59 protein-coding genes and 4 pseudogenes (1 of these 63 only partly in view) are annotated in these 57671 nt (G+C 35.1%); 23 read left to right on the top strand and 40 right to left on the bottom strand.

The window, feature by feature from the left end; genetic code table 11:
- A protein-coding gene (locus AC1Q51_RS01975) for a conserved virulence factor C family protein (protein WP_069355503.1) crosses the window boundary here: on the bottom strand, positions 1–854 show its 5' portion. The gene continues 274 nt to the left of window position 1, outside the view; only the first 854 of its 1128 coding nucleotides appear in the window; it begins with the start codon at positions 852–854; its stop codon lies beyond the left edge, outside the window.
- 281 nt (positions 855–1135) lie between these two features.
- Positions 1136–1210: pseudogene (locus tag AC1Q51_RS01970) on the bottom strand (transposase); the annotation flags it as partial.
- 139 nt (positions 1211–1349) lie between these two features.
- Here AC1Q51_RS01970 and AC1Q51_RS01965 point away from each other — a divergent pair.
- Positions 1350–1679: a 6-aminohexanoate hydrolase gene (locus AC1Q51_RS01965; protein WP_492331331.1), complete on the top strand. Its 330-nt coding sequence runs from the start codon at positions 1350–1352 to the stop codon at positions 1677–1679.
- Positions 1680–1952: 273 nt separating this feature from the next.
- Here AC1Q51_RS01965 and AC1Q51_RS01960 read toward each other — a convergent pair whose 3' ends face one another.
- The 5 genes from AC1Q51_RS01960 to AC1Q51_RS01940 form a co-directional block, all read right to left on the bottom strand.
- Positions 1953–2288 carry a single-stranded DNA-binding protein gene (locus AC1Q51_RS01960; protein ID WP_000982013.1) on the bottom strand — a complete coding sequence of 112 codons (336 nt, stop codon included), beginning with the start codon at positions 2286–2288 and terminating at the stop codon, positions 1953–1955.
- A 161-nt stretch (positions 2289–2449) separates the two neighbouring features.
- Positions 2450–2704 (bottom strand): DUF4318 domain-containing protein, encoded by a 255-nt coding sequence (locus AC1Q51_RS01955; protein WP_000975133.1) that lies wholly within the window; start codon positions 2702–2704, stop codon positions 2450–2452.
- Positions 2705–2809: 105 nt separating this feature from the next.
- Entirely contained in the window at positions 2810–3541 is a 732-nt protein-coding gene (locus tag AC1Q51_RS01950) for a Bax inhibitor-1/YccA family protein (RefSeq protein WP_001260655.1), read from the bottom strand.
- 75 nt (positions 3542–3616) lie between these two features.
- Positions 3617–5512 (bottom strand): ABC-F family ATP-binding cassette domain-containing protein, encoded by a 1896-nt coding sequence (locus tag AC1Q51_RS01945; RefSeq protein ID WP_000783191.1) that lies wholly within the window; start codon positions 5510–5512, stop codon positions 3617–3619.
- Positions 5509–6156 (bottom strand): HD domain-containing protein, encoded by a 648-nt coding sequence (locus AC1Q51_RS01940; RefSeq protein WP_097911861.1) that lies wholly within the window; start codon positions 6154–6156, stop codon positions 5509–5511. The genes AC1Q51_RS01945 and AC1Q51_RS01940 overlap by 4 nt, the downstream gene beginning before the upstream one ends.
- Positions 6157–6265: 109 nt before the next feature.
- On the opposite strand from AC1Q51_RS01940, the gene AC1Q51_RS01935 reads away from it, so the two are divergent.
- Together AC1Q51_RS01935 and AC1Q51_RS01930 are read left to right on the top strand one after the other, a co-directional pair.
- On the top strand, positions 6266–7048 hold the full coding sequence (locus tag AC1Q51_RS01935; protein ID WP_065228748.1) for a hypothetical protein: 783 nt from the start codon (positions 6266–6268) through the stop codon (positions 7046–7048).
- A gap of 606 nt (positions 7049–7654) precedes the next feature.
- Positions 7655–7939 carry a hypothetical protein gene (locus AC1Q51_RS01930; protein WP_023521790.1) on the top strand — a complete coding sequence of 95 codons (285 nt, stop codon included), beginning with the start codon at positions 7655–7657 and terminating at the stop codon, positions 7937–7939.
- A gap of 266 nt (positions 7940–8205) precedes the next feature.
- Here AC1Q51_RS01930 and AC1Q51_RS01925 read toward each other — a convergent pair whose 3' ends face one another.
- Entirely contained in the window at positions 8206–8481 is a 276-nt protein-coding gene (locus AC1Q51_RS01925) for a stage V sporulation protein S (protein WP_000427801.1), read from the bottom strand.
- Positions 8482–9097: 616 nt separating this feature from the next.
- Here AC1Q51_RS01925 and AC1Q51_RS01920 point away from each other — a divergent pair.
- On the top strand, positions 9098–9646 hold the full coding sequence (locus AC1Q51_RS01920) for a hypothetical protein (RefSeq protein ID WP_000536156.1): 549 nt from the start codon (positions 9098–9100) through the stop codon (positions 9644–9646).
- Between the two features lie 155 nt (positions 9647–9801).
- Here the strand turns inward: AC1Q51_RS01920 and AC1Q51_RS01915 are convergent, their stop codons facing one another.
- A complete protein-coding gene (locus AC1Q51_RS01915; RefSeq protein WP_097912434.1) occupies positions 9802–11403 on the bottom strand; it encodes an esterase/lipase family protein in 1602 nt (533 codons plus the stop codon).
- Positions 11404–11956: 553 nt separating this feature from the next.
- On the opposite strand from AC1Q51_RS01915, the gene AC1Q51_RS01910 reads away from it, so the two are divergent.
- Complete coding sequence (locus tag AC1Q51_RS01910; protein ID WP_090976308.1) at positions 11957–12796, top strand: arylamine N-acetyltransferase family protein; 840 nt, start codon at positions 11957–11959, stop codon at positions 12794–12796.
- A gap of 96 nt (positions 12797–12892) precedes the next feature.
- Here the strand turns inward: AC1Q51_RS01910 and AC1Q51_RS01905 are convergent, their stop codons facing one another.
- Both AC1Q51_RS01905 and exsG read right to left on the bottom strand, forming a co-directional pair.
- Positions 12893–13102, bottom strand: a complete 210-nt coding sequence (locus AC1Q51_RS01905) for a hypothetical protein (protein ID WP_139213218.1) — start codon at positions 13100–13102, stop codon at positions 12893–12895.
- A gap of 218 nt (positions 13103–13320) precedes the next feature.
- Entirely contained in the window at positions 13321–13473 is a 153-nt protein-coding gene (gene exsG, locus AC1Q51_RS01900; RefSeq protein ID WP_000395679.1) for an exosporium protein ExsG, read from the bottom strand.
- 204 nt (positions 13474–13677) lie between these two features.
- On the opposite strand from exsG, the pseudogene AC1Q51_RS01895 reads away from it, so the two are divergent.
- The 7 genes and pseudogenes from AC1Q51_RS01895 to AC1Q51_RS01865 all read left to right on the top strand — a co-directional run bounded on the left by AC1Q51_RS01895 (position 13678) and on the right by AC1Q51_RS01865 (position 20884).
- Positions 13678–14408, top strand: a pseudogene (locus AC1Q51_RS01895) (excalibur calcium-binding domain-containing protein).
- A 165-nt stretch (positions 14409–14573) separates the two neighbouring features.
- Complete coding sequence (gene ric / locus AC1Q51_RS01890) at positions 14574–15281, top strand: iron-sulfur cluster repair di-iron protein (RefSeq protein WP_090976304.1); 708 nt, start codon at positions 14574–14576, stop codon at positions 15279–15281.
- 208 nt (positions 15282–15489) lie between these two features.
- A complete protein-coding gene (nirB, locus tag AC1Q51_RS01885; RefSeq protein WP_090976302.1) occupies positions 15490–17895 on the top strand; it encodes an NADPH-nitrite reductase large subunit in 2406 nt (801 codons plus the stop codon).
- 15 nt (positions 17896–17910) lie between these two features.
- Positions 17911–18228 carry a nitrite reductase small subunit NirD gene (gene nirD / locus AC1Q51_RS01880; RefSeq protein WP_000616683.1) on the top strand — a complete coding sequence of 106 codons (318 nt, stop codon included), beginning with the start codon at positions 17911–17913 and terminating at the stop codon, positions 18226–18228.
- 58 nt (positions 18229–18286) lie between these two features.
- Positions 18287–19711, top strand: a complete 1425-nt coding sequence (locus tag AC1Q51_RS01875; RefSeq protein ID WP_071714372.1) for a uroporphyrin-III C-methyltransferase — start codon at positions 18287–18289, stop codon at positions 19709–19711.
- The gene (locus tag AC1Q51_RS01870; RefSeq protein WP_000676477.1) at positions 19708–20418 is read left to right on the top strand and encodes a sirohydrochlorin chelatase; all 711 of its coding nucleotides are present in this window, start codon (positions 19708–19710) and stop codon (positions 20416–20418) included. The genes AC1Q51_RS01875 and AC1Q51_RS01870 overlap by 4 nt, the downstream gene beginning before the upstream one ends.
- Complete coding sequence (locus AC1Q51_RS01865; protein ID WP_000282601.1) at positions 20411–20884, top strand: precorrin-2 dehydrogenase; 474 nt, start codon at positions 20411–20413, stop codon at positions 20882–20884. Before AC1Q51_RS01870 ends, AC1Q51_RS01865 begins: the two co-directional genes overlap by 8 nt.
- A gap of 186 nt (positions 20885–21070) precedes the next feature.
- Here the strand turns inward: AC1Q51_RS01865 and AC1Q51_RS01860 are convergent, their stop codons facing one another.
- The 9 genes and pseudogenes from AC1Q51_RS01860 to moaA form a co-directional block, all read right to left on the bottom strand.
- The gene (locus tag AC1Q51_RS01860; protein WP_225988557.1) at positions 21071–21478 is read right to left on the bottom strand and encodes an STAS/SEC14 domain-containing protein; all 408 of its coding nucleotides are present in this window, start codon (positions 21476–21478) and stop codon (positions 21071–21073) included.
- 317 nt (positions 21479–21795) lie between these two features.
- Positions 21796–22713, bottom strand: coding sequence for an AEC family transporter (locus AC1Q51_RS01855; protein WP_069355489.1), 918 nt, complete (start codon positions 22711–22713; stop codon positions 21796–21798).
- Between the two features lie 301 nt (positions 22714–23014).
- A pseudogene (locus AC1Q51_RS01850) lies at positions 23015–23143 on the bottom strand (PspC domain-containing protein); the annotation flags it as partial.
- Between the two features lie 274 nt (positions 23144–23417).
- Positions 23418–24587, bottom strand: coding sequence for a nitrate transporter NarK (gene narK, locus AC1Q51_RS01845; RefSeq protein WP_097912440.1), 1170 nt, complete (start codon positions 24585–24587; stop codon positions 23418–23420).
- A gap of 80 nt (positions 24588–24667) precedes the next feature.
- Positions 24668–24901, bottom strand: coding sequence for a molybdopterin converting factor subunit 1 (moaD, locus tag AC1Q51_RS01840; protein WP_000573676.1), 234 nt, complete (start codon positions 24899–24901; stop codon positions 24668–24670).
- Positions 24898–25368, bottom strand: coding sequence for a molybdenum cofactor biosynthesis protein MoaE (locus AC1Q51_RS01835; RefSeq protein WP_000149965.1), 471 nt, complete (start codon positions 25366–25368; stop codon positions 24898–24900). The genes moaD and AC1Q51_RS01835 overlap by 4 nt, the downstream gene beginning before the upstream one ends.
- A gap of 44 nt (positions 25369–25412) precedes the next feature.
- Complete coding sequence (locus AC1Q51_RS01830; RefSeq protein ID WP_492331330.1) at positions 25413–26702, bottom strand: molybdopterin molybdotransferase MoeA; 1290 nt, start codon at positions 26700–26702, stop codon at positions 25413–25415.
- A gap of 42 nt (positions 26703–26744) precedes the next feature.
- Entirely contained in the window at positions 26745–27758 is a 1014-nt protein-coding gene (locus tag AC1Q51_RS01825) for a molybdopterin-synthase adenylyltransferase MoeB (RefSeq protein WP_097821809.1), read from the bottom strand.
- 17 nt (positions 27759–27775) lie between these two features.
- The gene (gene moaA, locus AC1Q51_RS01820; RefSeq protein WP_000545008.1) at positions 27776–28789 is read right to left on the bottom strand and encodes a GTP 3',8-cyclase MoaA; all 1014 of its coding nucleotides are present in this window, start codon (positions 28787–28789) and stop codon (positions 27776–27778) included.
- A 325-nt stretch (positions 28790–29114) separates the two neighbouring features.
- On the opposite strand from moaA, the gene AC1Q51_RS01815 reads away from it, so the two are divergent.
- On the top strand, positions 29115–29807 hold the full coding sequence (locus AC1Q51_RS01815) for a Crp/Fnr family transcriptional regulator (RefSeq protein ID WP_000013866.1): 693 nt from the start codon (positions 29115–29117) through the stop codon (positions 29805–29807).
- Positions 29808–29943: 136 nt separating this feature from the next.
- Here the strand turns inward: AC1Q51_RS01815 and narI are convergent, their stop codons facing one another.
- The 4 genes from narI to AC1Q51_RS01795 are packed head-to-tail and all read right to left on the bottom strand — an operon-like array spanning position 29944 to position 36349.
- On the bottom strand, positions 29944–30633 hold the full coding sequence (gene narI, locus AC1Q51_RS01810) for a respiratory nitrate reductase subunit gamma (protein ID WP_000981851.1): 690 nt from the start codon (positions 30631–30633) through the stop codon (positions 29944–29946).
- A 17-nt stretch (positions 30634–30650) separates the two neighbouring features.
- Positions 30651–31181: a nitrate reductase molybdenum cofactor assembly chaperone gene (gene narJ, locus AC1Q51_RS01805; RefSeq protein ID WP_063220184.1), complete on the bottom strand. Its 531-nt coding sequence runs from the start codon at positions 31179–31181 to the stop codon at positions 30651–30653.
- Positions 31182–31200: 19 nt separating this feature from the next.
- Positions 31201–32676, bottom strand: a complete 1476-nt coding sequence (narH, locus tag AC1Q51_RS01800) for a nitrate reductase subunit beta (protein WP_063547125.1) — start codon at positions 32674–32676, stop codon at positions 31201–31203.
- Positions 32666–36349: a nitrate reductase subunit alpha gene (locus AC1Q51_RS01795; RefSeq protein WP_097925297.1), complete on the bottom strand. Its 3684-nt coding sequence runs from the start codon at positions 36347–36349 to the stop codon at positions 32666–32668. The genes narH and AC1Q51_RS01795 overlap by 11 nt, the downstream gene beginning before the upstream one ends.
- A gap of 505 nt (positions 36350–36854) precedes the next feature.
- On the opposite strand from AC1Q51_RS01795, the gene AC1Q51_RS01790 reads away from it, so the two are divergent.
- The 3 genes from AC1Q51_RS01790 to AC1Q51_RS01780 are packed head-to-tail and all read left to right on the top strand — an operon-like array spanning position 36855 to position 41256.
- Positions 36855–37817 carry an AAA family ATPase gene (locus AC1Q51_RS01790; protein WP_001135807.1) on the top strand — a complete coding sequence of 321 codons (963 nt, stop codon included), beginning with the start codon at positions 36855–36857 and terminating at the stop codon, positions 37815–37817.
- Positions 37817–39031 carry a DUF58 domain-containing protein gene (locus AC1Q51_RS01785; protein WP_097821811.1) on the top strand — a complete coding sequence of 405 codons (1215 nt, stop codon included), beginning with the start codon at positions 37817–37819 and terminating at the stop codon, positions 39029–39031. The genes AC1Q51_RS01790 and AC1Q51_RS01785 overlap by 1 nt, the downstream gene beginning before the upstream one ends.
- Entirely contained in the window at positions 39028–41256 is a 2229-nt protein-coding gene (locus tag AC1Q51_RS01780) for a transglutaminase TgpA family protein (RefSeq protein WP_492331329.1), read from the top strand. Before AC1Q51_RS01785 ends, AC1Q51_RS01780 begins: the two co-directional genes overlap by 4 nt.
- Before the next feature lie 83 nt (positions 41257–41339).
- Here AC1Q51_RS01780 and bsaA read toward each other — a convergent pair whose 3' ends face one another.
- Complete coding sequence (bsaA, locus tag AC1Q51_RS01775; protein WP_000219434.1) at positions 41340–41822, bottom strand: glutathione peroxidase; 483 nt, start codon at positions 41820–41822, stop codon at positions 41340–41342.
- Between the two features lie 224 nt (positions 41823–42046).
- Between bsaA and AC1Q51_RS01770 the strand changes: the two genes are divergently transcribed.
- From AC1Q51_RS01770 to AC1Q51_RS01760, 3 genes are all read left to right on the top strand, one after another.
- Positions 42047–42256, top strand: coding sequence for a DUF3925 domain-containing protein (locus AC1Q51_RS01770; protein ID WP_043938462.1), 210 nt, complete (start codon positions 42047–42049; stop codon positions 42254–42256).
- Between the two features lie 95 nt (positions 42257–42351).
- Complete coding sequence (locus tag AC1Q51_RS01765) at positions 42352–43323, top strand: MBL fold metallo-hydrolase (RefSeq protein WP_043938463.1); 972 nt, start codon at positions 42352–42354, stop codon at positions 43321–43323.
- A gap of 85 nt (positions 43324–43408) precedes the next feature.
- A complete protein-coding gene (locus AC1Q51_RS01760) occupies positions 43409–43843 on the top strand; it encodes a hypothetical protein (protein ID WP_001174535.1) in 435 nt (144 codons plus the stop codon).
- Positions 43844–43900: 57 nt separating this feature from the next.
- Here the strand turns inward: AC1Q51_RS01760 and AC1Q51_RS01755 are convergent, their stop codons facing one another.
- Positions 43901–44581: a DUF3600 domain-containing protein gene (locus AC1Q51_RS01755; RefSeq protein WP_000050703.1), complete on the bottom strand. Its 681-nt coding sequence runs from the start codon at positions 44579–44581 to the stop codon at positions 43901–43903.
- Positions 44578–45156 (bottom strand): sigma-70 family RNA polymerase sigma factor, encoded by a 579-nt coding sequence (locus AC1Q51_RS01750; RefSeq protein WP_000642664.1) that lies wholly within the window; start codon positions 45154–45156, stop codon positions 44578–44580. Before AC1Q51_RS01750 ends, AC1Q51_RS01755 begins: the two co-directional genes overlap by 4 nt.
- A 208-nt stretch (positions 45157–45364) precedes the next feature.
- Here AC1Q51_RS01750 and AC1Q51_RS01745 point away from each other — a divergent pair, with 208 nt between their 5' ends.
- On the top strand, positions 45365–46351 hold the full coding sequence (locus tag AC1Q51_RS01745) for a quinone oxidoreductase family protein (RefSeq protein WP_048567938.1): 987 nt from the start codon (positions 45365–45367) through the stop codon (positions 46349–46351).
- Between the two features lie 29 nt (positions 46352–46380).
- Positions 46381–47019: a zinc dependent phospholipase C family protein gene (locus tag AC1Q51_RS01740; RefSeq protein ID WP_090976290.1), complete on the top strand. Its 639-nt coding sequence runs from the start codon at positions 46381–46383 to the stop codon at positions 47017–47019.
- 44 nt (positions 47020–47063) lie between these two features.
- Here the strand turns inward: AC1Q51_RS01740 and AC1Q51_RS01735 are convergent, their stop codons facing one another.
- The 6 genes from AC1Q51_RS01735 to AC1Q51_RS01710 all read right to left on the bottom strand — a co-directional run bounded on the left by AC1Q51_RS01735 (position 47064) and on the right by AC1Q51_RS01710 (position 52777).
- Complete coding sequence (locus AC1Q51_RS01735) at positions 47064–47447, bottom strand: VOC family protein (RefSeq protein WP_492331328.1); 384 nt, start codon at positions 47445–47447, stop codon at positions 47064–47066.
- Between the two features lie 56 nt (positions 47448–47503).
- Positions 47504–48313 (bottom strand): sugar phosphate isomerase/epimerase family protein, encoded by an 810-nt coding sequence (locus tag AC1Q51_RS01730; protein WP_110496516.1) that lies wholly within the window; start codon positions 48311–48313, stop codon positions 47504–47506.
- Between the two features lie 193 nt (positions 48314–48506).
- Positions 48507–49676 carry a DEAD/DEAH box helicase gene (locus AC1Q51_RS01725; protein WP_016512956.1) on the bottom strand — a complete coding sequence of 390 codons (1170 nt, stop codon included), beginning with the start codon at positions 49674–49676 and terminating at the stop codon, positions 48507–48509.
- 19 nt (positions 49677–49695) lie between these two features.
- A complete protein-coding gene (locus AC1Q51_RS01720) occupies positions 49696–50223 on the bottom strand; it encodes a hypothetical protein (protein ID WP_000460216.1) in 528 nt (175 codons plus the stop codon).
- Positions 50224–50313: 90 nt separating this feature from the next.
- The gene (locus AC1Q51_RS01715; RefSeq protein ID WP_014482011.1) at positions 50314–52002 is read right to left on the bottom strand and encodes a formate--tetrahydrofolate ligase; all 1689 of its coding nucleotides are present in this window, start codon (positions 52000–52002) and stop codon (positions 50314–50316) included.
- Between the two features lie 94 nt (positions 52003–52096).
- Positions 52097–52777, bottom strand: coding sequence for a class I SAM-dependent methyltransferase (locus AC1Q51_RS01710; RefSeq protein WP_090976286.1), 681 nt, complete (start codon positions 52775–52777; stop codon positions 52097–52099).
- A 335-nt stretch (positions 52778–53112) separates the two neighbouring features.
- Here AC1Q51_RS01710 and AC1Q51_RS01705 point away from each other — a divergent pair, with 335 nt between their 5' ends.
- Entirely contained in the window at positions 53113–53451 is a 339-nt protein-coding gene (locus tag AC1Q51_RS01705) for a hypothetical protein (protein WP_001253201.1), read from the top strand.
- A gap of 29 nt (positions 53452–53480) precedes the next feature.
- Here AC1Q51_RS01705 and AC1Q51_RS01700 read toward each other — a convergent pair whose 3' ends face one another.
- From AC1Q51_RS01700 to ytfJ, 4 genes are all read right to left on the bottom strand, one after another.
- A complete protein-coding gene (locus AC1Q51_RS01700) occupies positions 53481–53693 on the bottom strand; it encodes a hypothetical protein (protein ID WP_000798747.1) in 213 nt (70 codons plus the stop codon).
- Positions 53694–53762: 69 nt separating this feature from the next.
- Positions 53763–54083, bottom strand: a complete 321-nt coding sequence (locus AC1Q51_RS01695; protein WP_000761184.1) for a hypothetical protein — start codon at positions 54081–54083, stop codon at positions 53763–53765.
- 51 nt (positions 54084–54134) lie between these two features.
- Positions 54135–54911, bottom strand: coding sequence for an oxalate:formate antiporter (locus AC1Q51_RS01690; RefSeq protein WP_000014087.1), 777 nt, complete (start codon positions 54909–54911; stop codon positions 54135–54137).
- A 160-nt stretch (positions 54912–55071) separates the two neighbouring features.
- A complete protein-coding gene (ytfJ, locus tag AC1Q51_RS01685; protein ID WP_000349991.1) occupies positions 55072–55497 on the bottom strand; it encodes a GerW family sporulation protein in 426 nt (141 codons plus the stop codon).
- A gap of 132 nt (positions 55498–55629) precedes the next feature.
- Between ytfJ and AC1Q51_RS01680 the strand changes: the two genes are divergently transcribed.
- Positions 55630–56415: a GNAT family N-acetyltransferase gene (locus tag AC1Q51_RS01680; protein ID WP_000984744.1), complete on the top strand. Its 786-nt coding sequence runs from the start codon at positions 55630–55632 to the stop codon at positions 56413–56415.
- Positions 56416–56627: 212 nt separating this feature from the next.
- On the opposite strand, the pseudogene AC1Q51_RS01675 reads toward AC1Q51_RS01680, so the two are convergent.
- The 3 genes and pseudogenes from AC1Q51_RS01675 to AC1Q51_RS01665 form a co-directional block, all read right to left on the bottom strand.
- A pseudogene (locus AC1Q51_RS01675) lies at positions 56628–56818 on the bottom strand (hypothetical protein).
- Positions 56819–56957: 139 nt separating this feature from the next.
- A complete protein-coding gene (locus AC1Q51_RS01670; protein WP_090976284.1) occupies positions 56958–57134 on the bottom strand; it encodes a hypothetical protein in 177 nt (58 codons plus the stop codon).
- A gap of 30 nt (positions 57135–57164) precedes the next feature.
- Entirely contained in the window at positions 57165–57413 is a 249-nt protein-coding gene (locus AC1Q51_RS01665; protein ID WP_000771614.1) for a DUF4176 domain-containing protein, read from the bottom strand.
- Positions 57414–57671: the final 258 nt, after the last annotated feature.

Below are 57671 nucleotides of genomic sequence, written 5' to 3'. Positions count from 1 at the left end.
GCAGTACGACGAACACTTACAGAGCGATCTAACAACGCTTTATATAATAACGGTAATACTTCATCACCTTTTACCATACCTAAATACGCTGTTGCTAAACGGCGTATTGAAACTTTTTCATCATCTAATGCCATCTTCAACACTGGAATATCTTCTTCAGTAGGATCCATTTGTTCTAATGCTGCAAAACGGTTTTTCCAGTCAGAATCTTTCATCATCTCTTCTGTTACTTTATATGGCTCACGCTTTTGAATCGTTACTTCAACAGCACCTGCTTGATTTAATAATTCTTTAACCGTTTCATTTACACGTTCTTCTGAATAAGCAGCAACAATCTCTTCTACTACTTCTTTCCCGATTTCTTCAAAATTACCGTAACGTGTACTTTGTTCTACCCATTTACGCTCTTTTACAACGTTTGGTGCAGACATTTGTACTTTCATAATTGATTCTTTGAAACGATCTGGTAAGCCAACGCGTTCTTCCGATGTTCCATCTGTTAACTTTACTTGCATTGGAATTGTAAAGAACATTTGAACAAACACTTTCACTTCTCCAAAATGAGACAGTTGTTGTTCTTCACTTTCTTCCACTACTTCTTCGCCAAAAACAGCACGAACTTGTTGTAATAATACTTTCCAGTCATACTTTGCATTTCGCTCGACTGCTAAAAAGTCAGCTACATGATACACACCTTTAATGCCTTCAATTTTCAAAATTTCTTGCACTTGCATTGGTGCTTGTTCTTTATTTTCATTTGTATAATTATTACGCGCTCCTGATGGTAATACTTCATTCAAAATAACTTTCATTGTATTTGGACTTGGCGTCGGTTCAATTGCTTTAATCTTCACGTAAAAAACTCTCCTTTATTGCGTGTTCTTAGCTGTATTGTAACATGTTATCACTCTATACTCCTACTCGGATGCTTAATTTTACTACTTTCTTCCCATTACCATACTATTTCATTCTTTTTACATTTCAAATTAGGAATGAGGTTTTAAAAGCTTTCGTTTCCGATGCTTTTTATTTTTTATCCATTTCTTGAGGTACCGCCAGTATTAAAAAAAACACACGCTAAGCAAAAAAATATAATAAGCTGTCCATATAGACAGCTTATTTACATATTTTTCGTTCTCGGAAGTTGATCTTGTAGCGCTCTTTCTCGTAATTCACTATGTTTTCCAAAGAAAATATTGAAAGACAAGGCGATGAATACATTTGCAAAATGACAAAACTGTAAGAATACACGAGTATTTGTAAGAAAGTTCGATGTTTTCCTTTTTCTTTTTTTATTATAGTGAAAAAGAAGAACGAAATATTCTCTTATGTAGGAAAGGAAGATAATAATGATTGATTTATTAAATAAATGGATGTTAGAAAGTACAGGAAATTTCAATATCGTTGTAGGACTTACAGCACTTCTATTTTTGGGTTCAGTAATTACACTTATTATTATTTACAAAAAAATTGGTAAATCAGATGAAAGAACAACTCCTATTTATTTTAAAATTATTTCTTGTATGTTTACTACTCAAATTCTAATGAATTGCATATTTATTTCTTTAGTTGGTAAAGATATTGAGAATTTCCGTCAAATCTTTATATTATTTGGAGCCTTTGTATTCTTCGTTGGAGCTATTTATTCGTTTAAATTATATAGACAAGAATTTAAATAATTCACTTGCAAGAAACAATAAAAAGGGGGATTCCTTACTCTCAGAAAGGATCCCCTTTTTTATTTTCTATCACTCGATTCTTCTTTTTATACATTCCTATCCTGGCATGGGTTTTACGGTTCTCGATTGTTACTGGATTAGCCGAAAAACGTAATAAAATTTTGTATACTCTTTACTTGTTTTCCAAAAAAAAGCTGGCGGTACTCCTTCTTTAAGTTTATTAAAATACTTTCCACAATTTTTTCCGTAGCTATTACTTAAAATCACCTTTTATTACGATGCCCCCTCCCGCCTTCTCTCCAAAAAGGTAATACTCTCAATCACAACTTCAGTTCTATATATTCTCTTGCCTTGTTCATCATCGTAATTACTCGTCTGAATACGCCCTGTAATCCCAACAAGTGATCCCTTCTTACAATATTCAGTTACATTCTCAGCCGATTTTCGCCAAACGACACAATTAATAAAATCGACTTGTTGTTCACCTAAACTATTTCGAAATCCTCTATTCACCGCAATACATATTCTTGCATAAGCAACGCCTTGTTTTGTGTAGTATAATTCTGGCTCCTTTGTCAATCTACCGATTAATACAACTCGATTCATCATAAGTTATACCACCTCACATATTTTTCTTCATTGTAAGGAGAAGTATTTGAATAGTAAAAAGCACAAAATGATATATCCGTAAGTAAAAAGTATTATTTTAGACCTTACAAAACAAAAAAAGAAACCATACATAGTTCAAACATGTATGGTTTCAAAATTTATTACACTTCAGTACAAGATATGTAATATCCTCCGCGAGCCATCTTTATTTCAGCACGGTACATTACATTTTCTAAGTAAAAAGTAATCGGTTTAACTTTACTCTCAAATTTTAGTCTTTCATTGCATTCAGTTGCATATCCTTCAATCGCTGAAGTAATAACTTCAGATGATGGATACGTTAAAGCTTCATCTAGTTCTATGAAAAAACTTTTAGAAAATAGTTTTTTCATAATCCCCTTCTTCTCTTTCATCATATTCCATCTCCTTCAATTCAAGTTGATAACATCCATATTATACCATACGTTCAATATATCTTTGAAAATAAAAAAAACCTGCATTTTTCATGCAGGTTTTTTTTATTAGTCATTTTTCGTAAAGTAAGAAACGAAACGAAGAATTTCTAAGTATAACCAAACTAATGTAAGCATTAGTCCCATTGCAGTGTACCACTCCATATATTTCGGAGCTTGACTACGTACACCATTTTCGATTAAATCGAAATCTAGTAATAAGTTTAATGCAGCAACTACAATAACAACTGCACTAATAATAATACCGATTGTACCACCTTGGTGAATGTATGGAACAGTTACACCAAACATATTTAGTAGGAATACGACTAAATACATAACCATAATTCCGAGTGTTGCTGCCATAACGCCTGTACGGAATTTATCCGTTACTTTTACTACGCGTGTTGCATATAACACTAACATTGCAAATAGAATTGAGATTGTTAGTAATACAGCATTTAAAACGATAGAATCGCCAAATTTCATTGTATAAACTGCTGAAATACTTCCTAACACAACCCCTTCTACCGCCGCATAGATTGGTGCACCAAAAGGTGAAATACGCGGGAAGAACATAGACGCAAATGCGATGATTGCCGCAACGATTAAAGCACCAATTAATACTGGCATCTTCATCGTCCCCTGCATCATCTGTATGTATGAATAGACAGACGTTGCAAGTAGCAAGATAAGCATAATGAACGTTTTGCCTACTGTTCCGCCAATCGTCATCGCAGAAGCGCTTGCTCCCTCTTTACGGAATGCCTCTTTTTTCAACATTGGATTAGATGTTCTCATTTTTTCCCTCCTAAAATAGGTTCTACCAATAGTGTAAAGTTTTTCTCTTTACTTTTCAATATATGCAGCTTGTTTTTATTTTAATCCTTCAACGATGTCTGATAGTTCACTCCATCTTTCCATCTTTTTTTCTAGCTCTTCTTCTGTTTTCTGCTGTGCTTCAGATAATTCTTGTGCCTTTGTGAAGTCAGATCCAACTTTCGCAAGTTCTTCTCCAATTGACTCAATTTTTTCTTCAAGTTCGGCAATTGTATCTTCAATCGTTTCCCATTCACGCTGCTCATTGTATGAAAGTTTACGTTTACGTTGTTGTTTTGGAGCTTCTTCTACTACTTTTTTCTCTTTTTGAACTTCCGCTTTCTCCATAAGTTCTCTCGTTTTTTCCATTTCTAAATAATCTGTATAACTACCTAGGAACTCACGCACTTCGCCTCCGCCAGTAAAGATGAACAGTTCATCTACTACTTTATCTAAGAAGTAACGGTCATGCGATACAGTTAAAACGACACCTGGGAAATCTTCTAAATAATCTTCTAGTACTGTTAATGTTTGTGTATCTAGATCATTCGTAGGTTCATCAAGTAAAAGTACGTTTGGTTCTCCCATTAAAATACGTAATAAATATAAACGTCTTCTTTCACCACCAGATAGTTTACCAAGCGGTGTACCATGTGAATGAGTCGGGAATAAGAAACGTTCTAACATTTGAGATGCACCAATTACTTTTCCATCTGTTGTATGAATAACTTCTGCAATCTCTTTAATGTATTCAATCATACGCTGATTTAAATTCATCTCTTCATTTTCTTGCGTATAATAAGCAACTTTTACAGTTTGCCCAACTTCAATTTCACCACTATCAGGAGATAACTTACCTGCAAGCATATTTAATAGCGAAGATTTCCCGCTTCCATTCGCTCCAATAATTCCGATGCGATCGCCTGGTTTCACGATATGATTAAAGTTGTTTAATACCGTTTTATCACCAAATTTTTTCGTCACATCTTTTAACTCAAGTACTTTTTTCCCAAGACGGCTACCGCTAAGTGCAATATCAACTGACTGTTTTGCAGCTGGCCCTTCTTGGCCCTTTAGCTCATCAAATCGTTGAATACGTGCCTTTTGCTTTGTTGAACGGGCTTTTGCACCGCGGCGGATCCATGCTAGTTCGCGGCGATATAAGTTTTGACGTTTTGATTCTTGCGCAATTTCTTGTTCTTCACGAAGTGCTTTCGCTTCTAAAAACGTACTGTAATTCCCTTCATAACTATACAGTTTCCCATTATCTAATTCGAAAATACGATTCGTCACACGATCTAAGAAATAACGATCATGGGTTACAAGTAATACTGCGCCATTATATCGAGCTAAATATTCCTCTAACCATTCCACTGTCTCATGATCAAGATGGTTCGTAGGCTCATCTAAAATTAATAGATCCGGTGTTTCAATAAAACATTGCGCCATCGCAATACGTTTTTTCTGTCCACCAGATAAATTTCCAACAGTTGCAGTGAAGTCCGTAATTCCTAATTTCGTTAAAAGAGATTTCGCATTTGCATTTGCTTCCCATGCACTCATTGCATCCATACGTTGCTGCACTGCAAATAATTGTTCCTGTACTTTTTCATTACTTGGATCTTTTTCGATATGTAATAGCGCCTTTTCATACTCACGAAGAAGACGAATTAAAGGAGTATCACCATGGAAGACTTGCTCTAGCACTGTTAGTTGTTCATCAAACTCTGGTTGCTGTGATAAATAACTAATTGTATACCCACGAGAATGAGTCATATCACCTGTATCAGGAATTTCTGCCCCTGCAATAATTTTTAATAACGTCGATTTACCAGTTCCGTTTACACCGATAATTCCGGCACGGTGTCCTTCTGCAATACTAAATGATAATCCATCAAATAACGGTTTTTCTCCATATGATTTTGATAAGTTTTCCACAGTTAACATTTTCATATTTGTGCATTCCACTCTTTCATAAATTGTTCAATAAACTGTTCCATATAACGATGACGAACTTCCGCCTCTTGTTTTGCTGCGTTCGTGTTCATTAAGTCTTTTAATTTCAAAAGTTTTTCATAAAAATGATTTAAAGATGGATCGTTATTTTTTCTATATTCATCTTTCGTCATCACTTCACGCGGAGTAATAGTTGGATCATACATTAATCTCCCTTTCGCTCCACCATACGCAAATGTGCGAGCTATTCCAATTGCTCCAAGGGCGTCTAAGCGATCCGCATCTTGAACAAGCTTCCCTTCAAGTGAATCCACTTTACCGCCATGACCACCTTTATAAGACATATTGGCGATGATATGAAGAACATGTTTACTTTCCTCTTCTTCCACATGTAACTCTTCTAACCAATCAGAAACTTTTTTCATTCCTTCTTCTTCACTTTCATTTAACTTCTCATCTGCCACATCGTGAAGTAATGCTGCCATTTCAATTATAAAACGATTTCCCCCTTCTTGCTCGGATAAAGAAATCGCCAGTTTATGTACGCGTTCAATATGATACCAATCATGCCCACTCGCATCTTTTTCTAAAATATGTTTTACAAAAGTAATTGTTTTTTGAATCTTTTCTTGTTTTGTCATTTTATCTTCACCCAGTTACTTATTGTAACACGCCCGCATTTTTTCATCACATATTTTCTTGTCCGCCCATACACTGAGTGGTAAGCATCATCATGAAGGAGGAATAAATATGTTCTATAATAATCAACCGCCTTATCCAAGGCAACCATTTTACCCTCAACAACAAGAACAAAGATACACAGAACAATACGAAGAACAAGAGTTACAACAGCAAGAACAACAATATGACGAAAACCCATATGCAACAACGCAAAATCAAGAAACTGAATTTCAACAAAATCCATATGAAACACGTCCAAATTATGAATATCCTCAAAATCCATATGCGGTACCACAAAACCAAGAACAACCATATCAGCAAAATCCATATGCAGCACCACAAAACCAAGAACAACCATATCAACAAAATCCATATGCAGCACCACAAAACCAAGAACAACCATATCAACAAAATCCATATGCAGCACCACAAAACCCATACACAACTCAACCACAACAACCGCAATACCAACAACAAATGTATCAACCAAACTACGACGCACGTGTCTCACCACCTAAACCACCAACAATAGATCCAACGCAGCCACAAATTTTACCGCCAGGACCAACATTAGACATTACACAACCACAAATCTTACCACCTGGACCAATTACTGAACCAACACAACAACAAATTCAACAAGTTGTCGGTACACAGTTTTTACCTTTCAAGAAACCCGTACTAGATTTCGTAAAACCATGGGTAGATTACGGTTTAAATGAAGCAAAACATACATCACACGAACACGCATTAACAGAAGTTGCTGCGATTATGTTTTTAGTTGGTAAAGGCTTCAATCCGACGATTGCTCATTATATCGTAGAATCTTGGGAGAAGAATGAACAGTTTTAGGGTTGTTTATTTTATGTTCAGAAAAACTATAAAAGCGTCGCAAATGCCTGTTATACAAGCATTTGCGACGCTTTTTATTTGTTATATTATATTCTACTTCAAAAGGGTATTTCATATTTTTTCACATGTTTTTATATTATTTGTGAGCAAATAATAACCTTTTAATTAAACTGTATTAGATCCCCTTGATAAATAAACATTCCCCCTCCATTTGTTGAACTTGTGTTCTAAAAATATACTTTCATATTATATAGTTTCATTTCGTTTCATAGGTCTTATTAAATACGTCTTTATTTGATAAGGTTTTTCTACGATATCACTACTTATTATTAATTCATGGCTGTTTTTATTCTTGATATTAAGACTGTTTTTATGAGCATTTCGTATAAGTATGATGTAACTGATTAAAGCTATTTTCAAAGACGACATATCGGCGATACTTTATGTCTATTTCTTATAGGTGTTAGCAAGTTCGTTTGCAAACTTGTTAGCACTTTTTTATATTTCTTCTATAAATAAATGCCCCTTAATATAATCTAAATTTTATATATTTACTTTTCTTCTATTTATCTTATAATCTTAATTGGGAGAGGGAGGAAAATATATATGTCTAAAAATGCAAATGTACTATTAAGTCAAATCAAGATAGTAATTGAAATTACAAAAAATAAACAAAAAGAAAAAGAAGATCCATTCTATGAAGATTTACTAAAACGATTAAATCGTTTAGCTAATTATCTGCAAAGTAACGATTATACTAATGACGGATTAGAATCTCGTCGAATTAAAGGCGCAGTGAGAGCCTATACTGATACCGGTCTCGTAAAAAGCTTTGACGACCCTCTACTTATTGAATTAGATAAATTAGAGACTATGCTAAATGAAAATTAACAATTCCTTTCAAAGTATATTAATTGTAAATAAATAAAAATAGACCACCTATTACAGGTGGTCTATTAGAATCTTGGGAAAAGAATGAGCAGTTTTAAGGGTGTTTATTTTTAAGTATCTAGAACACTCGCTAAGTTTAAGGAGAACTTAACAGACATGCGTCCGGCATAATGCCATGTCCACACCCAAGGATCGGTTACATAAAATAACGTATCTAACATCGGAAGTCTATTGGTCTTTCCCCCTTATAGTAACACTCTCTTCTACTAAGACCTTTTCTTTCTAGGGCCTACAATTAATTTAATCGCTGTTCTTTCTTCATTATTGATAGAAATCTCTTGAAACGCCGGAACAAAAGCTAAGTCAATACCACTTGGAGCGACGAACCCTCTCGCAATCGCAATTGCTTTAATCGCTTGATTTATAGCTCCAGCCCCAATCGCTTGAATTTCCACATTACCACTTGTTCTTAGTACACCCGCTATTGCACCCGCGACTGAATTTGGGCTTGATTTTGAAGATACCTTTAATATATTTTCCATGTAAGTTGCTCCCTCTATTATTTAATCTCTCTTTCGTTACAATTTTAAATATTTTAGCGTATCTTTAATTACTATTCACACCAAAAACAAACGATGCTTCATATGTACATTTATTCTATATTTTCTGACTTCTTCCTGCCCAGCTACACAAATAAAATAAAAAAATACACTAAATAATCTAATATACATACGATTAAATATCATAACTTCACCAAACGATAACATCCATACAGCAAAAGATAATATTGCTGTTTTGTCAGACGAAATTAATATAGTAAAGTGAAACTTTACTCAGTGGGGGTTTTGTTCATCCCCCAACTAACTTCTTTGCTTTCACTGAATTTTGAGGTGGGGTCTTACTGCTCGGAAAATAGCGTGATAAACGTTCCCTCGTTACTTCAATTTATTTAGAAATTCCATTCATTTTTCTATCAAATTATGAACCTTATCACCTTCAAAAAATGTTACAGATGATAACCAAATACTATATTTCATCATTTGAGCACTTTCTATTCCAAATCTATCTCCTTCTATAGTACAAGCATACACGCCAATTGTGATTCATTTTCATAAACTATTATGTGTTTTACATTTATTAAGAATAGGAGGTAATATATTGGGTTCATACTATCATTCTTCAAACTCGTATAAAAAATGCTCATGCAAATCTTCTTCCAGTTCAAATAAAAAATGTTCATGTGACCATTCACATAAACGAAGCTGTCCTGCATACGGAACTTTTTGGCAAACTGAATTTATAACTGTTCCTTTTGGCAACCCTTTTCCATTTAATCACGTTGGACCTTTAGCAGGAGGCGTTTCCTTACTAAACCCTACTACTATACAATTTAGACAAGCTGGTGATTATAGAGTTTCGTTCATTTCCAGTATTAATACTACTTTAAATCCTGTATTTCCACATATCCCAGTCATAACTATATTTTTAAATAACAATCCACTTGCTAATAGTCAAGGTGACTTCGCTATTCAAATGAATACTTCATCAAATAACGAATGTCTTCAACTCGTTGGCGAAACGATTGTTACAGTGCCAGCTAATTCAACTCTTCAACTTAGAAATAATAGTGGCTTTAATCGTCAAAGTATTGTAACTTGTGACAATGGTATAAATTCAGTTGAATTAACAGTTACAAAACTAAGTTAATATTATTTCTTCACATTCAGATGCTATTTCAGCATCTTTTTTTATTGAATAACAGTTTTCTTCGACTTTTATTATCTCTCATCACGCAAAAAAAGTGCAGAATTCTTTCTAACACAAGATTTCTGCACTTTTATATTATGCTTATTTATTCTTCCTTATTTCTCTACATAAACCGACTTAACAATCGTACGATTATATGGTTTTCCTTCTTTATTCATCCCTTTTATATCCATCGTAACGTTATATACTCCCGGTTGTTTTATATCTTTCAAAGCACCTGTAAATGTATTCGTATTAACATTTTGTAATTCATTAAATTCAGAGACTAACTTACCTTCTTTATTAACGACTCTTACTGTTATGGAAAGATCCCCTTTCATTTCAGGTGCCAATGGTGATTTTTTCAGTTTATACTCAGGGTTTTTTACTTTAACCTTTGTAGGCATTTGAAGAACAAATGGCGCGTCATTCTTGTAATCGCTTACAACTAAATATGCATCTTTCGACTGCTTCGCCATCATTTTGATTTTCCATTCGCCTACTTCCAATTTATCAAACTTGAATGTTCTAATTGTCGCCCCATTAAAGAAAGATTCGCCTTCACCAGTAGTTATAGCGCTATCTTTGTTTGCATAGATTTTTCCTTTTGGAGATACCATTTGTACTTCTACATCAGAAGAAGCAGTTAGTACAGAAACTATTCCTTCAGCCTTTTTATCAACAGAAATACTTTGCTCTATCCACTGATTTTGTGGTAATTCGCCTCCTAAAATATTTTGATTTGAAGTTGTATTTAATTGTTCTAGATTTTCATTTGAACTAGTGCTGGATGCTACTAAAGCTGGTAACCCCACATTTGTCGTACGTAAATATGGTTCAATTCGTGCAAAAACAGCTGATCCTTTTCTTATATTGTCATGATCAAATCTTGAATCTGTAAATAAATGTGTACCGTACGATAGCTTCGCACTCCATTCATTTACTAGTCCATCATTTGAACCGTACGACGATAAATATAACCCGCCCATAGATAATGCAGAAAATGTTGGCCCCCAGCTAGTCCCAGTAGCCGTATAGTAACGGTTTAATTTAGCTGCTGGGTTGTTATCTATTGTTGAACGAAACTTTGCCATTTCACCTATTTGTAACGAATACGTACCATCATCTTTTTGACCTAATATAGAAGCAAGCCACCCTGCCCACCAACTATATGATAAATCTGCTAAATTTGAGCCGTGATGCGGTGTAGCAAGTGTAATAACATTTCCAACAAATCGATTCGCACCATATTCAACTAATGCAGCTTGTGTATCAATACCACCTTTACTATGTGCTACAATATTAACTTTTTTACCGAAATGATTATATATTTCTTCAAGTTTTTGTGCTAACAATTTTCCGTTATCCCACTGACTAGCCGAACCTTTCCCAGCAGCATCATATAATTGTATAAACACTGTTTGATAGCCTGCTTTCAAAGCATAATCATACATATCATTTATATCATGATATACTGTCTTTCCATACCAACTATCTGCATTACCATTTCTTCCTTGTACAAAGAGAATTGGTGGTTTATTCTCATCATAATTAGCAGGTTTTTGGCCTAAAAACCATTCTCCAGGTGTGAATACTTCTGTATCAGGAACCCCCTTTCCAAGCTCTTTTACAACTTCTGCCTGTACATTTGTGCTAATCGTTGGAGCCATGATAAAAAATACAATTAGTAAGGCCACACATCTTCTCATCAATCGCATATTACTCCCCCTATTTTTTTGAAAGAAGGTGTTCTTTATAATATTTTATATTTTCCCTTCCTTAATAATAGCTAATCTTTTATTTTAAAAAGATGTTAGCCCTATTTTTAGAAGGTTACTAGTTGTATACCCTCTTCCTTAACTCTCGTTATTCTCTTTGTTTCTACCTCTTCCTTTTGATAGAATACGACAAAAAAGTTTCTCAATAATTGTTAACTTCGCTACACCCAGATATTTTTTAAATTATTATTGTTTATATAAAGCATACAAATCTTGAAAAAATTTTAGTGAAAAAACATTTTATTACTAGTTAGTTATTTAAAAATATAATAAAGATATGTACTTTCTTTTCATTAAATACAAACTAATTTTAAAGGAGCTTATATTATAAGACTTTCCTACGATTAAAAATTAAACTGAAATTTCAGAATAAAAAATCACATTTCCAGAAACATATATTATGATAATTTCTGCGCACTTGAATTAACTTTTTAGAAGTACTAACCTATCGGTGAGCAGAAGAAAATTCTGTAAAAAGAAAGGAGAATACTTTATGATGACCAATTTACAAAAGGAGTTTTTTAAACGCTTAAAAATTCCTGCAAAAGAAATAACATTTGATGATTTAGATGAAATTCTCTTAAAAATGGGAATGATTCTCCCCTATGAAAATCTTGATATTATGGCTGGCACTATTAAAAATATCTCAAAAGATAACTTAATAGAAAAGTTACTTATTCAAAAACGAGGTGGACTTTGTTATGAATTAAACTCCTTATTGTATTATTTTTTAATTGATTGTAGGTTTCAAGTATACAAAGTAGCCGGTACTGTTTATGATCTGTACGATAATAAATGGAAACCCGATGATGGTCATGTCATTATCATATTAAGTCATGAGGATAAAGATTATGTTGTGGATGCAGGTTTTGCATCTCATCTCCCTTTACATCCAGTCCCTTTTAACGGAGATGTCATCTCCTCTCAAACAGGAGAATATCGAATTCGTAAGCGAAATACTCGAAAAGGTACGCATATTTTAGAAATGAGAAAAGGAGCTAACGGAGAATCTACAAGTTTCTTACAATCTGAACCTTCAAATGAATGGAAAATAGGCTATGCTTTCACTGTAGATCCAATAGATGAGAAAAAAGTGAATAACATTCAAAAAGTGATTGTAGAGCATAAAGAATCTCCTTTTAATAAAGGGGCTATCACTTGTAAATTAACTACTTATGGTCACATATCATTAACAAATAAAAATTATACAGAAACCTTTAAAGGCACTAAAAATAAACGACCAATAGAATCTAAAGATTACGCTCGCATTCTTCGTGAATCTTTTGGAATAACGCAAGAGAAATATGTAGGAAAAACACTAGAAAGAGGTTAGTTGACTACAAGTATTTCATAATAAAGCAGATTCTATATTTAGAATCTGCTTTATTTTATATTTTGTTATAAATTAATTTAATTTTGTTGTTACCCTTTAATTTTCAATTATATATTCATCATCATATTTATCGTATTGTAACCCTTTCCCTATCTTTGATTCTGTAACTTGATCTCTTAAAAACGGTGCAGCATCCATTTTGCTAGTTGCAATTTCAATTCCATATTTTTTCGTTAAATGAGCTAACTCTAGTAAAAACCACTCTCTTCGCAATGTAACTGGAATATCCAATGTTTTTCTTTTCATATATAATAGCACCTCTTTTATTTTCATAGCTTAAAAACATCACTGGATGCACTTATTAAAACTACCTTTCACCGCTAACATCCAATGAAACATTATAGTATATGCATGTCCATTTCAAACGTGCTATCACAAATATGATATTTAAGTTTACATAATTATATTATGTAATAGCAGAAAAGGAAGGCATGTCCCTCCCCCTTCTACTATAGAGATTTAAATTAAGAACATCTTGGTACACCTAAAGCTAAAAATAAACCTGCTACTCCCGCAGTAATCGGTACTTTTAACGTAATAACATCGTCTACCTTCGTTACTAAAAAGTAAGCATTACCTTCTTGTAATATACAAGTTACTAACAATTGAAATTCCATTCAAATCTCCTCCTTTCAATCGATATACTATAATTTATGAAATATCTTTCAAAAAGTAATAGGAAATATATCTATTTTTCTCTATATATAAAATAATCGTTTATAAGTCTAGTAAAAATATTAATTTTCTAAATTTATATAAAACGTGTAATATCCAATAAGTTTATAATCAATAAGAAAAATCTTACAAATGCAGGTATGAAAATGGCGATTTTGATTAATATTGGTGCAGCTTTATTTTCTATTGCTTTTATTCTTTTAATCTTATGTATCATTTCATTCTTTAAGAAAAATGGAAAAGCAAAACAATATGGACGTCCTACCGTTATTCTTTTTATGATTTCTATTATATTAATAACGACCGGTACAACAAAGTCGGAACACCCCGTCGTCGAGTTTTTTCTACTTTAATTTTCATTCTATTTATATTCTTCCTTGTTATAGCAATCTTATCTGTAATTAAGAAAACAGGTGTAGCGAAAAAACAATTTATTATTACAGCCGTATTATTTGTCATTTTTGTTGCGCTATTAGGTATTTCAGCTCCTTCTTTTGAAAAAACGACAGCAACTAGTACAAAAGTTGCCTCTAACAATGAAGAACAAAAAAATAGCGAACAGAAAAAAGAACTAGAAAAGAAAGAGGCGGATGAAAAAACTCAAAAGCAAGAAGATGAGAAGCGTCAAGCCGAGGAACAAGCTCGTAAACAACAAGAAGAACAAAAACGTCAGGCTGACGAACAGGCTCGCAAACAACAAGAAGAGCAAAAAGCACAGCAAACTCAAACACAACCCGCTTCAGGAAATACTAGTAGTGCATACTACAAAAATTGTGCTGCAGTTAGAGCAGCTGGGAAAGCCCCTTTACATAAAGGGCAACCAGGTTATAGCTCTCATCTTGATCGTGATGGCGATGGAATTGCATGTGAAAAATAGCAATAAAAAATATTACCACTTATTACTTTCCCCCTTATTTTAATAACATTCTTCTTATTATTCTCAAAAACGACACAGAATAAGTGATTTCAATCACTACATAGATGTTAGTTTATCGCTATTCTTAATTTAGTTATTACATTCAAACTTTATGGAGGCGTTCATATGAAACATGCATTTACTGAAACTTCTATTGTCGGTGAGATCGTTACACAATTTCCGAAAGCTAGCGATCTTTTTAAATCATATAGAATAGACTTTTGTTGTGGTGGTAATAAACCACTTATTGATGCAATTCATGAAAGAAATTTATCAGCAACAGAAGTACTTACAGAATTAAATACACTTTATAATAATACGAAACGATTAAATGAATCTGAAATTGATTGGAAAAATGCTTCTTATCGTGAATTGATTGATTATGTTATAAATAAGCATCATCGCTATTTAAATGAAGAATTACCACAATTAAGTCCGTATGTGACGAAAGTATTACGCGTCCACGGAGCAAGTCAGCCTCACTTAGCTCAAATTCATAAGCTATTTCACGAATTAAAGATGGAATTAGAACAACATTTAATTAAAGAAGAAACAGAAGATTTCCCATTAATTTTAGAATTTGAACAAAATCCAATTGAAGAAAACTATGTGAAATTACTTAAAGTAGTAGATGAGTTGGAAAATGAACATAACCACGCAGGCAACATTATTAAAGAGCTTCGTAAAGTTACAAATGACTTTACTCCTCCAGAAGGAGCTTGCGGTACTTATCGACTTGTTTACCAACGTCTTGAAGCATTAGAGTCTGACTTAGTTGAACACATTCATTTAGAAAATAATATTTTATTTCCACGTGCCATTACGAGAGCATAAATAAATTGCAGGACATGAGTATACATACTTATGTCCTGTTTTTTCATTTGGTAAAAAATATACACATCCCTCTCGAATAAATCCGAATTTTAACAATTTGTGAATCATTATAAAAATGTGACAAATATCACATCCCCCCTTTTTTGAATTTTCTATAATAGAAATATAATCCTTTGTTCAACATTTCACAGAAAAAGGGGAAACGAAAATGAAAAAACGTTTAGTTATGATCGGAAATGGTATGGCTGGCATACGCTGTATAGAAGAAATATTAAAACATAATAGTGATTCATATGAGATTACTATTTTGGGAGATGAACCGCATCCAAACTACAACCGTATTATGCTCTCTCACGTTTTACAAGGCAAAACAAATATGCAAGATATCATTATGAATGAATATAGTTGGTACGAAGAGAATGAGATAACTTTATATACAAACGAAAGAGTTCAAAGTATTAACCGAGAAGCAAAAATCATTATCACAGAAAAAAATCGTACTCTTACATATGACAAACTCATTATCGCAACAGGTTCTAGTGCTTTTATTTTACCTGTTGAAGGTTCTACTCTTCCTGGTGTAACAGGATTTCGAACAATTGAAGATACACAATTTATGATAGACACCGCTAAAGAAAAGAAAAAGGGCGTTGTTATTGGTGGTGGGTTACTTGGTTTAGAAGCCGCAAGAGGTCTTATTGACTTAGGGATGGACGTACATGTTGTTCATTTAATGCCAAACTTAATGGAGCAGCAACTAGATACGAAAGCAGCTTCTCTATTACGCAAAGATTTGGAAGCGCAAGGCATGAAATTTCTAATGGAAAAGAAAACTGTAAAAATTCTTGGTACAGACCATGTTGAGGGCATTCAATTTGAAGATGGTGAAGTTGTAGATTGTGATTTAGTCGTAATGGCTGTCGGAATACGCCCAAATACGCAAATAGCAAAAGATGCTGGTTTAATTGTAAATCGCGGTATTGTAGTCAATGACTATATGCTAACAAATGATGAGTCCATTTATGCAGTTGGAGAATGTGCAGAGCATGACGGTATCGCATATGGACTTGTTGCTCCTCTTTATGAACAAGGTGCGATATTAGCAAAACATATAACAAATTTACAAACTGATGGATATTCGGGCAGTATCGTCGGTACGCAATTAAAAGTTGCTGGTTGTGATTTATTCTCTGCTGGTCAAATTTATGAAGATGATCAAACGAAAGCAATATCCATCTTTGATGAATGTAAACGTTCCTATAAAAAAGTATTAATTCGTGATAATAAAGTCGTCGGTATCGTTTTATATGGTGACACAGCTGACGGTACACGCCTCTTTAGCATGTTAAAGAAAGAAGAAGATATACAAGAATATACACCAGCTTCCATTCTTCACAAAGCTGGTGAAGAGAGTGAACTTGACGTTGCTACTATGAGTGCTGATGACACGATTTGCGGATGTAATGGTGTTACGAAAGGTACAATCGTTCACGCCATTTTAGAACAAGAGTTAACGACTTTTGAAGAAGTTAAAGGCTGTACGAAAGCCGCAGGGTCTTGTGGTAAATGTCGTCCGCTTGTGGAACAAGTTTTATCTCATACACTTGGAGATGCTTTTGATGCCTCAGCGCAATCTGCCGGTATGTGTGGATGTACACCTTTATCCCGTGATGAAGTCGTAGCGGCCATTCACGAGAAAGGCTTAAAATCTCCAAAAGAAGTACGAAATGTTCTTGGTTTTGCACATGAAGACGGCTGTTCGAAATGCCGCCCTGCTTTAAACTACTATTTACGTATGGCGATTCCAGAAGAATATGAAGATGATAAATCGTCCCGTTTCGTTAATGAAAGAATGAATGGTAACATCCAACACGATGGTACATTCTCTGTTATTCCACGTATGTACGGAGGCGTTACAACAGCAGATGATTTAATGAAAATTGCTGAAGTTGCGAAGAAGTATGATGTTCCACTTGTGAAAATTACCGGTGCAAGCCGAATTGGCTTATACGGTGTCAAGAAACAAGATTTACCTAACGTATGGGCTGACTTAAATATGACTTCTGGATATGCGTATTCAAAATCTCTTCGTAATGTAAAATCATGTGTTGGCTCTCGTTTTTGCCGTTTCGGTACGAAAGATTCATTAGGTCTTGGTATGTTGCTTGAACAATCATTAGAAATGGTAGATACACCTCATAAAATGAAAATGGGTGTAACTGGTTGTCCGCGTAACTGTGCGGAAGTACTGACGAAAGATTTTGGCGTTGTTTGTGTCGAAAATGGATATCAACTTTATATTGGCGGAAATGGTGGTACAGAAGTACGTGAAGCTGATTTTGTAATGATTGTCCCTACTGAAGATGATGTCCTTCGCATCGCTACAGCTTACATGCAATATTATCGTGAAACTGGTATTTACGGAGAGCGTACTGCCTACTGGACAGAACGTTTAGGCTTCGATCACATAAAAGAAATACTGCAAGATGCAAATATGGTTACTACGTTAAATGAACGTTTCCAAAAAGCTCGTGGCACATATAAAGAAGCTTGGGGACAAGCACTAGAAACGAAATCATTAAAAGCGATGTATGAAGTAGAAACTGTGAAATAAGGAGCTGTGACCTATATGATACAAACGAAAGAAAAAATAAAAGTTATGCGTGCAGAAGACCTTCCTATTCAAATCGGTAAAGAGGTGCAAATGAAAGGTATGTCTTTCGCCCTATTCCGCCTTTCAAATGGCGATATTCGAGCTGTAGAAAATCGTTGTCCTCATAAAAACGGGCCATTAGCGGAAGGTATTGTATCTGGAGAATTCGTCTTTTGTCCATTACATGATTGGAAAATTTCACTACTAACAGGTGAAGTTCAAAAACCTGATGACGGTTGTATTCAAACGTATGAAGTAGAAGTTATTGACGGAGATATTTATATATACATGTAATTTACAAAAGGAAGCCTCCCCTGGCTTCCTTTTAAATAAAAATAGACGAGGTGCGAATATGAACGGATATGTATATTTAGTTGGTGCAGGACCAGGTGATGAAGGGCTTATTACAAAAAAAGCGATAGAGTGCTTAAATCGTGCAGATATCGTCTTATATGACCGCTTATTAAACCCTTCCTTTCTTAATTATACAAAAGAAACATGTGAACTTATTTATTGCGGAAAAATGCCAAAGAATCATACTATGCGTCAAGAAATGATTAACTCACACCTCCTTCAATTTGCGAAAGAAGGAAAAATCGTAGTCCGCTTAAAAGGCGGAGATCCATCTATTTTTGGCCGTGTTGGTGAAGAAGCAGAAACTTTAGCATCAGCAAATATTCCATATGAAATTGTACCAGGTATTACATCTAGCATCGCCGCTAGTATCTATGCAGGTATTCCCCTCACCCACCGTGACTACAGTAATAGTGTCACTTTATTAACCGGACATGCAAAAGGTCCTTTAAGCGATCATGGAAAATATAATTCATCTTACAATAGCGACACGATTGCCTACTACATGGGTATAAAAAACTTACCTACAATTTGTGAAAACTTACTACAAGCAGGAAAAAAAGAAGATACGCCAGTAGCAGTCATTGAATGGGGTACAACTGGTAAACAGCGCGTTGTCACAGGGACACTGTCTACCATTGTTTCTATTGTCAAAAACGAAAATATTTCTAATCCTTCTATGACAATTGTTGGTGATGTCGTTTCCTTACGTAATCAAATCTCTTGGAAAGAACGCAAGCCATTGCACAGCAAGAAAGTTTTATTTACATCTGCAACAAATAAAAAAAGCGCAATAAAGCAAATGTTACAAGAGTCCGGTGCAGAAATATATCAAATTCCAACTTTCAAAAAGAAAGAATACACATTAACCTCTGAACAAATCAATAAGATTTTTAACGTTGATCGTCTTGTATTTTGTTCCGCTGACAGTGTAGACATCTTAATGCAATCATGCAGTAAATATCATAAAGATATTCGTTCCTTACAGGCAGAACTTCAGTATATGAACCTTTCTATTCAAGAAAAGCTCATGCAATATGGATTGTTCAGTAAACCTGCGCAATTTTCTTCGAATTCAACGATTTATTTAGGACGAAACATTAACCGAATTGCTGTTATTCAAGAAAAAATTGGTGCTGGTTCCTATATGATGACTCATGAGTACACAATTGATCATCGCTTCGATGAAATTCATTCACGTATTCTTTCTGAATTCTCATGGGATAGCATTGTATTTGAAGGTCGTGCTTCTATTGATACGTTTCTAGCAGAAATAAAACGCCTTGGCTTTATCAATATTCTTACTCTCCCATTCTCGTATACCGACGTTCCAACTTTACACTATGCAAATAAAGTTGGGTTTCATAACGTAGATCATCAATTACAAGAAACTCTTATGAAGAAAGACATGGTGAGACAATGAAAGGAATTGTATATGTTGGACATGGGAGCCGGCTACAAGAAGGTAATGAACAATTCATTCAATTTATTCAATCTGTTATGAAAGAGCGAAACGAAAGAATTCAAAAAATAGCTTTTCTAGAACTAACGACACCTACTATTTCGGATGCAGTTACAGAAACGATAATAGAGGGAGTAACTGAAATAATGATTGTACCTGTTTTATTATTTGCAGCAGCTCACTATAAACGTGATATTCCTTTTGAAATAGAGCAACTACAAAAGAAATATCCACAAATAACATTTTCAGTTGTACCTCCTTTTAGTACACATCCACATATGGTGGAACTTGTAGTGAAAAGAATACGTGAAGCTATGTCAATGCAAAATAGTAGTATTTTACTCGTAGGACGAGGCAGTAGTGATCCACAACCGATACATGAATTACAACAAATCAGAGCAGCTGTCGAACGAAAACTTGGTATGCCAGTATCCTGTTCCTTTTTAACGAAAGGAACTCCCTCTTTTGCTGCTGAGCTCAAGGCTATAACATCGACTGCGTCCCATGTATATGTCATGCCGTACCTTCTCTTTACCGGATTATTACTTCAAAAAATTAAATTGCATACAAAAAAATATGATCACGTTACGACTTGTAACTGTCTTCAGTTTGATACATACATGAAGTTAACATTATTAGAACGAATGGAGGAATGCATATATGTATAACATGTACCCTCTTATGTTTAATCTACAAAATAAAGTGGTCGTTATCATTGGTGGAGGTAAAATTGCATATCGAAAAGCGTCTGGATTAAAAAATACAGGTGCTTTCGTCACTGTTGTCAGCCCAGAAATTTGCGAGGAAATGAAGGAACTTTCTTATATTACTTGGAAGCAAAAAACTTTTAGTAATGATGATATTAAAGATGCTCATCTTATTTATGCAGCTACAAATCAACATGCTGTAAATATGATGGTCAAACAGGCCGCTCATGATTTCCAGTGGGTTAACGTTGTAAGTGGTAGTACAGCATCATCTTTTCACACACCTGGTGTCATTCGAAATGATGAATATGTTGTCACTATTTCAACTTCAGGTAAGGACCCATCGTTTACGAAGCGCATGAAGCAAGAATTAACATCCATACTTCCTAAACTTATAAAAAAACTTTCTCATACTCGCAAATTGTAATCTATCACTCAGCTAAAATAGTAATTAACTTTGAACAAACGTTTTTAGAGGCGTTTGTTCTTTTTGCTTTAGTTTCGTTTTTTAGGCTCAGACAAGCAATTGGACAAGAATCTGTGAAGAAAAATAACGGCAACAATTACGGACATAAAAAACAGTTGCTTGAGAGCAACTGCTTCAATACAGGTTTTATATTGGATATTCATTCAACCAAATTAGCGCATATTCATACTCATCAAAAAATCTCACAGATTCTTTCGTATTAGATTGTTGTAAATAATCCATTATCTCCCCCTCTTCAAGGAGAAATGCAATTGCCTTACTGTGATTCAAAATGGTTTCATTGAAAAACTTCTCTTTCCATACTTTTTGAACAGAAAAATGATTTGGCGTGTATCCTTTTCTATCCACCAACAATTTATATTTCCGCCCTTCGGAAATGAATTGCTGACAAACCTGCTCGAAACCATTAAACCATTCATACACATCATCTGTTTTTATATTACCAACTAGATGGGTAACAATTACATCTCCTGAAACTGTTGTGCTGATATTTTGTTTACTCAACTTGGAATCATCCCCTTTATTTACAATAATACGGAAAAATTACATGGAATCAATAAAGATAAAATTCTTACTTGACGCTCCCCCATCACTATCAACCTAAGCTCATGTAACGTCAATTATAAGCGAGATTGTGTCTTTTTTCGCAAATCTATATGTAGATGCTTTAAAGATTTACATACGAAATAACCCGTAACGAGTTTCCTTTTTTTTGAATTAAGCCACTTGATTATCAGACATAGTACAATTGTAAACGACACTCAATATATTTAAGACTGTTTTCTTCTCATATCGATGGGATTTCCGTCCATCATTTACCGCCTCAAATCTATTCGTTTTTGCACGTACATTCAAAACAAAATATATGACAAATAAATAACGACAGTTACTGTAATAATGCTGAAAAGTGTTGAAAATAAAACGATTTGTGCATGTAATTCAGGTTCTATTTGATACTCCATAGCAATGGTTGATGTATTTCTTGAAGTAGGAAAAGAACTTGCAATAAATAATGATTGTGCAACAATACCATCCATGTTTAGTAGATATATCATAGCAAGTGCTAATAATGGTCCCATCAGTAACCTTCCAATTAAAGCCCATGTTATGACTCGATGGAAAAAATTAAGCTTAATGTTGGATAATTGTGCCCCTAGCAATATGAGTGCTATTGCAACAAAACCATTCGCAAGCTGATTAAGAGGAATAAAGATAGAATTAGGTATTTGAATTGTAAAAGATTGAAAGAAAACCCCTAATACGAGTGCATGAAATACAGGCAGTCTTAGAAATGATTGAATAATACCTCCGATTGTTTTTGTTGCTGATAGTAAGTTATATATCCCATATGAATAAGTTAAAAGATTCTGGAAAATAACAATAAAAATTTGAATGGAAACCCCCACTGGATTGTTACTGAAAATCAATTGACTTACTGGTAACCCATAATTACCGGAATTCATTAACGAAATGCTATTTTTTAGAGCTGCACTTTCTCCTTTTTCTAACTTTAATATTTTTGAAATGAAATGACTTACTATGATCAGACTCAGACTATAAAGCATTAAATAGTATATTATCTGGAGCAACAAACCTGTTTCTATACGAATATCATATATATTCACAAATACAGCCGCTGGCATCAAGCAATAAGTAATAAGTGTAGATAGCTGCTTTAAGTTAAATTGAAACTTTCTTTGTAAGATTGCACCAATTAGCATCAATATTAATATTGGTAATATCACGTCTAATATAATAAAAACAAACATGTAAAACCTCATTCCAAATATATTATAGTTGGATGAAACTCTTTACTAAATATGGACCACATTTAATTCATCGGAAAACACCCTCAGTTCTTAATAATCAGAAAACTAAAATCAATAATATGAAAATGCTCATCAAAAATTCTTATTTCATTTCCCTCCCCTCTCTTTTCTTTAACATATCAAATATAACTCATAAAGAAAATTATGGATTGTTTATACAAATTCATAATTTTATCTTATCGAACTAAACTGTATTCTTTAGTGTAGTACTTTTTTCACAATATCCGTTAGCCTTACCAAAAAATTTGGCCCTAAAAAAATCTGATACTGCAGTTACTATGCGAAGAATACTTACATCAATTCCATACTTGTCGCTTAAACCACCTAACACACCTGATACTTGTTTATCTTGAGTGGACTTATATTTTTTTCATCTAAACATCCCGATTCAATTAAATATTTACATTCTAAAAATGAGTTCGATCTTTAGAATAGATTTAAGATTTCCTTCACTAATCTACCCCTTAATTGAATAACTTTTGACTTCTATATTTTAAAATAAAATTCCATAAACCTTCTGTTTTTCATTTTAAAAGCACATTCTTTTAGAAAACGAGCGTTTGTTGAGATAGCAATAAAAACATGTTGAAGCCTATTACTAAAAAAAACATCCCAATATACTTTGGGACGGTTCTTTTTCCTTATTAATGATTCTTTAACATCACTAACAATTTCTCTTGGCTATACATCCACACTGTAATAATTAAACAAGCAAGTGCGACTTCTGATAACGCCATAAATCCAATTGCATAATGACCTGTTAATTGGAATAGTAATGTTAAAATTAGCGGTGGGAAGAATCCTCCTAGTCCACCTAAAGCTGATACGAGACCATTTACAATACCAGCTTGTTCTGAGAAATACATTGGAACGAGTTTAAAGATTGTACCATTACCTATACCTGCACAAAATGCGACTAGTAGGCAACCAAATGTATACACGTTCATGCTAGGCATAAATGATAAAATAATACCTGAAAGTGTTAAACCGATAAATACAAAGATTAATATTTTAAATGGATTAAACTTATCACCGAGCCAACCACCAATTGGGCGCATAATTGTTGCGAGTACGATGAATCCAGCTGTCCGCATACCTGCATCTACTTTCTCTAATCCGAAGTGAGATACTAAAAAGTTTGGTAAGTATACGGTAAATGCGACAAATGATCCGAATGTTAAAAAGTAAAAGATACATAAAAACCAAAGTTTTTCATTTTTATATACACCTTTTATTTGTTCCATTAATGGTGTATTCACCTTTTTCTCTTTACGATCGCCTAATAAAAAATTCATAAGTGCAAATGCTGCAAGTAAAACCAAATAACATTGTACTGTCGCTCTCCAGCCAACTGAAGTTGCGATAACAGGCGCTAAAAATGAAGTAATGGCTGTTCCGGCATTACCTACACCGTAAATACCATTTACAAAACCGTGACTCTCTTTGGGAAAGTATTTTGGTAAAGAAGTTACCCCTACAGAGAATACAGCACCACCGATTCCGACAAATAATCCACCAATAATTAAATCCATCATAGAATTGGCAACACTAATATAAAAGACAGGAAATAATAATAAAATAAAACTAATAAAGAATAATTTTCTTCCTCCGAAACGATTTGTCCAATAACCAATTGGAATGCGAAGAACAGAACCTAAAATAACCGGTACTGCTGTTACTATAGAAATTTGTCCCGCAGTTAATGGAATATCCGCTTTAATATAAGGCATTAATGATGATAAAATGACCCATACCATAAAACCGATAACTAGATTAGAAGTTTGTAAACTTAATTGAAAATTAGAACTTTTCATCCTGTTCCCTCCTATGTATGCATAGTTATATTCATTCTCTCCAGCCTAATCACGTCCTAACATGATTAGGCTGAAAAGAATCAACCACCACTTACTGGCGGAATCATTGCTACGACATCGCCAACTTGAATGATGTCATCCTCATTTGCATACTCTTCATTTATCGCGACCATAATCTCGTTTGAAATTGCTACATTATATTCCTTAATCAGAACTTCCTTCAGCTTCGCAACTGTAATATTTTCACAATCTATGTGTAATGCTGGCTTACTTACTTCTTCTTGTAAATGTGCAAATAATAGTACTTCAATCATATACTCCTCTCCTTTCCAGGCTCACCATTTGCATATGTTACCTTCTCTAACTGATCACCTATCCATGACTCACCATCTTCCCAAAACTCTTTCTTCCAAATTGGAACAATTTGTTTAATACGCTCCATAATATATTCGTTCGCCTCATATGCAGCTTTCCGGTGTGGTGTAGAAACAGCGACAACAACAGCAAGATCAGAAATTTGTAATGTACCAATGCGATGTGTAATAGCGACATATGTCCCCGGCCACTTCTCTCCTACTTCAGTGCCAATTCTCTCAAGCTGGTTCTCCGCCATTGTCTTATAAGCTACATACTCTAAACAAAGTGTACGTCGACCTTTCGTAAATTCTCTAACAGTACCAATAAAAGTAGTAACCGCACCACACTCACGACGAATTACTTTGTTTGTAACTTCTTCAATTGAAATAGGTGTATCAATTACTTCATAATACGTATGTGTCATCTTGCACCTCTGATCCTTATATAAGTTAGCAATCTCTTTTTCTATTACTTGTATGATCGAAGCGGCTCTTCCCACGGCCACTCACTTCCGACGTTCGATTCTAATAACAGTACCGAAACGGTTATTCCTGTTTCAAATCCTCTCGTTCCTCCCGGCAGAACGATAAATGCATTCGCTTCTGCAATTGAAGAAATTGCGCTAGATTTATCTAAACCGACTGGTGTAACTTGCAATTGCCCATCTACAATTTCTACTCTCCCTCTTACAAAACGAGTAAACGGATTTGCTTTCGAAATGTCTTTCTGTAAAATTGCCTCTGCACGATATATGTGCGGATCTTTCCTATGCAAGTATGTTCCAATGACAGGTCGAACATACAATTCACATCCGACATAACAAGCAGAAGGATTACCAGATAGACCAAATAATAGTTTTCCCTCTAACTCAGCTACAGTTGTCACACTTCCTGGTCGCATCGCTATTTTGTTAAAAAGTACATTAGCTTGTAATCTCTCATAAATAGCCGGTAAATAATCATAGTCTCCTACTGAAACGCCACCAGTTGTAATTAATATATCAACTTCTTTTATCGCTTTTTTTACAGTGTTATAACACGTCTCAAAATTGTCAGCGAATTGCCCATAATACTGTACAATTCCACCTGCTCGTTCAATTTGAGTAGCTACCATATAAGAGTTACTATTTCGAATCTTCCCTGGCTTTAATTGTTCATGTACTTCGAGCAGTTCACTTCCTGTCGTTACAATTCCAATGACTGGCTGTTTTACAACATATACCGTACTATAACCAAACGTAGCAAGAAGTGCTGCAACTCCAGGATTAATAACAGTCCCTTTTTTCACCAGAATGCTATTTTGTTTTACATCTTCTCCTTTAAAAGAAATGTTATCCCCAGCAACAAAGGAGCGTTTCAATTTCATATAAGTCTTTTCGTTTTCTTCAAATCCTTCCGTTAGCTCTAACATAACTACTGCATTACACCCCGCAGGAATTGCCGCACCTGTCATAATACGGACAGCTTGAAATGCTTTCACATCTTCTGTAAAAACAAAACCTGCTCCAATTTCACCAATCACTTCAAACAGAATGGGATTACTGCTACTTGCTTCTTTTGTGTCTTCTGCTCGAATCGCAAATCCGTCGTATGGAGAACGATTGAAATGCGGGACATCATGATCTGCAATAACATCTTCTCCAAGTGTTCTACCGTAGCTTTCTATAAGAGAAACCTTTTCTATTTCACCTTGGTAAGCATATTCCATTACACGTGCAACTGCTTCTGCCACTGGAATTGGTATACGTTTTTCTAACATTCTTTTTCACCTCGTTTTAATAAGGGACAACTCTCTTTCTGTTCATCCTATATATTTTGCGTATAAACGTTTTGCTATTTTCACATCATTTGTTCCATGAATAAATGCCCTACCGTCTGTAAATAAAACGAAACGATATTCATCAATTAGAAATGATAGTAAGTAAGGCGTTTTTTGGACAAGCACACTTTTTTGTAATCGTTTTTGAACTTCCTCTAAATGAAGAACACGTTTTACCCCTGAACGGATTTGAACCGTATTCCGTCCGCATAGCACTTCCATTTTCATCTGTGCTTCAAATGTTAAACTTGGGTACGTGCGTGTATTTCCACAAGATGAACATGTATTTTTCTTCTGTCTATTTACTTTTAATGAGAGATATTGATTGTTCCAAATATCAAATGATAACATTGTTCCTCTTAGCGCCTCGAAATCATCCACCAATATTTTCATCGCCTCTGTTACTTGATGAGCAACGACCATTTGTACAGCTGGTTGAATGATTCCTGCTGTATCGCATGTTGCACTGCCCATAGGATGATCCATTAAGCAGCGAAAACATGGTGTTTTCCCTGGAAGAATTGTATACGTTACACCGTAACTTCCAATACATCCACCGTATATCCAAGGTATATTTTCTTTTTGTGAAATGTCATTTATAAGTAGGCGCGTATCAAAATTGTCAGTCGCATCTAATATGAGATCCACTTCTTTTGTTAACTCTTTTATTTCTTGCAGTGTGACATCCGATACTACTGGTACAATTTCCACTTCAGAATTAATCTTTCTTAAATGCTCTGCCGCTGCAATTGCTTTCGGTTTGCACTGCTGTGCATCTTCTTCTGTATATAACTGTTGCCGTTGTAAATTACTCCATTCGACGTAGTCACGGTCAGCAATTGTCAATTTCCCAATTCCCATTCTAACAAGAGCTTCTGCATTTGCAGCTCCTAGTGCACCCGCACCGATTAGGAGCACATGCTTTTCTCTTATTTTTCTTTGTCCCATTTCACCAATTCTAGAAAACAATACTTGTCTTGCATAACGCTCTTGCATAAGAACTCCGCCTTTCACTATCCACCAATGTAAGACATTTCAACTTTTGGACGTTTACTTGTACTTTCAACTGTTCTTTCATCTGAATATCGATCTGTTCTATATCGCCATGTATGTTGTAAAATTTTTAATAATGAGGCGTCAGAAATATTTTCTCGAAGAAGCGTTCGCAAATCCGTTCCTTTTGTTCCAAATAAACATGTAAAAAACTTACCGTCTGCCGAAATACGGGCTCTCGTACAAGAAGAACAAAATGACTCAGAAACAGAAGTAATAAATCCAACTTCTGCATCGCTCCCTACATATCGATACATTTTCGCAACCTCTCCAAAGTAACGAGGTTTAACAGGCTCAATCGGATATACACGATTAATCTTCTCTATTAATTGTTCCTTCGTAATAACTTGTTCAAAGTTCCAGCCGTTTGTACTGCCCACATCCATAAACTCTATAAAACGGAGCTGAATTTCTTTTTCTTTAAAGTAACGAGCCATATGAAGAATTTGACTATCATTCATTCCTTTTTTTACGACCATATTTACCTTTACTTCTAACCCTGCGTTCTTCGCTTCTTCAATTCCTTTTAATACAGGTTTTGTGCTTACATTTCGTCCATTAATTTTTTTGAAGACATAATCCTCTATCGCATCTAAACTAATATTTACACGTTTTAATCCCGCTTCTTTTAACGCCTTTGCTTGTTTTGCTAAATGAATACCGTTTGTTGTGAGTCCAATATCTTTTAAGCCTTCTAGCTTTGCAAGTCTTGCAATTAACGTCGGTAAGTCTTTACGCAATAAAGGTTCACCGCCAGTAAGCCTAATTTTATTGACTCCCATACTTATAAATAATCTCGCTAATCTTTCTATTTCATCGAACGTTAATAAAAGCTCTTCCTTTAAAAAAGCGTAATCAGGTCCGAACACTTCAGCAGGCATACAGTATGTACACCTAAAATTACAACGATCAATAACTGAAATACGTAAATCTTGAAGTGGCCGTTCTAAAGAATCTTTCATGTTCTCATGCATCTATATCCCTTCTTTTCTGCTGCAATCCTTAGTAAGCTTTCAATTTTTTTATTTGCCTTCATTATAAAAAAGAAGCTACATATTCAATGTGACTTTTCTCACATTACTTTCCCCATTCAAAAATTCTTCACAAATCCGTTCGAATTTTGTTCACATCTTTAATCTCATCCACTTTGTCTATTGAATTTTTCAAACTAAAAACTGAAGATTTCTTCCCCTTACGGTCATTGAAATTTCAATTTATTTTTAAAATAGCTCTTGCATTTTCATCATACTTACACTCAAAATAGGAAATGTATTGCTTATAAGAAGAAAGGTGATCACTGTGGCAAACAGTATGACATTATCTCAAGATTTAAAAGAATTACTTGCATCTGTTGAATATAAAATGCAAATTAAAAAAGGTAGTTTTATTTTTCAAGAAGGTATGGAGGCAACAGAGCTCTATATCATCCACTCAGGAAAAGTACAAATTAGTAAATTAAGTGCTGACGGACAAGAATTGACACTTCGAATTTGTTCGGAATATGACATTATTGGAGAACTAACATTATTCACGGACAATGCGAAATACTTATTAAATTCAAAATGCCTTGAAGATGTTGAAGTAGGAGTTATAAAGCGTGAAGCGTTAGAAAAAGCATTACTCCAAAAACCAGCACTTGTATTTGAATTTATGAAATGGATTAGTGAACATTTAAGAAGAATGCAAACGAAGTTCCGAGATTTAGTATTACACGGCAAAAAAGGTGCCCTGTACTCTACTCTTATACGAATGACAAATAGTTACGGTGTATTAAAAGAAAATGGGATTCTCATCGATTTACCATTAACAAATCAAGAACTTGCTAATTTCTGTGCAACTTCACGTGAAAGTGTAAATCGAATGTTAAATGAATTAAAAAAGCAAGGTACAATTTCAATTCATAAAGGAAAGATTACAATCCACGATTTACAATTTTTAAAATGTGAAATTGCTTGTGAAGATTGCTCTGCTTCTGTTTGTAGCATTGATTAGCATCTTATTTAGATGCTAATCTTTTTTCAATTTAAACTACTTATTAACGGCTATTCCCTATATAAACAAAAACGAGGCCTTCCATATTAGACCTCGTTTCGTTTTAGCTGCTAACTCCTATCTGTTTACAGCAGTATTATTTTTTCAACTCATTAGGAATACGTCTTCTGTAAATTACATAACTACGGCTTACATATTTAATTGGGGCACTAAATACATGTACTAGTCTTGTAAATGGCCACACTGCGAATAAACCCATCCCTGCAAGAATATGAATTTTAAACCATACTGGTACTTCCGTCATATATTCAACTTTCGGTTGGAAAATAAAGAGACTTCGGAACCAAGGGCCAATTGTTGTACGATAATCAAATCCTTTTGAATCGATATTTAAAAATGTTGAAGAAAGTCCTGCTAACATTACGATAAGTAATAAAATAAGCGCAATATAATCTCCCTTTGTGCTCGTTGCAATGATACGTTTTACAGTTACGCGGCGGTACGTTAATATAATTAAACCGATGATAGAAGCAACACCTGCCGGAAGCCCGAAACTAATTGCCATTATGTGATACGTATGCTCAGAAATACCTATCGAACGGTATACAGCTTCTGGAATTAATATCCCCATAACATGACCGCCAATTACGAACATAATCCCAAAGTGGAATAATAGACTTCCGATTCGGAGCATTTTCTTTTCTAATAGTTCACTAGATTTTGATGTCCATCCAAATTGATCATAGTTGTATCTAAAAATATGTCCACCGATAAAGATTGCAAAAATGATATAGGGAAACAATACCCATAGAAATTGATTCATCATTTTAACAACTCTCCTTTCTAATTTGTCTGTACATCCCATGCTTCGATAGCGAGTAGAACAGCCGCAAGAATTGGTTCATACATACTACCTGCTTCTTTTAACTGAACGTGTAATGCTTGTATATTCTCCTTGTATTTATTCATAATTGGTTCACTGTCTTGCTCATTTGCATTTGCAAAAAACTCAAGAAAAAGTGGTAAATAATCAGGTAGTTCTTTATCCGTTACTTCAAAACCAGATTTTTTATAATGCTGCTTTAACTCTAATAATTCAATACCTCTTTCTCTTTGTTCACCAGTGTTCATATAAGTAAGATACATATTTGTTTTCTTACCAAAATCGAATGTATATACGTAACTATCAATGAGTTGATCATTCGTTTTATGTAGCGCTTGCTTTATAAAGGCTGTAAGTGATGCTTTAACTTCTTCCTTTTCTATCGTTTCAATCTCTTCTTGCAATTCAGTTACAGCTTCTCTCCACCCTAGTTCAGGATAGGAGAGAAGAAAAGAAGAACAAGAAAAAGCAGTTTGTAAACTTTGTTTCATCATTTTCTGCCCCCTTTATTTAAGAAATTGTCATACAAGAGCCTGGACCACCTGCGAATGCTAAACCACAGCTTCCTTGTTCGCTATATAAATCTGCCACTTGTTCACGGTGAGTGCCCGGAATGACGAAGCGATCTTTATATTTCGCAATAGCAAGAAGACGATACATATCTTCTACATCCTGTTTTGTTAAACTAAGTTCTTTTAATACAGCTTCATTTGGCTCTTTATTAATTTGCAGCGCTCTCATATGCGTTCGCATAACAGCCATTTTCTTCAATGTAAGACGAATGTGTGATTCATCTCCTGCAGTGAGTAAATTCGCTAAATATTGAATTGGAATACGCATATTATCGATAGCAGGGAAAATCTCTTCTGCTTGCCAGTTACTGCCTTTCCCTTCCACCATATTCATAATTGGGCTAAGCGGCGGAATATACCAAACCATCGGCATTGTACGGTACTCTGGATGAAGAGGCAGAGCAATTTTCCAATCGATAATCATTTTATAGATTGGTGACTCTTGTGCTGCTTTAATCCATTCTTCAGGAATGCCTTGTTTTTTCGCTTCAGCTGCTACTTCTGGATCATTTGGATCTAGGAAAACAGTAAGCTGAGATTCATATAAATCTTTTTCGTCTTCAACAGAAGCTGCTTCTTTTACTTTGTCAGCGTCATATAGCATTACCCCAATATACCTGATACGTCCCACACATGTTTCTGAACAAATTGTTGGCATACCAGCCTCAATACGTGGGAAACACATTGTACATTTTTCAGCTTTATTCGTTTGCCAGTTAAAATACACTTTTTTATATGGACAAGATGATACGCAGAACCTCCAAGCACGACATGCATTTTGATCTACAAGAACAATGCCGTCTTCTTCACGTTTATACATCGCACCAGATGGACAAGATGATACGCAAGACGGATTCATACAATGTTCACATATGCGTGGTAAATACATCATAAAGACGTTTTCAAAATCTGTTTTAATTTCTTCTTCCATTTTCTTTACGTTCGGATCTTGTAATCCTGTTATATGTCCACCAGCTAAATCATCTTCCCAGTTCGGACCCCATTCAATTTTGTCGATAAATTCGCCTGTAATTGCTGATTTCGGACGAGCAACTGGTTGATGCTTACGCTGCGGGCTATTTGTTAATGTTTCATAATCATAATTCCAAGGTTCAAAGTAATCATCAATTGTTGGTTGATCTGGATTGTGGAAAATGTTCATAAGACGTTTCATTTTCGAACCAGATTTCAGCTGAATTTCACCATTTTTCAATTCCCATCCGCCTTTATATTTCTCCTGATCTTCCCATTGTTTCGGATAACCAATTCCAGGCTTCGTTTCTACGTTATTGAAGTACATATATTCCGCACCTGGACGATTTGTCCAGGTGTTTTTGCACGTTACGCTACAAGTATGACAGCCGATGCATTTATCTAGGTTCATTACCATTCCGACTTGCGCTTTAATCTTCAAGCCAATCTACCTCCTTCAGTTTACGGATTACAACATTTAAATCACGCTGGTTCCCAGTCGGACCATAATAGTTAAATCCATAGCTTAATTGGCCATATCCACCAATCATATGTGTTGGTTTAACATGAATACGGGTTGGACTATTATGCGTTCCCCCACGGGTGCTTGTTAATTTCGTACCAGGCACGTTAATGTGGCGATCTTGCGCATGGTGCATAAATGCCATTCCCCTCGGTATACGGTGCGTTACAACAGCACGCGCTACGACAACACCGTTACGGTTAAAGCACTCGATCCAATCATTATCAGCAACGCCAGCTTCTGCAGCGTCCTCTTTATTCATCCAAACAGTTGGACCACCTCTAAACAGCGTTAACATCGGTAATGAATCGAAATACATACTATGAATCGACCACTTATTATGCGGTGTTAAATAGTTTAGTGTAATCTCTTTCCCTTCTACTTCAGGGCGTGACTTACGGAACGGTTTATGTTGCAGAATTGGTTTAAATGTTGCCATCGTTTCACCAAATTCTTTCATCATGTCATGGTCTAAGTAGAAAGATTGTCGACCAGTTATCGTTCTCCAAGGAATAAGACGTTCCACATTTGTTGTAAACGGTGAGTAACGTCGTCCACCTTTTTCTGAACCTGTAAAGGCCGGAGAAGTAATTACTGTTTTCGGTTGTGCTGTAATTTGTTCGAATGTAAAGCATTCTTCTTCACGTTCTTCTGCTAAATCACGTAATTTTAGATCTGTTTGTTTTTCAAGTGCTTCCCATGCTTTTACTGCCATATGACCGTTTGTTGTAGAAGAAAGCGTTAATACCGCTTCAGCAGCATTGATTGCTTCTTTTATGTCTGGGCAACCTTTCGCAATAGTATCCGTTCGAACAACTCCTAATTTGCTCTTTAATTGCTCATACTCTTTTTCAGCTGACCAAGAGATCCCTTTCGTACCAATCGGTTGTTTTCCGGCATTTGGTCCAAGTGCTGTCATTTTGTCATAAATCGTTTTATAATCCCTTTCAACAACATGAATTTGTGGCATCGTTTTACTCGGGATTGGTTCACATTCACCTTTACTCCAATCTTTAATCTTGCCAAGTGGTTGCGCTAATTCTTGCGGTGTATCATGAAGAAGTGGTGTTGCAACAACTTCTTTCATTGGTTCAAGATCTATTTTCTTCGCTAAATCTGACACAGCTTTAGAAAGTGAAGTGAAAATATCCCAGTCAGAGCGTGCTTCCCACGGTGAACCGATTGCTGGATTAAATGGATGCACAAATGGATGCATATCTGTACTACTTAAATCATGTTTTTCGTACCAAGTTGAAGCAGGTAAGACGATATCAGAATACAGCGCTGTTCCAGCCATACGGAAATCTAAATTAATGAGTAAATCAAGCTTCCCTTCTGGTGCTTCTTCATGCCACTTAATTTCTTCTGGTCGTAATGAATCACTATCGTCATTCATTAATCCGTTTGTTGTACCTAATAAATGTTTTAAGAAATATTCATGCCCTTTACCAGAACTTGAAATTAAATTCGCACGCCAAACGAATAAGTTGCGCGGGAAGTTGTTTTTATTATCAGGATCTTCAATCGCAAATTTCAGTTCTTTTTCTTTTAATTTTTGTGCAACATATTTTCCGATTTCTTCTTGCGTTGTTGCACCAGCAGCAACAGCTTCTTTATATAATTCAATTCCATTTTTCTCGAATGTTGGATAAGAAGGTAACCAGCCGAGTCGTGCTGCTAATACATTGTAATCACCGTGATGTTGATAGCGTGAGTTACCTTCAATTGGTGATGCTAAATGTCCAACAGGTGTATCTTCATAGCGCCATTGATCTGTTACGAAATAGAAGAAAGACGTACCATTTTGTAATTTTGGTGGCCCTTGCCAATCTTTTGCCATCGCGATTGTTTGCCATCCTTCTGCAGGTCGTAACTTTTCTTGACCAACATAATGCGCCCAACCACCGCCGTTTACACCTTGTGCTCCAACGAGAAGAACAAGATTTAAAACAGCGCGATAAATCGTATCAGAGTTAAACCAGTGGTTAATACCCGCTCCGACAATAATCATTGAGCGACCATTCGTATCAACAGCATTTTGTGCGAACTCACGAGCGATTTGAATAATAAGCTCACGTTTTACTCCTGTCATTTTCTCTTGCCATGCAGGTGTAAACGGTATGTCATCATTGAAGTCTTTCGGCTCTTGTCCGCCAAGCCCTCGGTTCACTCCGTAATTTGCTAACGTTAAGTCGTATACAGTTGTAACGAACACTTCGCCTTCTTCTGTCATAACCTTTTTCACTGGAATTGTACGTTCTAATACTTTGTTTCCATCATCAGAGAAGTACGGAATTTGTACCGTTCCAATCGATTCTTCCATTCCAAGTAAAGAAAGACGTGGATCAATCTTTTCACCTGTTTCTTCATCTTCTAAACGCAAGTTCCATTTCTTTTCGTTATCCCAACGTGAGCCCATTGTGCCTTGAGGTGTTGCAAAATCATTCGTGTTCTCGTTCCAAAGAACAGGTTTCCATTCTCCTAACTTCGTTTCGCGTCCAATATCAGCAGCGTTTAAGAAACGATCAGCAACGAATTGATCTCCTTTTTGTTTCAATGTGACAAAGAAAGGAAAATCAGTATATTGCTTCGCATACTTTGTGAAATATTCCACTTGATTATCTACGTAAAATTCTTGTAAGATCACATGCCCCATTGCCATCGCAAGTGCACCATCTGTACCTTGTTTCACACTAATCCAATCATCCGCAAACTTTGTAGATTCAGCGAAGTCAGGGCTGACAGAAACGACTTTCGTTCCTTTATATCGAACCTCTGCTAAAAAGTGAGCATCTGGTGTTCTCGTCATCGGTACATTTGAACCCCATGTCATAATGTAACCAGAGTTATACCAGTCACTACTTTCTGGTACATCTGTTTGATCGCCCCAAATTTGCGGAGAAGCTGGTGGTAAATCTGCGTACCAATCATAGAAACTAAGCATCGGCCCACCCATAAGTTGCATAAAACGACTACCAGCAGCATGACTTAACATCGACATAGCTGGAATTGGTGAAAAGCCAACATTTCGATCTGGCCCGTATTTAATTACTGTATAAAGTAGAGAAGCTGAAACGAGTTGTAATACTTCATCCCAATTCGCACGAACGAATCCACCTTTACCACGCGCCTGCTTATACTTACGTGCTTTTTCAGAGTTTTCCACAATGTTTTTCCAAGCATCTAGTGGTGACTTGTGCTTTTGTAGTTCCTCTTGCCACATACTCCAAAGAACACCACGTACATACGGATATTTCACACGAAGTGGACTATAAATGTACCAAGAAAAACTCGCTCCACGCGGACATCCTCGTGGTTCAAAATCAGGCATATCTGGACCTGTTGTTGGATAGTTAAGCTCTTGCCCTTCCCAAGTTACAATTCCATCTTTCACATATATATTCCAGCTACATGAACCAGTACAGTTCACGCCGTGTGTAGAACGAATTACTTTATCATGCTGCCAACGCTTTCTGTACACATTTTCCCATTCGCGATCTTCATATGTTTCTTGTGTATGATTATCGTTATAACGATCTATTGGTGAAAAATATTTTAAACGTCTCATTAGTGCTGAAGTTTTTTTCTTCATACTGTTCACTCCTTTAATACGTCTCTCTTACATACCCTTACTATAAGAGAGGTTGTAAAATACAGATGTGACATTTCGCACAGTTCAAGAGATTGTCAAAAATTCAGTAGAAAATAAGTTTGTGAGAAAATCTTGTGTTCCGTTGTGAAGATTATGGTTAATCTTAATTATTAGGAGAATGGTATTTTGAGGTATCGACTATTTTGCAAAAGAAAAAGAGTTTTGATATTATTTCAAAACTGCCATAAGGAAAAGAGTATAAATTGTATGTAAAAAAATTTTTCCCAATGTTATTATTTTATATCGAGTCTGATTTTACATAAAAATACAAATCATTATTTACTGTATTGCCCTTAGTTACGGAAACAATTATACTAGATGTAATCGAAATAAATAATCTGAATATTCTCAGAATTTAAGGTAGAAGTTTTACTATCTACATATAGAATTAGAAATATGTCCACTAAATTGATTAGAAAACGATAATAACATTAGGAGGATTACGATGCCCCAGCTTGATTCATTACATCCCACTGTAGAAAAAATAATCAATAATATTGAAAAAATAATGGTCGGAAAACGAAAAGAAACAATCTTAGCTTTGACAGCTCTCTTAGCTGAAGGTCATGTGCTATTAGAAGATGTTCCTGGTGTCGGGAAAACAATGCTAGTACGTGCCCTTTCTAAATCCATTGATGCTGATTATAAGCGAATTCAATTTACACCTGATTTATTGCCGTCAGATGTAACAGGAGTTTCTATTTATAATCCGAAAGAGCTCCAATTTGAGTTCAAGCCTGGACCAATTATGGGGAATTTTGTACTTGCTGATGAAATTAATCGTACATCTCCAAAGACACAATCTGCTTTACTTGAATGTATGGAAGAAGGCAATATTACAATAGATGGCATTACAAGACCTTTACCAAAACCGTTCTTTGTCATGGCTACACAAAATCCGGTCGAATATGAAGGAACATATTCTCTACCAGAAGCTCAGCTCGATCGTTTCTTATTGAAACTAAAAATGGGATATCCTACACCAGAGGAAGAATTTGAAATTTTAAACCGGATGGAAAAAACAAATCCACTCTCTCAATTACAGACCATTACTACAATAGAAGAATTAATTTATTTACAACAAAGCGTACGGGTAGTAAGTATGGACAAAGCAATTAAGCATTACATTGTAAAGCTTGTTAATCAGACTCGTACGTACAGTTCTATACAGTTAGGTGCAAGTCCACGTGGCTCGATTGCTTTAATGAAAGCTTCACAAGCTTATGCATTTATCCATGGCAGGAATTATGTTATTCCAGACGATGTTAAATTTTTAGCTCCTTACGTTTTAGCACATAGACTCATTCTAAAAATGGAAGCAAAATTTGAAGGAATAACAGGAGAACAAGTTATCGGAAAAATCGTTGCACGAACTACCGTGCCTACTCAAAGGACGATGAACCCTTGATGAAACGAATGCTGCGAGCGCTATATCACGTTATGAAGTTATTGCTACTCCCTTTATGTCTAGTCTTAACATTTGTGTACGCTATGCTTCAAGGAGGGTTTGTCAGTTGGTTTTTGTTTTACAGCACAATTCCCATTGCTCTTTATTCGCTACTACTCCCCTTCTACGCTTTACGGGACGCTGAAGTAAAACGAATAACAAACCAAAATGGATATGTAGTAGGAGAACAATTTGTAAGCACGATTACAATAAAAAGAAAATTTCCTTTTCCCTTACTTTATTTAGTTATAGAAGATGAACTGCCACCACAATTTATAAGTTGTAAACAAACAAAGATGAATAAGGTAGTACTCTTCCCAGGATTGAAACGAAATATTTCGTTTCAATATGTTATTAACACAATCCCTAGAGGCGAGCACACTTTTTCAAGCGTTCGTGTCAAAACTGGCGATTTATTCGGCATGATAGAGAAAGAAGTAACTTTTTCAGTTCCAGATACATTTTTAGTCTATCCCCAGTATGTAGATATAGCATATCGACAATTGGAAAATCATTTCGAACAAGGAGCGCTTTCAGCAAATATAAATTCAGCAAAAGACTCTACAATCTCTGTCGGTGTCAGAGACTATAAACCTGGTGATCGCTTTTCATGGATTGATTGGAAAGCAACTGCACGAACAAACACTATTATGACAAAAGAGTTTGAACAACAGCGCAGCCATAATGTCATGATATTCATAGACAGAACCGAGTCTCCTCTATTCGAATCAGTCGTCACATTTACTGCCTCTATCGTAAGGACTGTCTTGAAACAAAATTCACCAGCATCATTCGTGTCTATCGGAAAAGAACAAACTATTTTCCCTTTAGACAATGGAGATACGCAGTTACAACAAATCCTTTGTCATTTAGCAAAAGTGCAAGCAGACAGTGTATTCCCGCTCTCCCAGAGTGTAGACATGGAACTAAGAAAAATTTATGAGCCCGTCACGGTTATACTCGTGACCAGTAATCTTTCTCCCGATATTCAAAAGGCGGCTGATTGTGCCGCTATAAGAAATAGAAAATGTATGGTTTTTGTCGTGAAAGAAAAAGCGAATCAACTTTCACACCGAGAAATCAGTATAATAGAAACTCTAAAAAAACGACAAATATTTGTAAACACGGTTTATGAAAACCGTTATACAAACGTGTTTTTTGAGGTGAGCAAATGATAACATTACAAACAAAATACAAGTGGGATACGAACAGATTCTTTATGCATGCATGTGTATTTCTTCTTTTACTAGAATGGCTAAGACCTCTTATAGGTATTACAAATGTAGGTAGATTAGATATTTTCGTAACATTTATAGGAATTTGCTTCGCTCTCTCTTTTTTTCAAACGAGGTGGCAGATTCCAATAAAAATTGTCACAGTCCTATTTATCATTCATTCCCTATATTATAAAAATGCTTTTATAAATCCATCTTGGCTAACAGCATTCTTTTCTGATATGTTTCGAAATTCCTCCCTGTTTTTCCAAGGGAATTTACTAGATATTTCTCCAGTTTTTCCGACGGTTTTATTTTTTCTCTCATTTTGGTTTTTGAGTTCTTTTACTTCATTTTGGATTATTCATAAAAAACGTGGGTTTCTATTTCTTGTATTGACTATTATTTATATCGCAACTTTTCATAACTTACATTTATACAATGCAAACTACGCTATTATTCGTACTGTTGTCATCGGCTTTTTTATGCTTAGTCTTCTTCAAGTAGAACGAATAAAAGAACGTGAACACTTACAAAATTATGCTAGGGAAATCTCAAAATTACTTAGACCACTTACAATATTTATTGTATTATTAGCAACCATCGCATACTTTGCTCCAAAATTTGGCCCTCAATGGCCAAACCCAATGGATTTCTTAAAATTCAACACATCTGAAGCAAGTAAAGAAAAAAAAGTTTCTACAATTGGGTATGGTTTAGATGACTCACGATTAGGTGGTCCTTTTAAGGCGGATCCTACAATTGTTTTCACAGCACAAACGCAAAACAAACAATATTGGAGAGTCGAAACGAAAGATTTTTATACCGGAAAAGGCTGGGAGGTTTCTGAAAATCCGAAAAAGGTTTCTTTTAAAAATAAAAACGACGTCGTAAGCTGGTACGAACAAAATACAAAAACAGAAACTACTGAGGCAACAATTACCATGCAAAAAAGTTACCCTCACCTTACCTATCCAGCAGGATTAGTAACAGTTGAAGCTTCTTCTGATGTATCATACAGTGTTGACCCGTTTTCAGAAAAAATTTATACAATGAATGGAGACTCTTCTACTACTTTACATTCGTATAAAGTAACATATGAGATCCCTGAGTTTTCCATAAAAAACTTGAAAGCTGTAAAAACAAATGAAGGTCAAGAAACAAATCCTTATTTTATGACAAAGTACACACAACTTCCCGAGTCATTACCACAGCGCGTAAAAGACTTGGCTATCAATCTTACAAATGATAAAGACAACCGATATGATAAAGTATTAGCTATTGAAAATTACTTCACAGACAACTCTTTTACATACGAATCAACGAATGTCTCATTCCCTGCCAAAAGCCAAGATTATGTAGATCAATTCCTTTTCGATACAAAAAGCGGCTACTGTAATAATTTTTCGACGTCTATGATTGTACTACTTCGTTCTGCCGGGATTCCAGCTCGCTGGGTGAAAGGCTATACAGAAGGAACTCTTGACAATACACTTGCCTCTGCAGAAGGTGAGGATGTTTATACAATCACGAACGATAACGCACACTCTTGGGTCGAAGTATATTTCCCAGAATACGGATGGATTCCATTCGAACCGACAAAAGGATTTACTAATCCCTATAATTTTATAAATAATACGCCTGCTCCTATTTCACAAAATAGCGAAGCAAATAATTCTAATAACGAGCAAATACAACAACGAAATAATGAAGCAAAACTTAAAAGTTTAATTGAAAATACAGAAGAAGCTTCTACTAAAAAGGTCACAAATTCTAAAACTAGTTTTTCTTGGTGGTACGTATTCCTCTCTACGATACTAATTAGTATTATAGGATACATTCTCTTCACCACTAGAATGAAATGGATGACATTTCTTATTATTCATTTCTATAAATACCGAAAAGATGATGCTGTTTATCAAAAAGCTTACGGTGCACTTTTAAAACAATTTGCGAGAATTGGCATACCACGGGGTGAAAGTCAAACATTCCGAGAATACGCTCTCCATATCGATACACTTTACAACTCGGCCGATATGCAACAACTTACTGCCAGTTATGAGAACGCTATGTATCAACAGGGGCAGGCTACGGTAGAATGGAAGAAATCCGTACACTTATGGGAAGTACTTATGAAAAAAGCAGCTTCTCCACCTAAATCAGATGGCTTTGATACAGTTATTTAATCTTGAAAATTTGAGTTTAAAGAAAACGTCTCAAAGAACTACATTGTTCTTTGAGACGTTTTTTAATAAAGTGAAACTCCTACTTATTCCCCAAGCACCTTCTCAATCTCAACCTCTAAATCTACCGGCTTCGTCTGCGGAGCAAAACGCCCTACTACTTTCCCGTCTTTTCCGATTAAAAACTTCGTAAAATTCCATTTCACTGCTTTCATACCAAGTAAACCTGGTGCTTGTTCTGTCATGTATGTATATAGAGGGTGAGCCTTATCACCTTTCACATCAACCTTTGCAAACATCGGGAAGTTTACACCGTAGTTTAATTCACAAAAACTAGTAATGTCCGCTTCTGTACCTGGTTCTTGTCCCCCGAATTGGTTACAAGGAAATCCGAGTATTTCGAGTCCTTGGTCTTTATATTTATCATATACCTCTTGTAATCCTTTATATTGTGGTGTGAAACCACATTTGCTAGCTACATTGACAATAAGAAGTGCTTTTCCTTCGTAATCTTTTAACGATTTTTCTTCACCTGTAATTGTTTTAGCTGAAAAATCATAAACTGTCATTGTCTTTGCCCCTCTCTTCACTATCATTCTATGTTTATACTATACTACATTCGTGAATATACAGCTCTTATTACGTACTTATAAGTTGTAATGATAGCGCTTTATTTCTGTTCGAAAATTCGACACAAACTACTAGACTTTTATGATGGAAAGTTTTACAATTGAAATGTGAACAAAATGTGACAGTTTATATTCCATTATAAAAGAAAAGGATGGTGTTCATTATGAAAACTGCACAACATGAAACGATTTCAAATCGCGAGTTTTATTTCGTACTATATATGATGTTATTGTTTGTTACTGGCTGGGTAATCGATGTAAATGGTTTATTCTTAAGCTCCTACTTTAATTTAGCAGGAGAGATTATGCTTCCATTAGTAGGCGGGATTGTTGGACTGTTCATTATGTCTATTAATAAACAACAAACGAAATAATAATATTACAAAAAGGCAGAAGACGAGCTTCGTTTTCTGCCTTTTTTCTATTTTAGCGTATAATAAAAACATGCAGTATATAAGGAGTGGTAACTATGAAAAAAGTAGAGCAATTATCTTCTCACCTATATCTTATTGATGATTTCGATTTACAGCATAATGAACGAACAGGTACGTACGTTTTATTAGGTGACGATATTACTTTAATTGAAACTTGTGCAGCCCCTTCTCTTCCGTATATTTTAGACGGCTTACAACAATTACATATTGATTTAAACGATGTTAAAAACATTATCGTTACACATGTGCATTTAGATCACGCTGGAGCAGCTGGTTTAATGATGGAAAAGTGCCCAAATGCTACGTTATATGTGCATTCTCGTGGTGCTCGTCATATGATTGATCCAACAAAACTTATTTTAGGTGCAAAAGCTGTCTACAAAGAAGATTTCGATAAACTCTTTGATCCAATTCTTCCAATTGAAGAAGAACGTGTTCATATTGTACAACATGGTGATACGTTAAAAATTGCAAAAGATCGCACCCTTACATTTTATGATACACCAGGACATGCGAAGCACCATATTAGCATTCACGATTCATTAACAAACGGGATTTTTACTGGCGATACAATTGGAATTTATTATAGAGAACTCGCAGACGTTGATGTAGAGTTATATCTACCATCAACGTCCCCTTCACAATTCCAACCAGATGCGATGATTACTTCTAAAAATCACATTCAAAGTATGAATGTAGATACTATTTATTTCGGTCATTACGGCGCATCCTCTCATGTTACAGAAGTATATAATCAACTGGAATATTGGCTACCTATTTTCGTTCATACTGGTAAGGAAGTCTTTGAAAAGTATAATGATTTCGATGAAGCAACTAAAGCTTTACAAACTTTGTTAATGGATAAGATCTCTTCTCATCTTACAAAGTTAAACGTTCCATCAGATCATTCCGTTTATAATATTTTACATTTAGATATAGAAATTAGCGCAATGGGCATTATTGATTATTTCACGAAGCAAGAAAAATCAAACTCCACTATTAACTAACAGTAAAAGAAGAGATATACAACAGTAGTTATTGTATATCTCTTCTTTTTTTGAATATATTTTGAGTAAAGGATGGTGGAATATAATGCAAAAAGTGATGCTATACCTCTGCTTCACATTATTTATCGTCTTATTATTATTTGTAGGAGTAAAAATTCAATTTTATTTAGATACAGATGCACAAGTGAACTTTAACGTTTATCCAAGATTATTCTACTTTACACTCTTCCCTCTTATAGTTGGCATTTTATTACGCTTCCTTCAATCTATTAATCGCGAAACGAGTAAACAAAACTGGAGCTTTCAACCGGATAAATTTATTGCTATTACAGTGCCTACACTATTCATTTCCTTTTCCCCAGCACTACTCTTTTCACCACTTGCCGAATACCTACCTTATTTAGTTAATATTATTCTAATAAATACAACTTTTGTTACGATTATTAGTTTAATAGCTGGTTATTCACTATTAGATTGTTTTATACAAAAGGACAATGCAACGATGAAAAAATATAATTGAATGCTCTATTTTCTTTTAATAAAGAAAGCTCAAAGCTAAAGCTTTGAGCTTTTTTACTTATCTCACCTTTTCATCTACATACTCCATAAACTGCTCCGCTTTAATAAATCTTTCTTTGTACGCCTCAGGCACTTCTTCTACTGTTATCCCGCCACTCGATTTCGTTTTTACTAACACAGTTTGATGTGACATTAACGCCTCCATATATTGTTCATACTCTTCAGGAGTTAGTACTTCTTTACTAGATTTATGGCCATTTAATTTATCAAAATACGGATGAAGCTCCATTACTACCTTTTTCAATTCCTCTTTTTTAGCTGGTGATAATTGATCATAATCTATATTACCATTCGAATCCCCGTACGCAAGCTTTGCATTAGTTAATTTTTTCAGTTCTTTTGTAAACTCTTCATATTCCTTCGAACTCATTTCATCTTTCGCTTCTGATAATTTTGCATTAAAACGCATATACGTTTCTAATGTCATCGCTCCGGCGTGTTTTTTTAAATTCTCAAAAGATCCGTATATACCATCCGCCATAATAGATTGATATGCAAAACCGGTCGTAGGGATTAAAAATGCTGCTGCAAGCACTCCGGCGATAAGACGTTTCTTCACCTTACTTCCCCCGCGATTCATTTTGATTTGAACAATTACTTTTTCTTTTAACTCCGGTGGGGCAACAATCCCCTTCGCTTCTTCTCGTATAGATTCTCTAACTCTACAATCTAAACTCATTTCACATTCCCTACCTCTCCTAAAAAGATTTCTTCTACTTGCTCTTTTTGACGTAGTTTCTTTAATGCCGCATGAATTCTAGACTTCACTGTACCAATTGGAATATGTAATATTTGTGCTACTTCTTCTTGTGAATATTCGTATAAGTATCTTAAGATAATAACTTGTTTCAATTTATACGGTAATTTATGAATGAGTTCGATTAGTTTTTGGTTTGATATTTTACTTACAACATCATTAGAAAAATCAATTTGCACTGGCTTTCTTTGCTCTTCTGCTTTTTTCATAATTCGTAGTCGCATCCACCTCTTTCTTCTATAAGAATGAATTTGTTTAATCGCAAGCCCAATTAGCCAAGGGCGAAATGGCTTCTCGCTATCATATTTACGAAGCGATTCATATAGCTGTATGTATACTTCTTGAACGACATCATCTACATCCGTTTTATCTTCAATTAAAAAATGTGCTGTTTTATATACTTCTTGAATCGTTACATCATACAATTCGCTATACGCTTCTTTATTTCCTGATAAAGTTAATCGAATTAAATGTGCGTAATCTATTTCAGCCTTCATATTCCAGCCCTCCTTTGTCTTACACTATATATTGGCAAGTAATTCATATTTCGTTCGATTTTTCCGAAAAAATTTTTTATATAAATTAATATTATGATCCAATGAGTTCATAAGCTTCACTTATAACCACACATAACTATTATATAATTTTCCAATTTCTGATAAAGATTTAAAATGATTTATATAGTCAAATTTAGGAGGATATATGATGAAAGCTATCGTTGTAACGTCGTTCGGTGGTCCTGAAGTGATGAAATATACAGATGTGGATATGCCGACTATTTCAGAAGATCAAGTTTTAATTCGCGTTTTTGCTACTAGTGTAAATTTCGCTGATATTAAATCACGTTATGGCAAAAAAGGAAATAAAGCACTACCTTTTATTCCAGGAATAGATGCAACTGGTATTGTAGAACGCGTCGGTTCTCATGTGAAAAATATTCAACCTGGACAGCGTGTCATTGCTTTTCCTCAAAATGGATCTTACGCAGAGTACGTTGTTTCAAATGAAAATCTCACTTTCGTTTTACCCCATGAAGTCGACTTTCAAACTGCAGCTGCTTGTCCGATCGTATCTTTCACAAGCTATAATTTACTCGTGAATGTTGCAAGGCTTCAACAAAATGAATCCGTGCTGATTCATGCAGCTGCTGGCGGAATTGGTACTACCGCGATTCAACTTGCAAAACGATTAGGGGCTGGAACAGTTATCGGTACTGTAGGAAGTGAAACGAAAAAAGAAATCGCTTTAGATGCTGGAGCTGATTATGTTATTTGTCATCAAGATGAAGATTTTGCAGAGAAAGTCAATGAGCTGACAAACGGAGAAGGAGTGAATATAATTTTGGACTCTATTTCTGGAACTGTCTCTGAAAGAAGTTTAAACTGCCTAGCTTATTACGGTCGCCTCGTTCATTTCGGTAATGCAAGCGGTAAAATTGGCAATTTCAAAACGAAAGATTTACACGCAAGTTGCCGCTCTATACTAGGCTTTAGCTTTGGCACTACACGGAAAAAACGTCCTGAACTACTCCAAGAAACGGCAAATGAAGTTTTCCGTTATTTGCGTGACGGAAGTTTGCAAATGAAAGCTACAAAATCTTTTCCCCTTCCAGATGCAGGGAAAGCACATGAATGGGTCGAAAGTAGAAAAAGTACAGGGAAAGTAATACTAACTGTTCAGTCTTCTTCCTGAAATGAATACTTGAAACAGAGGTGGCATTCATGGGATCACGAATTATGCATGTTATTATCGCTAACGGTATTGCTGAGAAACTATGTATTCAAGATAAAACTTCTTTCTTACTTGGAGCTGTAGCCCCTGATGCTGTTCATTCAAAAAAAGAAAAAGGAACCTCACATTTTTATGCTGGTACAACGAAGAACTATACGAGAAGAATAGATTATGATTCATTTTTTCATAAATACGAAGCACATATAGATTCCCCCTTTATTTTAGGCTATTACACCCACCTCATTGCCGATGATAATTGGCTAAGTGGCTTTTTTCTACCATGGCTAAAAAATAGAATAGAAAATGACGAAACTATCGCACCCCTGTACTATAACGATTTTAAATTGTTAAATGCAAAGTTGCTTCATCATTACGATAAAGAACAACAGCTCTTCTCTCTTCTCAATCAAGAGGCTCACATTGTGGATATTGAAGAGGTTTCTAAAGAAAACGTTTTAGCTTTTCGAAAGTATCTTTTTGAAGATATGTTGTATCCCGAGCAACATTTGCATGAAGACTTACAGGTGTTTACGTTTAATCAAATTGTCGGTTACATTGAAACCGCTATTGAAAAAGGTGCATTTTTTATTACACAACTCTCTCATGAAAAATCCACTTCAAAGATTTAATCCCCCTCAATATATTTGAGGGGGATTTTCACATAGCAATATTATTATTGGTTCTTCTCCATAACCGCAAAATAATTCCCTTCACTATCAGCAAAGTTAAACACTTTACCAGAAGGCATAGTTACCATTTCTCCAACAGTAACATTTTTATTTTTTAAACCTGCATATAATTGATCCAGATTTTCTGAGAAGAACATTAAGGACGGTGTACCAAGATTTAATTCTGGGCTCATTTTCGAAATAACTTCTTTATTATGTAATATAATGCTCGTTTCAGCAACGTTAGTTGGAGCAATTTCAATCCATCTCATTCCTTGCTTGTTATCTTCCTCCGCAACTACATGAAACCCTACCTTTTCCGTCCAAAAATTTACTGCCTCATCTTGATTATTTACATATAACATAATTTGTCCTACTTTATGAATCATTTGTATTCCTCCTATTGTTTTTTTACATTCTATGTAGCTTTCTACAGCTGGTATCGTTATTCCTTTTGAGTTGGTATGTACTTCTTTGCAAAATTTATCGACTGACTCATCCCATCCAGTTCGTCAAAATAATTGTTTCTTTCAATCATGTTATATCCGTCGAATCCAATTTCATCTAATACTTTGAAGAATATATCGAAATCCACTTCACCATTTCCTACCGCTACTTCTATATACTTACTTGAACTATTACTTTTCACTTCTTTACAATCTTTAATATGAGTTTGTACTATATAATCTTTTAATAGTAATAAACCTTCTAACGGATTTTCATTTACATCACTTATTAAATTTGCTGGGTCAAAGTTAACAGCTAGTCCTTTCGAGTTTGCATTTTCTAAAAATCGTTTTAATACTATTGCTTTTTCAGATCCTGTCTCAATAGCAAAGACTCCCCCAAATTTGAATGCTAATTCCCCTATCTCATAACAAACCCGCACCATTTTATCATAGCTCTCACTTTTTTCATCATCTGGAACTTTCCCAATATGAGCTGTTATTATCTTTGCTCCCAGCTCCAAACCTCTGTCAGTAATATATTTAATCTGATTTATTGCACTGTCAGCTTCTGTTCCTGTAATTCCATTTTCTCCAAAACTAATTGCTAATGATGGAATCTTTATCCCATTAAAAGATAAGCTTTTCTTTAAAGCAGTCCATTCTACCACTGGAATATTAGCTAAGTTGAAGTTTTTATTCATAGCATATAATTGAATATATTCTAAATCCCATTCCCTTGCTTTTTGTATTCCTTCGTTTACTTCAATATGTTTCGTATTCAAAAACATTCCTAATTTCCTATCCATATATGTACCTTCTTTTTATTATTTCGCATCAGTTTAATATTCGACTTTTTTATATTACTTCCTTGTACAAACTAAATGAGAAATGATTCACCCTTATCGATAATTCTTATAAGATAGATACATTTAAATTCCCTTTGTTATTCAATTACAAACAAAAAGACGTAACTATAAATAGTTACGCCTTCCCCATTATTTATCTAGGCTTTTTCTTCCCAGTAAATGCTGGTTTCTTTTTCTTAGGTGCTGGTGGCTTCGATTCTACAAATGTTCCTTTGAACATTTCTTGCTTCGTAAATACGATGCCTAGTTTTTTCGCAAATTGTAGTAATTTGCGCTCTTCTTGTGGAGTTACAAGAGATACGACAGTTCCTTCTTTACCCATACGTCCTGTACGTCCTGAGCGGTGAATATATTGGTCTACTGTGTCCGGTAATTCTAAGTGAATTACATGTGTTAAATCATCAATATCAATACCGCGTGCTGCAATATCAGTAGCAAGTAGAATTTCTAATTTTCCGCCGCGGAATGCACGCATCGTTGCTTCACGCTCTTGCTTACCTGCTTCTGCATGAAGAGCTGCTGCTTTCATTTTACGGAACTGCAATTTCTGAGTAATTTCATCTAAACGGAATGGATCGTTTAAGAAAGCAACTGCTTTTACATCGCCCATATGCATAATTCTTCTTACATAATCATTTTTTTCGCGTCGCTCACAAATGATGTACGTATGCTCAACTAAGCTTTTTGACTCTGCACGTGTTACACGTACCACTTGTGGTTCAACTGCCAAATCACGTGCCGCGTCTTCTGCCGCTTTGGTAATTGTCGCTGAGAAGAATACTAATTGACGGTCGCGCATCGTTGATTTAATTACATCTTGTACTGCGCCCATCATCTTTTGTTTTACAATTTGATCAAACTCATCAAATACAATTGTTTTCACTTCATGCATTTTTAGCTTTTTCATACGAATTAATTCTAAAATACGTCCTGGTGAACCGACAATTACTCTCGGATGTTTCTTTAATTTTTCAACTTGGCGCTTAATATCTGCACCACCAATTAAAGATGCACCTGAAATTTCAGTTCCTGCTGTAAACTTTTGAACCTCTTCATGAATTTGCATTACAAGTTCACGTGTTGGCGCTAAAACAACAACTTGTGGCTGTTTTACTTCAGGATTAATTTTATGTAAAAGGGGTAATAAGTACGCTAATGTTTTTCCTGTTCCAGTTGGAGATTCAGCTATAACGTCTTGTCCTTCTAAAATAGTTGGAATCGCTTGTTTTTGAATTTCAGTTAATTCTTTAAAACCAGCCTTCTCCCAAGCTTCTTGTAAAAATGGTTGCATATCTTTTATCATTTGTTTTTCTCCTTTATCTCTATTTTTGAAGAAAATGCTGTATTGTTCGCACCGTTTCTATCATGTGTGAAATAACAGCTATTAAATCATCAACATGGTCTTCTGTAATCGCTTTTTGAAATAGAACCTCTACCTTATTATGATATGAAATCGCTTGCTTATTATATTCGTATGAAACTTTCTGCATAATCATTCTTTCTTTTCCCCATATAGAACGCATTAAAGTTTCAATTTCTTCGCATCCTACTTCTGGTTGTTCTAACGGGAATGAAAATGCTAGCTTCATTTCACAACCTGGTGTAAACTGAGGCACTTCTAGTATTTCACCAGACAAGTTCTTTGCATCCACAGATAATGAAAATGTTGCTTCTACTAATGGTTCGAACGGTTCTGTTAATTGAAATGAGATATGATATATACGACTTAATGAGGCAAGGTCCATCATATCTTTTCGATCTGTTACAAGAATATCTCCATGTAGATCAAAATCATACACAGCACCTTCTACGATTACTTTTAAATTGTCAAAAGCAGTTGGATCAAACATAATTTCCTCCAAAAAACAGGCGCCTTTCGATGGAAAGGCGCCACTTGATGTATATATAGTTTACAGATAAACGAGATGAATTACAACCTTTTAGAATAAACCTACTGCTTTTCCATCTTCATTTACATCCATTTGAAGTGCTGCTGGTTGTTTTGGAAGACCTGGCATTGTTAACATTGTACCTGTTAACGCAACGATAAAGCCTGCACCGATAGATGGTTTTAACTCACGAATTGTAACGATAAAGTCAGATGGACGACCTAATTTTGTTGCATCGTCAGAAAGAGAGTATTGTGTTTTCGCCATACAAACTGGTAGGTTACTCCAACCTTCTCCTTCATATTGAGCTAATTGCTTACGTGCTTTCGGAGCAAATTCAATATCTTTTGCGCCATACACTTTTTGAGCAATTGTACGAATTTTTTCTTCTAATGGTAATTCTAATTCATAAAGTGGTGCGTAGTTGTTTTCACCTTTTTCGATTTCTTTTAGTACTTTTTCAGCAAGGTCAACTCCGCCTTGGCCACCCTTCTCCCAAACTTCTGTTAAGGATACTGCATAGCCACGCTCATTACACCACTCTTGTAAGTATGTAACTTCTGCATCTGTATCTGTAATGAATTTATTAATTGCAATTACGAAAGGCACACCGAAGCTTTGAATTGTTTCAACATGCTTCTGTAAGTTTTCCATACCTTTTGCTAATGCATCTACATTTTCTTCTTTTAATTGATCTTTTGCAACGCCGCCATGCATTTTAAGCGCACGAATCGTCGCAACAATAACAACTGCTTCTGGTTTAATGCCAGCTGCACGAGCTTTAATATCTAAAAACTTCTCAGCGCCTAAATCAGCACCGAATCCAGCTTCTGTAATAACATAATCACCTAATTTTGCTGCCATTGTTGTAGCGATAACACTGTTACAACCGTGAGCGATATTCGCAAATGGTCCGCCATGAATGATAGCTGGTGTATTTTCTAACGTTTGTACTAAGTTCGGCTTTAATGCGTCTTTTAATAATAGTGTTAACGCACCTTCTACACCTAAATCTTTAACCGTTACAGGTTGATTTGCAAAGTTATAGGCAACTACGATGCGAGATAAACGTGCTTTTAAGTCTTGAATATCTGTTGCAAGGCAGAACACGGCCATAATTTCAGATGCTACTGTAATGTCAAAACCGTCTTCACGTGGTACACCTTGTACAGGTCCACCAAGACCAATTACTACGTTACGAAGGGCACGATCATTTAAGTCAACGCAGCGTTTCCAAACGATTTTACGCGTATCAATTCCAAGTGTGTTTCCTTGTTGGATATGATTATCAATAAACGCTGCTAATGCGTTATTGGCAGTTGTGATCGCATGGATATCTCCAGTAAAGTGAAGGTTAATGTCTTCCATTGGTACGACTTGTGAAAAACCGCCACCTGCTGCTCCACCTTTTAATCCCATCGTCGGTCCAAGAGATGGTTCACGAAGTGCAATTACTGTTTTCTTACCAATTTTGTTAAAAGCTTGACCTAAACCAACTGTTACTGTTGATTTACCTTCTCCAGCTGGAGTTGGGTTAATTGCTGTTACTAAAACAACTTTACCGTCTTTCTCATCTTGTAAGCGCTTAAAAATATCAAGAGATAACTTACCTTTATAATGCCCGTATGGCTCTAATTCATCTTCTAAAATATTTAAATCAGCTGCAATTTCTTGAATCTTCTTCATACTCGCTTCTTGTGCGATTTCAATATCGGATTTCACTGTTGTAGTAGTTGTCATATACCCTAGTCCCCCTTTAATTGGTTCTGATGATATTGTATCAGTTTTTTGTATTTTCTGCACTTATTTACCTCCTAAAAATTCTTTCATTTCTTTATACGTTTTTTAACATAAATACCCATAAGAATGTTAACGATTGTTGCAACTCTGTAGGTAGTTGACCTAACATCTTCTCGTTTACTCCGCGCTTATATACGCCGATGCCATCTACAACTTTAAAACCTTGTTCTTTCGCTAACTGTTCAAATTCCCAAGGCATCATCGTATTACAAACAACGTCTTTTCCATACAAGCGAGGATAACTGTTCTCTCGTGGCTTTGCTGTCGGTCCTAAAATTGCAATACATGCATATCCATCTTTCTTTAACACACGCTTTATTTCATTTAACGCTCGTAATGGCTCTTCCGTCCACTCTAAAGAATTAATTGCCATAATTGATTCAAATTGCTCATTTTCAAATGGTAATGCAGAAAGATCTCCTTTTATAAAAGATAAATTTGGTCCTTCTCCGCGCTCCTTACCTTTTTGAATCATCACTTCCGATAAATCTACTCCCACTGCTTTATAGCCTGCGCTACTTAATTTATATGTACCGTACCCATCACCACAACCAACATCGAGCACTTGTGCTTCTTTCTTTACGTATTGTTCAAAAAACGGAATAATTGTGCTCCTACTCCCGCTATCCCACATTTCCTGACTATTTTTATTCCAAAACTCCGCACTACTATCCCATTTCTTCTCTGCTGATTCATGCCAATTAAATGTTGTCATACATTCCCCTACCTTCACGTATTATCATTCATTTCATTCTACATCATTTTCCAAAATTCCTGTTTTATCCCGCTTGCAGTAAGACACCTACCTCAAAATTCAATGGATGCGGACCAGTTAATGGGAGAGAACTGCTCATAAAAATCCAATTGTTGCTGGCTGATAATCAGTTGTGATGGAAAAAATCCCGCACTTTATCTTCAATAGGAAATGGATATGTTAACGATGGAATACGTATTCTCCATTTTTTGCTTTACTTGGGTTTAACTCATACTCATGTTCTTACCTTTATGTAAGATACTATAGGTACACCCAATTGAAAGAGAGGGATGTACATGCGAAGAAAGAGAAATCATCATTTTAAAAGTGGTGAAAAAAACGAAGAGTATGCTGCTGAAATATCACCAGCTGGCATACCAATTAGACATAAGCGTAAAGAAATTGCAAATGAAATAGAAGGTACAAATACCGGCGCAATGGTAGGCTATGTCGCTTTATTTCTTTCGTTATTCTCCATTGCTTTTTATCCAGTTACGCTCGGCTCCCTAGCAATTTTAGTTGGCCTATTAGCTGTCAATTTCGGAGCAAGAACACTTGGATATACAGCAATTGGTTTTGGTAGTTTTTCTGTTTTATTTACTTTACTTTATCCGCTTGCTTTGTCAGCGTTTTAAAAAAACACACCAAGTTATACTTGGTGTGTTCATTCATGATACAACATAATATGACCGCATCCACAACAATGTTTCGCTGTAATTTCTTGAAACACTGGATAATTTTCTTCATCCCTATGCTCAATAAATACTTTTTCAAACCGATACATGTTTGGTGCATATGCCCAATCTTGTTTCGTACGTGCATATAATGTTGAGGAAAAAAACTCCTCACCACCGCAAACGATACATGTGTTCTTCATCGCTATCCCTCCTATGCTTGTCTTACTTCATCTATATGAACATAAGCATAAAAAAAAGACCTTCTATTACTAGAAAGTCTTCTCTGAAACAAAAAGAAATGTACCAAACATTCCTACTCCGCTATATTCTTTTGAAACACCAGCTTCTGTTTTAAATGTTTGCTTTACAGTCATAAAGAATACACCATTTCGTGCATCTGTACTTTCAAATTGTAGTTTTTCTTTTTTACCATCTACATTTTGCGTGCATTCAAAACTACTCTCATTACAATTCAACGCATACTTATCCTCTACATACACTTTAAAATCTGATTCTTTCGGACAAGTTATAAGTAATATTGCCACGAGAATAATACTTACAATACCCACAATTGTATAATATTTCTTCATTTGTACTCCTTTCAAATGACAAGAAAACTTGACTTCATGCGCCAAGTTTTCTTAGTCAACAACCCATTGCCACTCTTGTTCTTTCTTATCAAAAATGAGCCAACCTGTTTCTGTTGCTTCCTCTTTCAATTCATCGATATTATCTAGCACCTCATCCGTACTTTCATACGAACCAACTACATATACCGGAATTTCAAGACCTCTTCTTGACTCAATCTTCCCTGCTAGATCTATGTAAAGACCATCTTCCATTAGTGGAATAAGTCCCATAATCAATTCTTTTGAAATTGCTGGGAAAATTTTTGATTTTTGGAAGAAAGAAAAACGTTTCTTACCGAAAGCACCGAGTTTATACGGAATGACTTTACTTAACATTCCTACAAAATCGGCAATTCTACGATAATACACTTTGTTGTACCATCCGTCATCATGTGAAAAATAAACAAATCTATTTTTCAGTAACGGAAAGAATGTTCTTGCAAGTGGTTCTTTTTTGTGAGCCAAATATAATAATTCTGCAATTTCTTTCGGCTCTAATTCATCTAAATCGCTTGCATCATCAAAATCTACCCAACAAAATTCATCAAATTCATCAATCTCTGCTTGAATTAACTTATGTATATTTTCTTCCTCAACATATTCAAATAAAGTATGATAATGAAAATCCGTCCATTCAAAGTTGTGCTTCAAAAGCAACACTTGATGAAGCGGTGAAGGGATGTTACTCGCAAACTCTTTAAACGTAATTCCTGATGTAATAAAACAATGACCTCGACGATTACCATTAATATATATCATATTCTTTACTTGGTCAGATCCTCCAGACAAAGCACCTAGCCACCTTCGTTTTATATGTTTCAATTCTATAGCATATTTTAACATGAAAAATTTTAGAAACATAGAAAAAACTTCAAAAACTATTTACAATTTCATGTGTTTTATTACATAGTGATTACAAGAAAAAACGCCTGCTCATAAGCAGGCGTTTTTAAAGGATTTCATCTGGGTTTTGAGGATGATGATTTCCCTCTTTCTTTTCTTCTTTTTGGAACATCGATTGAATTTTATCAATTGTTTGTGGAGCTAATTCAATCATTTTTTCTGCTAAATGTGTCGCATTTTGTAGATGAAGAATATTTACTCCATCTTTATTCACCACAAGAAATGCTACTGGTGTAATAGAAACACCACCCGCGCTACCGCCACCAAATGCAGGGTTACCGTTCGCTCTTTGTCCATCATTCGTTTGGAAATCAGAACCTCCTGCTCCAAAACCGAACGCTACTTTAGAAACCGTTAACACCACACCACCGTCAGCCGTTTGAACAGGCTCTCCAACAATCGTATTTACATCAACCATTTCTTTTAAATTTTCCATTGCTGCTTTCATTAACCCTTGAATTGGATGATCCACCGTTCATAACCTCCTTTGTCATATCTTTCCTAGTTTTTCCGAAAGTTTGTGAACTAAACATAAAATTTTATATTGATTTCAAAAAACTTAAGTTGTAATATTTAGAAAAAATAAAAAAGAGGTCGATTCGTTATGATGCGAAAATTAACAAAGAAAGATCATGAACAAGTATTCGCTTACCTAAAAGAAGAAGCAGCCATTAACTTGTTTATTATTGGAGATATTGAAGCTTTCGGTTATGACACAGATTTTCAAGAATTATGGGGAGTATTTAAAGAGAATGGGACATTAAAATCAATTCTACTCCGATTCCACGATTCATTTATACCATATAGTAAAGAAGACTTTGTTACCATTGATTATGAGGCACTTCTTTCCGCATATAAACCGCTTAAACTCTCTGGCAAGTCAACTATTGTAGAAAGGTTTGAAACTTCTCCAAGTCTACAATTAGGCGCCAAAAATGAAATGTATTTTTGCGAATGTCTAAATGACAACAACTTACCTAGCACGCCTATCCAAGAAACAATTAAACTTGCCACACTAGATGATGTAGAGCGAATTATGCAATTAAGAAGTGACATCGCTGAATTTCCGACTACTAATGAATCAGAGAAAATATTAAGGCAGGCTATCGAAACAAATACAGGACGTACATATTATATTGAAAAAGACGGTGCAATCATCGCATCCGCCTCTACTTCCGCTGAAAATTCATTATCTGCTATGGTAGTTGGTGTATGTACACACCCGAATTATCGCGGAAATGGCTACGCTTCACTCATATTACAAAAAATGATTCAAGACTTTACGAAAGAAGGCCGAACACTTTGTTTATTTTATAACAATCCAGCTGCTGGACGAATTTATAAACGACTAGGGTTTAAAGACATTGGGATGTGGACGATGTATCGATAATAATGCATAATACACGCAGGAGAGGCTGCCTATTATAAGTAGCCTCTTCTTAACTAATATCTATTCACATGTACTCCGCTTGCCGTTACTATATGATATACTACGCATTTACTTGTTAACGCTTGTTAATTTTTATAACATAAAAAAACAATTTAAATCTTTTATCTTTTCAACTGAACCAATTAGGAACGCTTTATCGTTATTCTCTTTTCTTATTTAGATATATTTTTCGACTTGCTACTGAAATTTTCCAATAAACAGGAAATCTCAATACATACTCCACCAATAATTAGAGCAACAATAGCTGTTAAAACCTTTTTTCCCATTGGCTGTGGAAAGAAGAAGGGAGAAAAAATAGCACTGCGGTAAAAGTACACATTAAAATACGCCCTTGTTTAAACATGCTTGATTGCTCCTTTTTTCTTTTTCAGATAAAACTATAAGCATAACGTTAAAAGAGGCAACCAGTAGGTCACCTCCCAAGTAAAACGATTAATAATACATGTTACATATTTTCAGCTGTTATTCCATACAATCTATCTCTATTTTGCCCTCTTCTTTTTTCGATTTTTAAATATAATCTCTAACGCTACTACTGTGGTGAATCCTACAGTTAGTTGTAAACCTGTAAACAATAGTTTATCATTTAGAGGAGTATCCGGAACACTCCACAGCAGTATCGGCGGGATAAGTATGCCAATGATTACAAGGGTTCTCATTATTTTCCCCTATCGTATTTTCCAACTAGTCTATAATTCTAATAATTTCTCGCGTAGAACTATTTCACTCTCAGTCATATACCCTCTATGCATTTCCTCTACAATCTTATCGTGATTAAAACATAATACTTTTTCATCCCCTAGATAGCCTATTGGGTAAGGAACACCCACATAATCAAAATCACGTTTATCTGCTGATATGACCATTCTTCCAATAATCATTACAATTTGTTCTATATCTTCTATTTTAACGACTGTTCCAATTGGTAATAGTTTCATTTGTTTATTTCTCCTTTTTTAAGCATCTGTAATAGTTCTAATCCATTTTCATTAAAAATTTGAAAATGGATTCTAAAACAACATTTGAAGTAAATCCTATGAATAATTAAATTGCTGAAAAATTTTTTTCTTGCAACAAAACTTCAAGTGAATTCCGTATTATTATTGGATTACTCCTCCCTTATACCAAACTTTATTTTTGTTTAAATTTTATATATATTCGTCCTACTACTTTATTCGCTCCCAAGGAAATGGCTC

The organism is Bacillus sp. MT94 (genome assembly GCF_058792475.1).
Note: the sequence above shows the minus strand (reverse complement) of the source record. Positions and strands in the feature narration are given on the sequence as shown.

What these genes read in the sequence shown, in the direction of transcription:
- AC1Q51_RS01965 (WP_492331331.1), top strand. Translation starts at nt 1,350, where the DNA reads ATGATTGATTTATTAAATAAATGGATGTTAGAAAGTACAGGAAATTTC.
- AC1Q51_RS01960 (WP_000982013.1), bottom strand. Translation starts at nt 2,288, where the DNA reads ATGATGAATCGAGTTGTATTAATCGGTAGATTGACAAAGGAGCCAGAA.
- AC1Q51_RS01955 (WP_000975133.1), bottom strand. Translation starts at nt 2,704, where the DNA reads ATGATGAAAGAGAAGAAGGGGATTATGAAAAAACTATTTTCTAAAAGT.
- AC1Q51_RS01950 (WP_001260655.1), bottom strand. Translation starts at nt 3,541, where the DNA reads ATGAGAACATCTAATCCAATGTTGAAAAAAGAGGCATTCCGTAAAGAG.
- AC1Q51_RS01945 (WP_000783191.1), bottom strand. Translation starts at nt 5,512, where the DNA reads ATGAAAATGTTAACTGTGGAAAACTTATCAAAATCATATGGAGAAAAA.
- AC1Q51_RS01940 (WP_097911861.1), bottom strand. Translation starts at nt 6,156, where the DNA reads ATGACAAAACAAGAAAAGATTCAAAAAACAATTACTTTTGTAAAACAT.
- AC1Q51_RS01935 (WP_065228748.1), top strand. Translation starts at nt 6,266, where the DNA reads ATGTTCTATAATAATCAACCGCCTTATCCAAGGCAACCATTTTACCCT.
- AC1Q51_RS01930 (WP_023521790.1), top strand. Translation starts at nt 7,655, where the DNA reads ATGTCTAAAAATGCAAATGTACTATTAAGTCAAATCAAGATAGTAATT.
- AC1Q51_RS01925 (WP_000427801.1), bottom strand. Translation starts at nt 8,481, where the DNA reads ATGGAAAATATATTAAAGGTATCTTCAAAATCAAGCCCAAATTCAGTC.
- AC1Q51_RS01915 (WP_097912434.1), bottom strand. Translation starts at nt 11,403, where the DNA reads ATGCGATTGATGAGAAGATGTGTGGCCTTACTAATTGTATTTTTTATC.
- AC1Q51_RS01910 (WP_090976308.1), top strand. Translation starts at nt 11,957, where the DNA reads ATGATGACCAATTTACAAAAGGAGTTTTTTAAACGCTTAAAAATTCCT.
- AC1Q51_RS01905 (WP_139213218.1), bottom strand. Translation starts at nt 13,102, where the DNA reads ATGAAAAGAAAAACATTGGATATTCCAGTTACATTGCGAAGAGAGTGG.
- exsG (WP_000395679.1), bottom strand. Translation starts at nt 13,473, where the DNA reads ATGGAATTTCAATTGTTAGTAACTTGTATATTACAAGAAGGTAATGCT.
- ric (WP_090976304.1), top strand. Translation starts at nt 14,574, where the DNA reads ATGAAACATGCATTTACTGAAACTTCTATTGTCGGTGAGATCGTTACA.
- nirB (WP_090976302.1), top strand. Translation starts at nt 15,490, where the DNA reads ATGAAAAAACGTTTAGTTATGATCGGAAATGGTATGGCTGGCATACGC.
- nirD (WP_000616683.1), top strand. Translation starts at nt 17,911, where the DNA reads ATGATACAAACGAAAGAAAAAATAAAAGTTATGCGTGCAGAAGACCTT.
- AC1Q51_RS01875 (WP_071714372.1), top strand. Translation starts at nt 18,287, where the DNA reads ATGAACGGATATGTATATTTAGTTGGTGCAGGACCAGGTGATGAAGGG.
- AC1Q51_RS01870 (WP_000676477.1), top strand. Translation starts at nt 19,708, where the DNA reads ATGAAAGGAATTGTATATGTTGGACATGGGAGCCGGCTACAAGAAGGT.
- AC1Q51_RS01865 (WP_000282601.1), top strand. Translation starts at nt 20,411, where the DNA reads ATGTATAACATGTACCCTCTTATGTTTAATCTACAAAATAAAGTGGTC.
- AC1Q51_RS01855 (WP_069355489.1), bottom strand. Translation starts at nt 22,713, where the DNA reads ATGTTTGTTTTTATTATATTAGACGTGATATTACCAATATTAATATTG.
- narK (WP_097912440.1), bottom strand. Translation starts at nt 24,587, where the DNA reads ATGAAAAGTTCTAATTTTCAATTAAGTTTACAAACTTCTAATCTAGTT.
- moaD (WP_000573676.1), bottom strand. Translation starts at nt 24,901, where the DNA reads ATGATTGAAGTACTATTATTTGCACATTTACAAGAAGAAGTAAGTAAG.
- AC1Q51_RS01835 (WP_000149965.1), bottom strand. Translation starts at nt 25,368, where the DNA reads ATGACACATACGTATTATGAAGTAATTGATACACCTATTTCAATTGAA.
- AC1Q51_RS01830 (WP_492331330.1), bottom strand. Translation starts at nt 26,702, where the DNA reads ATGTTAGAAAAACGTATACCAATTCCAGTGGCAGAAGCAGTTGCACGT.
- AC1Q51_RS01825 (WP_097821809.1), bottom strand. Translation starts at nt 27,758, where the DNA reads ATGCAAGAGCGTTATGCAAGACAAGTATTGTTTTCTAGAATTGGTGAA.
- moaA (WP_000545008.1), bottom strand. Translation starts at nt 28,789, where the DNA reads ATGCATGAGAACATGAAAGATTCTTTAGAACGGCCACTTCAAGATTTA.
- narI (WP_000981851.1), bottom strand. Translation starts at nt 30,633, where the DNA reads ATGATGAATCAATTTCTATGGGTATTGTTTCCCTATATCATTTTTGCA.
- narJ (WP_063220184.1), bottom strand. Translation starts at nt 31,181, where the DNA reads ATGAAACAAAGTTTACAAACTGCTTTTTCTTGTTCTTCTTTTCTTCTC.
- AC1Q51_RS01795 (WP_097925297.1), bottom strand. Translation starts at nt 36,349, where the DNA reads ATGAAGAAAAAAACTTCAGCACTAATGAGACGTTTAAAATATTTTTCA.
- AC1Q51_RS01790 (WP_001135807.1), top strand. Translation starts at nt 36,855, where the DNA reads ATGCCCCAGCTTGATTCATTACATCCCACTGTAGAAAAAATAATCAAT.
- AC1Q51_RS01785 (WP_097821811.1), top strand. Translation starts at nt 37,817, where the DNA reads ATGAAACGAATGCTGCGAGCGCTATATCACGTTATGAAGTTATTGCTA.
- AC1Q51_RS01780 (WP_492331329.1), top strand. Translation starts at nt 39,028, where the DNA reads ATGATAACATTACAAACAAAATACAAGTGGGATACGAACAGATTCTTT.
- bsaA (WP_000219434.1), bottom strand. Translation starts at nt 41,822, where the DNA reads ATGACAGTTTATGATTTTTCAGCTAAAACAATTACAGGTGAAGAAAAA.
- AC1Q51_RS01770 (WP_043938462.1), top strand. Translation starts at nt 42,047, where the DNA reads ATGAAAACTGCACAACATGAAACGATTTCAAATCGCGAGTTTTATTTC.
- AC1Q51_RS01765 (WP_043938463.1), top strand. Translation starts at nt 42,352, where the DNA reads ATGAAAAAAGTAGAGCAATTATCTTCTCACCTATATCTTATTGATGAT.
- AC1Q51_RS01760 (WP_001174535.1), top strand. Translation starts at nt 43,409, where the DNA reads ATGCAAAAAGTGATGCTATACCTCTGCTTCACATTATTTATCGTCTTA.
- AC1Q51_RS01755 (WP_000050703.1), bottom strand. Translation starts at nt 44,581, where the DNA reads ATGAGTTTAGATTGTAGAGTTAGAGAATCTATACGAGAAGAAGCGAAG.
- AC1Q51_RS01750 (WP_000642664.1), bottom strand. Translation starts at nt 45,156, where the DNA reads ATGAAGGCTGAAATAGATTACGCACATTTAATTCGATTAACTTTATCA.
- AC1Q51_RS01745 (WP_048567938.1), top strand. Translation starts at nt 45,365, where the DNA reads ATGAAAGCTATCGTTGTAACGTCGTTCGGTGGTCCTGAAGTGATGAAA.
- AC1Q51_RS01740 (WP_090976290.1), top strand. Translation starts at nt 46,381, where the DNA reads ATGGGATCACGAATTATGCATGTTATTATCGCTAACGGTATTGCTGAG.
- AC1Q51_RS01735 (WP_492331328.1), bottom strand. Translation starts at nt 47,447, where the DNA reads ATGATTCATAAAGTAGGACAAATTATGTTATATGTAAATAATCAAGAT.
- AC1Q51_RS01730 (WP_110496516.1), bottom strand. Translation starts at nt 48,313, where the DNA reads ATGGATAGGAAATTAGGAATGTTTTTGAATACGAAACATATTGAAGTA.
- AC1Q51_RS01725 (WP_016512956.1), bottom strand. Translation starts at nt 49,676, where the DNA reads ATGATAAAAGATATGCAACCATTTTTACAAGAAGCTTGGGAGAAGGCT.
- AC1Q51_RS01720 (WP_000460216.1), bottom strand. Translation starts at nt 50,223, where the DNA reads ATGTTTGATCCAACTGCTTTTGACAATTTAAAAGTAATCGTAGAAGGT.
- AC1Q51_RS01715 (WP_014482011.1), bottom strand. Translation starts at nt 52,002, where the DNA reads ATGACAACTACTACAACAGTGAAATCCGATATTGAAATCGCACAAGAA.
- AC1Q51_RS01710 (WP_090976286.1), bottom strand. Translation starts at nt 52,777, where the DNA reads ATGACAACATTTAATTGGCATGAATCAGCAGAGAAGAAATGGGATAGT.
- AC1Q51_RS01705 (WP_001253201.1), top strand. Translation starts at nt 53,113, where the DNA reads ATGCGAAGAAAGAGAAATCATCATTTTAAAAGTGGTGAAAAAAACGAA.
- AC1Q51_RS01700 (WP_000798747.1), bottom strand. Translation starts at nt 53,693, where the DNA reads ATGAAGAACACATGTATCGTTTGCGGTGGTGAGGAGTTTTTTTCCTCA.
- AC1Q51_RS01695 (WP_000761184.1), bottom strand. Translation starts at nt 54,083, where the DNA reads ATGAAGAAATATTATACAATTGTGGGTATTGTAAGTATTATTCTCGTG.
- AC1Q51_RS01680 (WP_000984744.1), top strand. Translation starts at nt 55,630, where the DNA reads ATGATGCGAAAATTAACAAAGAAAGATCATGAACAAGTATTCGCTTAC.
- AC1Q51_RS01670 (WP_090976284.1), bottom strand. Translation starts at nt 57,134, where the DNA reads ATGAGAACCCTTGTAATCATTGGCATACTTATCCCGCCGATACTGCTG.
- AC1Q51_RS01665 (WP_000771614.1), bottom strand. Translation starts at nt 57,413, where the DNA reads ATGAAACTATTACCAATTGGAACAGTCGTTAAAATAGAAGATATAGAA.